General features: G+C 31.8%; 46 protein-coding genes, 1 tRNA gene and 2 rRNA genes (1 of these 49 running past the window's edge). 10 read left to right on the forward strand and 39 right to left on the reverse strand.

Translation table 11 applies throughout. The features are described from left to right. The 5 genes from C7N44_RS08090 to C7N44_RS07110 all read right to left on the reverse strand — a co-directional run. Window positions 1–159, reverse strand: a 23S ribosomal RNA gene (locus C7N44_RS08090); the annotation flags it as partial. A gap of 220 nt (window positions 160–379) precedes the next feature. After that, window positions 380–1,952: ribosomal RNA gene (locus C7N44_RS07095) — 16S ribosomal RNA — on the reverse strand. A gap of 446 nt (window positions 1,953–2,398) precedes the next feature. Next, window positions 2,399–3,655, reverse strand: coding sequence for a tyrosine--tRNA ligase (gene tyrS, locus C7N44_RS07100; protein WP_105957223.1), 1,257 nt, complete (start codon window positions 3,653–3,655; stop codon window positions 2,399–2,401). Window positions 3,656–3,958: 303 nt separating this feature from the next. Beyond that, window positions 3,959–4,723, reverse strand: coding sequence for a DUF4811 domain-containing protein (locus C7N44_RS07105; RefSeq protein ID WP_105957224.1), 765 nt, complete (start codon window positions 4,721–4,723; stop codon window positions 3,959–3,961). Further along, the gene (locus tag C7N44_RS07110; RefSeq protein ID WP_105957225.1) at window positions 4,723–6,165 is read right to left on the reverse strand and encodes an MDR family MFS transporter; all 1,443 of its coding nucleotides are present in this window, start codon (window positions 6,163–6,165) and stop codon (window positions 4,723–4,725) included. Before C7N44_RS07110 ends, C7N44_RS07105 begins: the two co-directional genes overlap by 1 nt. Window positions 6,166–6,317: 152 nt before the next feature. Here C7N44_RS07110 and C7N44_RS07115 point away from each other — a divergent pair, with 152 nt between their 5' ends. The 3 genes from C7N44_RS07115 (at window position 6,318) to C7N44_RS07130 (ending at window position 9,410) form a co-directional block, all read left to right on the forward strand. Beyond that, window positions 6,318–6,791: a MerR family transcriptional regulator gene (locus C7N44_RS07115; protein WP_105957226.1), complete on the forward strand. Its 474-nt coding sequence runs from the start codon at window positions 6,318–6,320 to the stop codon at window positions 6,789–6,791. 207 nt (window positions 6,792–6,998) lie between these two features. Then, a complete protein-coding gene (locus tag C7N44_RS07120) occupies window positions 6,999–8,216 on the forward strand; it encodes a glycosyltransferase (RefSeq protein ID WP_105957227.1) in 1,218 nt (405 codons plus the stop codon). A 288-nt stretch (window positions 8,217–8,504) separates the two neighbouring features. Next, window positions 8,505–9,410, forward strand: a complete 906-nt coding sequence (locus C7N44_RS07130) for a polysaccharide deacetylase family protein (RefSeq protein ID WP_105957229.1) — start codon at window positions 8,505–8,507, stop codon at window positions 9,408–9,410. A gap of 43 nt (window positions 9,411–9,453) precedes the next feature. Here the strand turns inward: C7N44_RS07130 and C7N44_RS07135 are convergent, their stop codons facing one another. Together C7N44_RS07135 and C7N44_RS07140 are read right to left on the reverse strand one after the other, a co-directional pair. After that, window positions 9,454–10,146 (reverse strand): 2,3-diphosphoglycerate-dependent phosphoglycerate mutase, encoded by a 693-nt coding sequence (locus tag C7N44_RS07135; RefSeq protein WP_105957230.1) that lies wholly within the window; start codon window positions 10,144–10,146, stop codon window positions 9,454–9,456. Between the two features lie 67 nt (window positions 10,147–10,213). Continuing rightward, window positions 10,214–11,260, reverse strand: coding sequence for an AI-2E family transporter (locus C7N44_RS07140; RefSeq protein WP_105957231.1), 1,047 nt, complete (start codon window positions 11,258–11,260; stop codon window positions 10,214–10,216). A gap of 152 nt (window positions 11,261–11,412) precedes the next feature. On the opposite strand from C7N44_RS07140, the gene C7N44_RS07145 reads away from it, so the two are divergent. Beyond that, a complete protein-coding gene (locus tag C7N44_RS07145) occupies window positions 11,413–12,591 on the forward strand; it encodes an SAM-dependent methyltransferase (RefSeq protein ID WP_105957232.1) in 1,179 nt (392 codons plus the stop codon). Window positions 12,592–12,643: 52 nt separating this feature from the next. Here C7N44_RS07145 and C7N44_RS07150 read toward each other — a convergent pair whose 3' ends face one another. The 12 genes from C7N44_RS07150 to C7N44_RS07205 all read right to left on the reverse strand — a co-directional run bounded on the left by C7N44_RS07150 (window position 12,644) and on the right by C7N44_RS07205 (window position 23,522). Next, a complete protein-coding gene (locus C7N44_RS07150; protein WP_105957233.1) occupies window positions 12,644–12,976 on the reverse strand; it encodes an AzlD domain-containing protein in 333 nt (110 codons plus the stop codon). A gap of 18 nt (window positions 12,977–12,994) precedes the next feature. Next, window positions 12,995–13,738, reverse strand: coding sequence for an AzlC family ABC transporter permease (locus tag C7N44_RS07155; RefSeq protein ID WP_105957280.1), 744 nt, complete (start codon window positions 13,736–13,738; stop codon window positions 12,995–12,997). A 225-nt stretch (window positions 13,739–13,963) separates the two neighbouring features. After that, entirely contained in the window at window positions 13,964–15,334 is a 1,371-nt protein-coding gene (locus tag C7N44_RS07160) for a serine hydrolase (protein ID WP_105957234.1), read from the reverse strand. 153 nt (window positions 15,335–15,487) lie between these two features. Next, window positions 15,488–16,624, reverse strand: coding sequence for an IMP dehydrogenase (guaB, locus tag C7N44_RS07165; protein ID WP_105957235.1), 1,137 nt, complete (start codon window positions 16,622–16,624; stop codon window positions 15,488–15,490). Window positions 16,625–16,708: 84 nt separating this feature from the next. Further along, window positions 16,709–17,437: a DUF1129 family protein gene (locus C7N44_RS07170; RefSeq protein ID WP_105957236.1), complete on the reverse strand. Its 729-nt coding sequence runs from the start codon at window positions 17,435–17,437 to the stop codon at window positions 16,709–16,711. Window positions 17,438–17,452: 15 nt separating this feature from the next. Further along, window positions 17,453–18,553 carry a redox-regulated ATPase YchF gene (ychF, locus tag C7N44_RS07175; protein ID WP_105957237.1) on the reverse strand — a complete coding sequence of 367 codons (1,101 nt, stop codon included), beginning with the start codon at window positions 18,551–18,553 and terminating at the stop codon, window positions 17,453–17,455. Window positions 18,554–18,581: 28 nt separating this feature from the next. After that, window positions 18,582–18,773 (reverse strand): DUF951 domain-containing protein, encoded by a 192-nt coding sequence (locus C7N44_RS07180; RefSeq protein ID WP_105957238.1) that lies wholly within the window; start codon window positions 18,771–18,773, stop codon window positions 18,582–18,584. 18 nt (window positions 18,774–18,791) lie between these two features. Then, on the reverse strand, window positions 18,792–19,673 hold the full coding sequence (locus tag C7N44_RS07185) for a ParB/RepB/Spo0J family partition protein (protein WP_105957239.1): 882 nt from the start codon (window positions 19,671–19,673) through the stop codon (window positions 18,792–18,794). Further along, window positions 19,663–20,430, reverse strand: coding sequence for a ParA family protein (locus C7N44_RS07190; protein ID WP_105957240.1), 768 nt, complete (start codon window positions 20,428–20,430; stop codon window positions 19,663–19,665). The genes C7N44_RS07185 and C7N44_RS07190 overlap by 11 nt, the downstream gene beginning before the upstream one ends. 19 nt (window positions 20,431–20,449) lie before the next feature. Continuing rightward, window positions 20,450–21,187, reverse strand: a complete 738-nt coding sequence (gene rsmG, locus C7N44_RS07195) for a 16S rRNA (guanine(527)-N(7))-methyltransferase RsmG (RefSeq protein WP_105957241.1) — start codon at window positions 21,185–21,187, stop codon at window positions 20,450–20,452. Window positions 21,188–21,364: 177 nt separating this feature from the next. After that, complete coding sequence (locus C7N44_RS07200) at window positions 21,365–22,606, reverse strand: NupC/NupG family nucleoside CNT transporter (RefSeq protein WP_105957242.1); 1,242 nt, start codon at window positions 22,604–22,606, stop codon at window positions 21,365–21,367. A gap of 88 nt (window positions 22,607–22,694) precedes the next feature. Continuing rightward, window positions 22,695–23,522 carry an alkaline phosphatase family protein gene (locus tag C7N44_RS07205; protein ID WP_105957243.1) on the reverse strand — a complete coding sequence of 276 codons (828 nt, stop codon included), beginning with the start codon at window positions 23,520–23,522 and terminating at the stop codon, window positions 22,695–22,697. Between the two features lie 204 nt (window positions 23,523–23,726). On the opposite strand from C7N44_RS07205, the gene C7N44_RS07210 reads away from it, so the two are divergent. Together C7N44_RS07210 and C7N44_RS07215 are read left to right on the forward strand one after the other, a co-directional pair. Beyond that, the gene (locus tag C7N44_RS07210; protein ID WP_105957244.1) at window positions 23,727–24,317 is read left to right on the forward strand and encodes an SGNH/GDSL hydrolase family protein; all 591 of its coding nucleotides are present in this window, start codon (window positions 23,727–23,729) and stop codon (window positions 24,315–24,317) included. A 69-nt stretch (window positions 24,318–24,386) separates the two neighbouring features. Continuing rightward, entirely contained in the window at window positions 24,387–25,067 is a 681-nt protein-coding gene (locus tag C7N44_RS07215; protein ID WP_105957245.1) for a competence protein ComK, read from the forward strand. Between the two features lie 28 nt (window positions 25,068–25,095). Here the strand turns inward: C7N44_RS07215 and C7N44_RS07220 are convergent, their stop codons facing one another. Continuing rightward, complete coding sequence (locus C7N44_RS07220) at window positions 25,096–26,856, reverse strand: glycosyltransferase family protein (protein WP_105957246.1); 1,761 nt, start codon at window positions 26,854–26,856, stop codon at window positions 25,096–25,098. A 155-nt stretch (window positions 26,857–27,011) separates the two neighbouring features. Between C7N44_RS07220 and C7N44_RS07225 the strand changes: the two genes are divergently transcribed. Continuing rightward, entirely contained in the window at window positions 27,012–29,600 is a 2,589-nt protein-coding gene (locus C7N44_RS07225; RefSeq protein WP_105957247.1) for a glycoside hydrolase family 70 protein, read from the forward strand. Window positions 29,601–29,666: 66 nt separating this feature from the next. Here the strand turns inward: C7N44_RS07225 and C7N44_RS07230 are convergent, their stop codons facing one another. The 10 genes from C7N44_RS07230 to C7N44_RS07280 form a co-directional block, all read right to left on the reverse strand. Beyond that, a complete protein-coding gene (locus C7N44_RS07230) occupies window positions 29,667–30,452 on the reverse strand; it encodes a WxL domain-containing protein (RefSeq protein ID WP_105957248.1) in 786 nt (261 codons plus the stop codon). A gap of 27 nt (window positions 30,453–30,479) precedes the next feature. Next, window positions 30,480–31,925, reverse strand: coding sequence for a WxL domain-containing protein (locus C7N44_RS07235; protein WP_157945068.1), 1,446 nt, complete (start codon window positions 31,923–31,925; stop codon window positions 30,480–30,482). A 59-nt stretch (window positions 31,926–31,984) separates the two neighbouring features. Beyond that, a complete protein-coding gene (locus tag C7N44_RS07240) occupies window positions 31,985–33,001 on the reverse strand; it encodes a DUF916 domain-containing protein (RefSeq protein ID WP_105957250.1) in 1,017 nt (338 codons plus the stop codon). 116 nt (window positions 33,002–33,117) lie between these two features. Then, the gene (locus C7N44_RS07245; RefSeq protein ID WP_105957251.1) at window positions 33,118–34,899 is read right to left on the reverse strand and encodes a glycosyltransferase family protein; all 1,782 of its coding nucleotides are present in this window, start codon (window positions 34,897–34,899) and stop codon (window positions 33,118–33,120) included. A 79-nt stretch (window positions 34,900–34,978) separates the two neighbouring features. Continuing rightward, a complete protein-coding gene (locus tag C7N44_RS07250; protein WP_105957252.1) occupies window positions 34,979–36,760 on the reverse strand; it encodes a glycosyltransferase family protein in 1,782 nt (593 codons plus the stop codon). 170 nt (window positions 36,761–36,930) lie between these two features. Next, on the reverse strand, window positions 36,931–38,322 hold the full coding sequence (locus C7N44_RS07255; protein WP_105957253.1) for a hypothetical protein: 1,392 nt from the start codon (window positions 38,320–38,322) through the stop codon (window positions 36,931–36,933). 129 nt (window positions 38,323–38,451) lie between these two features. Beyond that, complete coding sequence (locus C7N44_RS07260) at window positions 38,452–39,186, reverse strand: hypothetical protein (protein ID WP_105957254.1); 735 nt, start codon at window positions 39,184–39,186, stop codon at window positions 38,452–38,454. Window positions 39,187–39,777: 591 nt separating this feature from the next. After that, window positions 39,778–41,133, reverse strand: coding sequence for a hypothetical protein (locus C7N44_RS07270; protein ID WP_105957256.1), 1,356 nt, complete (start codon window positions 41,131–41,133; stop codon window positions 39,778–39,780). Between the two features lie 173 nt (window positions 41,134–41,306). Next, window positions 41,307–42,785, reverse strand: coding sequence for a hypothetical protein (locus C7N44_RS07275; RefSeq protein WP_105957257.1), 1,479 nt, complete (start codon window positions 42,783–42,785; stop codon window positions 41,307–41,309). Window positions 42,786–42,923: 138 nt separating this feature from the next. Continuing rightward, window positions 42,924–44,726: a hypothetical protein gene (locus C7N44_RS07280; protein WP_105957258.1), complete on the reverse strand. Its 1,803-nt coding sequence runs from the start codon at window positions 44,724–44,726 to the stop codon at window positions 42,924–42,926. Window positions 44,727–45,048: 322 nt separating this feature from the next. Between C7N44_RS07280 and C7N44_RS07285 the strand changes: the two genes are divergently transcribed. Then, window positions 45,049–45,942, forward strand: a complete 894-nt coding sequence (locus C7N44_RS07285) for a LysR family transcriptional regulator (RefSeq protein WP_105957259.1) — start codon at window positions 45,049–45,051, stop codon at window positions 45,940–45,942. A gap of 66 nt (window positions 45,943–46,008) precedes the next feature. On the opposite strand, the gene C7N44_RS07290 is transcribed toward C7N44_RS07285, so the two are convergent. From C7N44_RS07290 to C7N44_RS07300, 3 genes are all read right to left on the reverse strand, one after another. Then, a complete protein-coding gene (locus tag C7N44_RS07290; RefSeq protein WP_105957260.1) occupies window positions 46,009–46,254 on the reverse strand; it encodes a DUF2922 domain-containing protein in 246 nt (81 codons plus the stop codon). Window positions 46,255–46,273: 19 nt separating this feature from the next. After that, on the reverse strand, window positions 46,274–46,477 hold the full coding sequence (locus C7N44_RS07295) for a DUF1659 domain-containing protein (protein WP_105957261.1): 204 nt from the start codon (window positions 46,475–46,477) through the stop codon (window positions 46,274–46,276). A 95-nt stretch (window positions 46,478–46,572) separates the two neighbouring features. Further along, on the reverse strand, window positions 46,573–47,112 hold the full coding sequence (locus C7N44_RS07300) for an RNA polymerase sigma factor (protein WP_105957262.1): 540 nt from the start codon (window positions 47,110–47,112) through the stop codon (window positions 46,573–46,575). A gap of 212 nt (window positions 47,113–47,324) precedes the next feature. Here C7N44_RS07300 and C7N44_RS07305 point away from each other — a divergent pair, with 212 nt between their 5' ends. Both C7N44_RS07305 and C7N44_RS08165 read left to right on the forward strand, forming a co-directional pair. Beyond that, on the forward strand, window positions 47,325–47,762 hold the full coding sequence (locus C7N44_RS07305) for a GNAT family N-acetyltransferase (protein WP_105957263.1): 438 nt from the start codon (window positions 47,325–47,327) through the stop codon (window positions 47,760–47,762). 582 nt (window positions 47,763–48,344) lie between these two features. Then, window positions 48,345–48,395 (forward strand): putative holin-like toxin, encoded by a 51-nt coding sequence (locus tag C7N44_RS08165; RefSeq protein ID WP_318530508.1) that lies wholly within the window; start codon window positions 48,345–48,347, stop codon window positions 48,393–48,395. A gap of 1,849 nt (window positions 48,396–50,244) precedes the next feature. Here the strand turns inward: C7N44_RS08165 and C7N44_RS07320 are convergent. The 6 genes from C7N44_RS07320 to C7N44_RS07345 form a co-directional block, all read right to left on the reverse strand. Then, a tRNA-Pro gene (locus tag C7N44_RS07320) sits at window positions 50,245–50,318 on the reverse strand. 417 nt (window positions 50,319–50,735) lie between these two features. Next, complete coding sequence (locus tag C7N44_RS07325) at window positions 50,736–51,224, reverse strand: protein-export chaperone SecB (RefSeq protein ID WP_105957266.1); 489 nt, start codon at window positions 51,222–51,224, stop codon at window positions 50,736–50,738. Beyond that, window positions 51,225–51,569 (reverse strand): hypothetical protein, encoded by a 345-nt coding sequence (locus tag C7N44_RS07330; protein ID WP_105957267.1) that lies wholly within the window; start codon window positions 51,567–51,569, stop codon window positions 51,225–51,227. Next, on the reverse strand, window positions 51,559–52,125 hold the full coding sequence (locus C7N44_RS07335; protein ID WP_105957268.1) for a hypothetical protein: 567 nt from the start codon (window positions 52,123–52,125) through the stop codon (window positions 51,559–51,561). Before C7N44_RS07335 ends, C7N44_RS07330 begins: the two co-directional genes overlap by 11 nt. Window positions 52,126–52,241: 116 nt before the next feature. Further along, on the reverse strand, window positions 52,242–53,909 hold the full coding sequence (locus C7N44_RS07340) for a hypothetical protein (protein ID WP_105957269.1): 1,668 nt from the start codon (window positions 53,907–53,909) through the stop codon (window positions 52,242–52,244). Window positions 53,910–54,409: 500 nt separating this feature from the next. Next, window positions 54,410–57,671 carry the 3' end of a DUF5776 domain-containing protein gene (locus C7N44_RS07345; protein WP_105957270.1) on the reverse strand. It continues 7,376 nt past the right edge of the window, so 3,262 of the gene's 10,638 nt are visible here — the last part of the coding sequence; the start codon falls outside the window, past its right edge; its stop codon occupies window positions 54,410–54,412.

The raw sequence follows: 57,671 nt of genomic DNA on the forward strand, positions 1-57,671 counted from the left end.
AACCGATTAAGGTAACCGATTAAGGTTATCGAGTTTCCTCATTCGGAGATCTCCGGATCAAAGCTTACGTACAGCTCCCCGAAGCATATCGGTGTTAGTCCCGTCCTTCATCAGCTCCTAGTGCCAAGGCATCCACCATGCGCCCTTCATAACTTAACCTAATTCATCACTTCGTGATGTTTGGTTAATTGAGTATTATACGAATAAAACTATTTAAAAAACTCAAAATAACGCGGTGTTCTCGGTTAAAATTGTATTTAATACAAATTTAATTTAGAAATTAATAATATCTAGTTTTCAAAGAACCAAGTTTGAGAGTAGACCTCTCAAAACTGAATAARATCGATCAATCTAATGTAAGTTTCCGTAATATCCTTAGAAAGGAGGTGATCCAGCCGCAGGTTCWCCTACGGCTACCTTGTTACGACTTCACCCTAATCATCTGTCCCACCTTAGACAACTAGCTCCCGAAGGTTACTCCATCGTCTTTGGGTGTTACAAACTCTCATGGTGTGACGGGCGGTGTGTACAAGGCCCGGGAACGTATTCACCGTGGCATGCTGATCCACGATTACTAGTGATTCCAACTTCATGCAGGCGAGTTGCAGCCTGCAATCCGAACTGAGAATGGCTTTAAGAGATTAGCTTGACCTCGCGGTTTYGCGACTCGTTGTACCATCCATTGTAGCACGTGTGTAGCCCAGGTCATAAGGGGCATGATGATTTGACGTCATCCCCACCTTCCTCCGGTTTATCACCGGCAGTCTCACTAGAGTGCCCAACTTAATGCTGGCAACTAATAATAAGGGTTGCGCTCGTTGCGGGACTTAACCCAACATYTCACRACACGAGCTGACGACARCCATGCASCACCTGTCTTASTGTYCCCGAAGGRAACGCCYWATCTCTWRGGYTKGCASAAGATGTCAAGACCTGGTAAGGTTCTTCGCGTTGCWTCGAATTAAACCACATGCTCCACCGCTTGTGCGGGCCCCCGTCAATTCCTTTGAGTTTYAACCTTGCGGYCGTACTCCCCAGGCGGAGTGCTTAATGCGTTAGCTGCAGCACTGAGAGGCGGAAACCTCCCAACACTTAGCAYTCATCGTTTACGGCRTGGACTACCMGGGTATCTAATCCTGTTCGCTACCCATGCTTTCGAGCCTCAGTGTCAGTAACAGACCAGATAGCCGCCTTCGCCACTGGTGTTCTTCCATATATCTACGCATTTCACCGCTACACATGGAGTTCCACTATCCTCTTCTGTACTCAAGTCTTCTAGTTTCCGCTGCACTTCCTCAGTTGAGCTGAGGGCTTTCACAACAGACTTAGAAAACCACCTGCGCTCGCTTTACGCCCAATAAATCCGGACAACGCTTGCCACCTACGTATTACCGCGGCTGCTGGCACGTAGTTAGCCGTGGCTTTCTGGTTAAATACCGTCAAAGCGTAAACAGTTACTCTTACRCTTGTTCTTCTTTAACAACAGAGTTTTACGAGCCGAAACCCTTCTTCACTCACGCGGCGTTGCTCCATCAGACTTGCGTCCATTGTGGAAGATTCCCTACTGCTGCCTCCCGTAGGAGTCTGGGCCGTGTCTCAGTCCCAATGTGGCCGATTACCCTCTCAGGTCGGCTACGTATCATCGCCTTGGTGAGCCATTATCTCACCAACTAGCTAATACGCCGCGGGTCCATCCTAAAGTGATAGCAGAGCCATCTTTCAAGTTGGAACCATGTGGTTCCAACTAATTATACGGTATTAGCACTTGTTTCCAAATGTTATCCCCTGCTTTAGGGCAGGTTACCCACGTGTTACTCACCAGTTCGCCACTCGTCCCGAATCCAAAAATCATTTATGCAAGCATAAAATCAAATTGGGAGGACTCGTTCGACTTGCATGTATTAGGCACGCCGCCAGCGTTCGTCCTGAGCCAGGATCAAACTCTCATCTTATAGATGAAAAGCTTTTAACTAGCTCATCAAATTAATTGTTTTTAAAAGCGAATTGACTTCGCTGTGTTTAATTTACTTACAATCTAAAATCGTAAGTTCCTTACACATCATTGATTATCAATCTTGTTCAGTTTTCAAAGATCTACTTATCAGTTAGCCACTTAAAACAAGCAGTTTTTTAATTATATCATATTAACAATTTAATGTCAATAACTTTTTTATAATTATTTTTTTAATTAGCGTGTTGCTGTTTGTTATATCAACAACGCAACATTAATTATTATGCCATCTTAACAACTGAAAGTCAATAACTTTTTGTAATTATTTTTAAATGGTTTGTAACTTTCGTTACCAAAATGACAACAGGAATAATAATATCAATAATAAACTTACACGTCAATAAAAAAAGAGAATTAATTTTAAATTAATTCTCCAAAAATAATAGACTATTTAATTCTTGCTAAGAAATAATTCTTTTTACCTCTTCTAACAACCACAAACTTACCATCAAAACTAGAACTTGGATCAATCTCTGCATTAACATCATCTATTTTATCCCCATTAATTCTAATTGCTCCATTTTTAACATCTTCACGTGCCTGCCTTCTGGATGACTCAATTTTAGTATCATCAGATAACCATTCAACGATATTTTTTTTATCAGCACTAACTTCCATTGAGGGCATATTTTTAAAACCAGTTTCTACTTCATCAACAGTTAGATCTTTAATGTTACCTGAGAATAAAGCATTAGTAATATTTTCAGCTTCTTTAACGGCATTTTTACCATGAACAAATTCAGTAACCTCTTCAGCAAGACAACGTTGTGCTTCACGTTTCCATGGTTCTTTTTTAACTTTATCTTCTAATACTTCAATTTCATCCTTGCTTAAGAACGTGAAGTATTTCAAATATTTAATAACATCACGATCATCAGTATTAATCCAAAATTGGTAAAATTCATATGGTGTTGTTTTCTTAGGATCTAACCAAACAGCTCCACCAGCAGTTTTACCAAATTTAGTGCCATCTGCTTTCAGCATTAATGGAATTGTTAATCCAAATGCTTTTGCATCTGCACCTTGTGTTTTATGAATCAAATCTATTCCACCAGTGATGTTCCCCCATTGATCAGCACCACCAATTTGTAATTGAACATTATGTTTTTTGTATAGATGTTCAAAGTCCATGCCTTGCAAAATTTGGTAAGTAAATTCAGTGTATGAAATACCTGTTTCCAAACGACTAGATACAATTTCCTTATTCAACATTGTATTAACATTAAATAATTTACCATAATCACGTAGGAAATCTAGTAATGAAAACTTAGATAACCAATCATAATTATTAACAATGGTAAATGAACCATCTTGACCAAATAGACTTTCCATTTGTTTAGTTAAGCATTCTTCATTGTATTTAACTTGATCCATTGTTTGTAACTTACGTTCAGCTTTTTTACCGGATGGATCACCAATAGAACCAGTTGCTCCACCAATAATAATATATGGATGGTACCCAGCCAATTGGAATCTTTTTAAAATCATAAATGGAATTAAATGTCCCACATGCATACTATCACCAGTAGGATCAATTCCAGCATATAATCCAATCTTCTTTTCATTTACTTCCTTGTTTAAACCTTCAGCATCGGTTTGTTGATTAATAGCACCACGCCATTTTAAATCATCAATAATATTCATATTTTTCCCTCCAAATAAAAAGTCCCTAACAATGCCTTCAGACATTATCAGGGACGAAATTTTAATATTAATCCGCGTTACCACCCAGGTTATCGCTGTTTTGCGATCACTCAAAAATCATTAATAACGCAATGACACGTCAATATAAAATTGAACTAGAGCTCCATAGGTGTAATTCTCTAAAATAATCGCTTAGTTTTCATCACCACTAAGTTTCTGCATTCTCAAATTATTTTAAATACTAGTAACTACTTCTTAGCTTGTTATTTATTATAATAATCAGCCTTGAAATAATTGTCAATACTATTTAATTTTCTTTAGTTCTTGTTTTAATTGTGGCATTAATTTCCCCATAGTTTGTGCCTTCATTTGATTTTGAAAATCTTCAGCAGCTTTTTGAGCTAGTTTGGTTTGAGTATCTTTGCTCATCTGAGGATCATTTTTCATTGCTGTTGCCATTTGATCCTTAACATAATTTTCAGCCGCACTCTTCATTTGTGCCTTAGCAGCTGAAGTTTGCATTGGGGCTTGTAATTTTTTCATGATGTTTGGTAATGCTTTAGCTTGATTAGTAGTTAAAGTCAACCAATCTTTAGGTACATAGAAATAATTAACTGTTTTTACACGCGTTGGCTTTTGAGCTAAATTGAACCAAAACTTACTTGATTTAGAATTATATTCATAACGGGTAGTTTTAGTAACTAATTTAGCATCTTTAGCATTCGTGATGATATGATTAGTATGCTTATCAGTTGAAGTCGTACTTGGCTTCTTTTGATCATCACTAGTTTTGTAAATCACAACATTATCTTTACCTGATGTACCAATTGGTTGGTAAAGAAGCATTCCTAATTTATCACTGCTGGAAGCTAACTCACTATTTTCGGTAGTTGTTACTTTATGCATCCCATAATGACTATGGAAATTCATAGTAATTAGAACCGTTGATAGTACAACTACAATAAAAGCTATAAAACTAGTAATAAAATGTAGCATTTTATTTTTTACTAATAATGTATTAAATAGGAAGAAACATAAAGCTGAAACAATTAATAAAATTAATATCATTAGTTATTCCCTCCTTTATTATCTTTCAACCAGAATGTTGCAATAATTCCAATTACAATAAAAATAGCTGCAACCCAGAAGGCAGCATGGTAACCAGTTAAGGTAGCTGATAAAGCTGAATGACCATATGCTAATGGATCTAGTGTCTTTAAGTGACTAGCTGGCATGTTATTGGAAGTTACGTTAGAAAGAATGGAAACTAGTACCGCTGTTGCGATGGAAGAACCAACCTGTCTAACTGTATTATTGACAGCAGTACCATGATTCATCATATCTGTAGGTAAAGCATTCATACCATAAGTAGTTGCTGGCATCATTACCATTGCCATACCAAAAGTTCTAACTGCATATAGTACTATAATATATGCAATTGATGCATCTTCAGTTAAGAAAGCAAATGGAATAGTTCCTAAGAATAGTAAAGTAAATCCTGTTACCACTAGGTTCTTAGCACCATATCTATCAAATATTTGACCAGCAAATGGTGACACAATTCCCATCATTAAAGCACCTGGCAATAGTGTTAGCCCAGAATGAAAAGCATTCATACCACGAATGATTTGTAAATATAAAGGTAATACCATTTCAAAACCAACTAAAGCCATCATTGTAATTGAAGACAATAATGTAGAAATGGTAAATTTACTGTTCCTAAATACTCTAATATTCAAGAATGGTTCTTTCATTACTAATTGGCGCCATACAAATAATCCAATAAAGATAACACCAATAATTAAAGTACTAATAACTACGTTACTGCCCCATCCATAAGTACCAACTTCAGAGAAACCATAAAGGGCACTACCAAATCCAATTGTAGAAAGAATCAATGATAAAACATCAATCTTAGATTTCTTGGTAGGTAGAATAGGACGCATGAACCATAGTCCCAATATAATAACTAACGCAACAATTGGAATAATCATTCCAAATAGATCACGCCAAGTAAAGTTAATTAAAATCCAACCAGATAAAGTAGGACCAATTGCTGGAGCTAAACCAATAACAACTCCTGAAAGTCCCATTGCAGCTCCACGTTTTTCTGGTGGAAAAATTGAAAGCATAATTGTTTGTAGTAAAGGCATAGTAACCCCTACTCCAGCAGCTTGAACTAATCTTCCAGCTAATAACACGCCAAAGTTACTAGCGAAGAAAGACATGATCGTTCCAACTTCAAAAACAATCATCGCACCTAAATATAACCACTTCGTATTAACACGACTGGATAACCATGCACTAACGGGGATTGCAATCCCATTAACCATCATGAATCCAGATGTTAACCATTGAACCGTGGATGTATTAATATCAAAAGCCTTCATTAATGTAGGAAAAGCAGTTGATAAAATAGTTTGATTTAAAATAGTACAAAAAGTACCAACTAACAATAATAAAACTAGCATTGTTTTATTATAACTTTTACCGTTTGCATCTACGTTCATACCGCAACCTCTTTTCTAATTTTAGTAAATCGACTCTTCCTAATATACAACCAAGTGATATTGTTGTCAACTTATTTGACAACCTTATTAAATAATATATAATTATTATCAGATATTTAAACTAATTCCATATAATTAAAGGAAGTGATTCTTTGTCAAACGAAATGAATAAAGATGAAGTACAAGAATATTCCCATCGTTTATATAAAATAATGAAAGATTTAGATTTATCAGTTGGTATTGGTGGACTTTCCAAATCATGTAATGTACCACAATCTAAAATTAGATACTGGGAGAAAAAAGGATATATTAAATCTATATGTGATGATAAAAATAAAAACCATCGTTATCCATATCACGCCATCATTAAAGTTGAATTGATCAAATCTTTTTTAGAATCTGGATATACTTTAAATACAGCAGCTAAAAAAGCTGAGGTATTTGATGAAACTGGTAGTATTATGAGAAAAATTATTAGAGCCCGTTTTAATGGACTCGCAATGGTTGAAAAAAATCCTGCCGTCAATATGGGACCGATTGACGGAGAAGAAGATAAATCCATATATTTTGTAGAAGATAATAGTCAAATTAAAGCTCAAATTATAAATAACAACAAAGATAACTAAATAAATTCATCATTCCATTGACAAAGCAGGGATGGTGTTTTTTTATTTTGTAATATTATAATCTTATATTGTGTAAATAGTAGTTACTTTGATATATAGTAATAAGTACTTTATAATTAGTTTGAATAAAGTTAATATATAAGTTGAATGCCACTAAATTAAAAACTATTAATTTAGTGACTTTAACTTAAGGAGGAAAACATATAAATGGGATTTTTAGATATAATCAACGATTTTATAATCGGCTATCCTATTGTTGTTTCAGCAATTTGGATTGTTGGTTCTATCTTTGAAAGCATGTATCGAAAGCATGAAAATTTTGTTGATATTTCTGGAAACGATTTAGTTTCTATTATAGTACCCTCTCATAATGAAAGTGATACTTTAAGAGAAGCCATTGCTTCCATCGCAGAGATTGAGTATAAAAATTTTGAAGTTGTCTTAGTTGATGATAAAAGTGCTGATGACACTTTAGATATAATGTACGAACTACAGAAAAAGTATGCCAATCAATTCAACATTAAAGTTGTTCCAATTGATGTAAACCAAGGAAAGGCTAACGCTATGAACCAGGGATTTGCGGCTTCTGAGGGTAAATACATAATGGGAATTGATGCTGACTCATTGATTGCTAAAGACTCAGTTAATCAAATGGTTAAAACACTTGCAACTGATCCTAGTTTAGGTGCAGTTGCTGGTAAACCAGTTGTAAGAAATAGAACTACTATTTTGGGCCGTCTTCAATTACTAGAGTATATTGGTGTAATTGATATTATTAAAAAGGCCCAATCATTTCTATACGGACGTATCAATACTGTTTCTGGAGTAATGGTTGGCTTTAGAAGAGAAGCCATTAAAGATGTAGGCGGTTGGCATACTGATGTCATTACCGAGGACATCGATATTACATGGAGAATGTATCGTAAACATTGGCGTGTTAGATACCAACCAGCAATGTTGTGTTGGATTTTAGTTCCTGAAAATACTCGTAGTTTAATCAAACAACGTCGTCGCTGGGCTCGCGGTGGTATGGAAGTTTTAGTTAAAAATCATGATTTCTTAATTCATAGTGATATTTCTAGAAAAGCTTTATTGTATGAAACTATCATTAGTAATACTTGGGCAGTTCTAACTGCATTAAGTACTATCTCTTACGTATTTAATTTATTGCTAATTCATGAAGTTCAATTAGATGGTGACGTACTATTAATGTTAATTATCATCAGTATTGTTCAATTTTGCATTGGTTTCTTTGGTTCGCGTGCCAAGGCATATCTACAATTTCGAGATTTACTATTAATACCTGCCTACATTGTTTATTACTGGATGATTAACTTGATTTCATGTATTACTGCCCTAGTTTCATTCTTCTTAGATCCAGAAAATGTTGGAACTTGGAATAGTCCTGATCGGGGGGTTAAATAATGAAAAATGAAGTAGATAAATTCGTTATTAGAAAAAAGATTAGTCCCTTTAGAGCTATCCTTCATTTTTGTTTATATGCTTTACTATGGTTTTATGTATTTTTCGTATTGATTATTAATTTTGCATTTTTATTTGGCTATTATAGTGATGATTTCGTAAGTTTTTATCTGTTATTAAATCTAAATTATGGATTATACATGAAGTTAATCATAGGCGTTATAGCATTAATTATTTTAACAGCAATTTATTCTATTTTTAGATTGCGTCATTTACGGAGGTTAAATAGTAATGTCAAGAAGGACTAGAAAAATCATCGTTGCTGTTGTAGCAGTGATTGTTGTGATTTTAATGTCATTTACTGTTAGAAAAGCAATTCAATATGATAAGGGTAGCAGTGAAAATTATGCACTTGATAAACAAGCAGAAAGGCAAAAGAATGGTATTCTTATTTTTTGTTATCACCGTATTCTAAAAGATAATCTAGGTGTTAATATATCAAGAACCCTTTCCACTAATTCACAATTACATGATTTCAATGTGCCAACTAATGAATTCAATGAACAAATGGAATTTTTGCATAAGAAACATATCAAAGTAATATCAGGACAAGAGATGGTCAAAATGACTAATTCTAATAAGCCAATTAAGGGTAAATATGCTGTTTTATCATTTGATGATATTGATAGGACAACTATCGACAATGCTATTCCGGTAATGAAAAAATACAAATTTCCATTTACTACGTTTATAATTACTGGAAACACTGGTAGATATCGTGAAGGAACTCAACTAGCAACTTGGAATCAAATTCACGACGCTAAAAAATATGCTGGTAATTTAATGACAATTGGCTTGCATACTCATAATATGCATTACTTAACCTCTAAGTTAATTCCAGTCTTTAATTTACCTCAAAATTACAAACGTTTTACTAGAGACTTTAAGCAATCTCGAAAAGATTTGTATAAAGAAATTGGATCATATGGTGATGCATTTGCTTACCCTTATGGTGGTGGTACTCATCAAACTAATGATTTCTTACACACTCAACATTTAGGCTGGGTCGCTACATTAGATGGTGGTGTTATTTATAACCATGGTAATGGTGATCATTTGGACTTACAATATGCTCCTAGAATGATTATTAATACTAACAGTTGGCCAAGTATTAAACATTGGTATTCAAAAAAATAATAAAAAAGCAATCGGAAAATTCCGATTGCTTTTTTGTTTAAGATTATTTATCTAATTTTGTTTTGTTTTGTACTTCTAACTTATCATTGAAGTCATAAACAACTGGTTCTCCAGTTTTCATTTCAAGATCCATGATATCATCATCAGAGATTCTTTCAATATATTTGCTTAAAGCACGTAGTGAATTACCATGAGCAGCAATAATAACATTCTTACCATCTAATAACTTAGGAGCAATTTGATCTACCCATAAAGGCATTACACGTTCTAGAGTAACCTTTAAGTTTTCCCCGCCAGGAATGATGTTAGGGTCTAAGTCTGCATAACGACGATCATTAACAGCTGAACCTTCATCATCAGCACTCAATAATGGAGGTAAAGTGTCATATGAACGACGCCAAATATGAACTTGTTCATCACCATATTTTTCAGCAGTTTCTTTTTTGTTTAAGCCCTGAAGACGACCATAATGACGTTCATTTAATCTCCATGTCTTAGTTTCAGGAACCCATAATTGATCAGATTCTTCTAAAACATAGTGTAAAGTTTTAATTGCACGAGTTAATACTGAAGTAAAAGCATAGTCAAATTCTAAACCAGCTTCTTTTACTAATTTACCAGCTTCTTTAGCTTCTTCAACACCTTTGTCACTTAAGTCAACATCTTCCCAACCAGTGAATTTGTTAGATAAGTTCCATTGGCTTTGTCCATGACGGATTAATACAAGTTTTGACATAGGATTGAACCCCTTTCAAGTTATAAATATCATATTAATTTTACACCAAATCACAATAATTTTCAGCCTATTTCATAATTCTCTTCATTTTTAAACTTTTTTTATTCTCACCTTTAACCCCGATAAGTTCTAGGAAAAATGTAAGAATAGGAACGGAAACAATTAACCCCCATCCGCCAAAGATTTCTTCACCAATCATCAATGCACAAAATGTGTAAAAAATTGGTAGTTCAGTTCTAGAAGACATTAATTTAGGATTTAAAACATAGGCTTCTAAGAAATGAACAATCATCACCATAATGATTAAGTAAACAATATATTTAATTCCACCAACTGAGTAGCCGACGATTGATAAAGGAATCAATGAGATAATTACTCCCGCTACTGGAATTAAGCTTAAAAAGAACACCATAATCGATAAAATAAATAGCTGTGGCATGCCCAAAAATGCCATGATTAAAGTGGTAAAAACAGTATTAAAAATGGCAATCAAAAATTGTGCTTCTAAAACAACCCCAAAGGTTTTAGTAAATGTTTTGGCAAAATAATAAACATCTTGGAAAAACCAATCAAATTCTGAAGTTAGAAAACGTTTACTAAATTCTGACATAGATTTTTCTTCTAAAGTAAAGAAGAAACTTAGAATTAATGATAATAGGAAAGTTACTCCCATTTGACCAATACTAGAAACATATTGTAATAAGAAGTCTAGTCCCCCTTTAACCTCAGTTAAGAAGTTAGAACGATGAATAAACGAACTAATCCAATCTTGGAATTGGTTAGCCCCTTCCATGTTGTTTGGATCCTCATAAAAATTAATTATATGCTTTGAAGCGGTCATTGCTTGGTCATAAATGACTGGTGAGTAAACTGCAACGGCAGTAATAATTCCACCAATAAATAAAATATATATCATTATAACCAATAGTGGTGCTGGAATTTTGACGTATTTTCTAATAAAGTTAACTAATTTAGTAACTAGAAGTGCAAAAATAAAAGTTAAAAGTAACATACTAATCATGCTGCGCATTAAGTATAAGATAGCAATTAATAACAATAATACACACCAGCGACGTAACTTTACGTTAGCGACAAATTTTTCCCAAATTTTCATATTATACCCCCTACTAACCTTTTGTTAGATAATTAATTATAACATTTAATTAAAATATTTTGATGAATTTAATAATATCAATCACTTACAAAAAATACCAAGTTAAGCGTATAATTGTCAATGTGATTATATTGAAAGAAAGGACTGTTCACATGTTTGAAAAAACATTTTACAAAACATTTTTTAAGCACGGATTTAATGAACCAATCCAAGTAAATTATTGGGACGGAAAATCTGAAAAATATGGTGATGGTGACCCCAAAGCAGTTATTACTATGAAGGAACCTATCCCTATTAAAGAAATCAGAAGTAATGCCTCCATTGCTTTAGGTGAAGCTTATATGGACGGAAAAATCGAAGTTGAAGGTAGTATTGAAGATTTGATTGTCTCTGCATATCAAAAATCAACTAGTTTCATTCGTGATCACAAATTCATTAACTTCTTACCTAAACAAAATCATAATGAATCTACTAGTAAAAAAGATATTCAAAGTCATTATGACATTGGAAATGATTTTTACAAAATTTGGCTAGATAAAACTATGACATATTCATGTGCATACTTTGAAAAACCTGATGATGATTTATATGATGCACAACAACAAAAGATGCATCACATTATCAAAAAATTAAATCCTCAACCAGGTCGTACTTTACTAGATATTGGATGTGGCTGGGGTACATTAATGCTAGTTGCAGCTAAATACTATGATTTAAAAGTTGTTGGTGTAACTTTAAGTCAAGAACAATGTGACTATGTAAACGCACAAATCAAGAAGTTAGGTCTAGAAGATAAAGCTGAAGTTCGTTTACAAGACTACCGTCAACTAGGTGATGAACAATTCGACTACATAACTTCAGTTGGAATGTTTGAACATGTTGGTAAAGAAAACTTAGATGAATACTTCTCATGTGTAGCAAAATACTTAAAAGAACATGGTGTTGCTTTAATTCATGGAATTACAAGACAACAAGGTGGCGCATACAATGGTTGGATTAACAAATATATATTCCCTGGTGGTTATGTTCCTGGTATGACTGAAAATCTTGATCATATCACTAACAATGGACTACAAATTTTTGATCTTGAATCATTACGCCGTCATTACCAACTAACCCTTGAAAATTGGGATAAGAATTTCAATGCTCACATTGATGAAGTTAAAAAGGTTATGGGTGATGATGAACGTTTCTTAAGAATGTGGGATTTATATCTTAAAACATGTGCTGGGTCATTCAAAGCTGGTAACATTGATGTTATGCAATATTTAATTTCTAAGGGCCCTTCAGGACAAGAATTACCATTAACTAGAGATTATATGTACAAATAAAATCGCAATTGAAACTAAAAGAAGCAGTGATTAAAATCACTGCTTCTTTATTTTATATTATAAGTGAGAGTACAACTACCGATCCTAGTCCTAAAATAACTGACAAAGCCATCGAACGAGTCCAATATGAAATTATAAAAACAAGCAAGGCAGCAATTAACTCAGATGCCTTACCATCAAATGATAATCCATACGAAGATGTAATAATTAGGTCTTTAACTACTAATGATGTAAATAAAGCAATTGGTACATAAGACATCCATTCATTAAACCACTTTGGTATTTTTCTTGTTCTAAAAAAAGAAAGGGGAACAAATCTTGGTATTAATGCCACAAAAAAGCATAAAACAACTAACCAAAAATGTTGTGTAGAATTCCACTCCATAAAATATCTCCTAGTAAACTATTTATTTTCTTCTTCAAATTCTTCGTCTTCTTCTTCAGGTGTCCCCGCAGGATTCTTGAAGGAATGTAAAAATATATTTTTACGATAACGTTTATAATGAGCACGAATATAAGATTCAACCATAAATCCGACAAAGGAAGCTAATAATGTTGCAACTACTAAACCTAAAGTTGATTTCATCAACATTAAGAAAATAATTGATAAACCAATAGTTAATAGCATTACTATCACTTTAAGTAGTGATTTGATTTGCATAACAATCATATAAATAAATAATGCCGTTAATGCAAAATGAACGACCGTTAAATTAATGCTGATAGCCGATCCAATTAAACTCCCGATAATTGTACTAAGTGTCCAAACAAATAAAGCATAATGCTCAATTTGCAAAGCATCACTTGGCGTAAACTTTTTATCAGTAGATAGTTTTAAATAATTCACTGCATAAGTTTCATCATTTAAAGAAAGTGCAAATAGAAAAGTAAATAAATTAGATTGCCCCTGCAGATATTTAGAAATACTCGATCCTAAAAGTGCATATCTTAATTCCAAGAAAAATAACATAATTACAATTGATAATAAAGGTGAGTTAATAACTAACATAGACGCTATTAAGAATTGTGCTCCACCAGAAAAAACCAATAATGAAACCATTCCTGTAAGAATTGTATTAAACCCAGCTGCATGTAAAAGAATTCCACATGCTAATCCGATAGGTACATAACTAATATTCAAAGGCATCGCTGTCTTCAAGTTCGTTAACCACCTAGGCTCGTTTGGATTTGGTAATTGCTTTGTCAAAGACTATTCCCCCGTAATATAAACGTTCGGTAATTTTAAATTAATATTTCGATTTCCAGAATTTAAGTAAATAAACCTAAACTTTATTCCTATTATAATACAAAATAGGGTTAATTATCTAACTTTATTTAAAGTTAATTCAAAGATAATCACACCCATTATTCTTTAAAATAGCGACATGATGCTACGCCACATTCTTACAAAAATATTGGCTTTATCATCATCATTGCTTGCTGCTAATTTTACATCATTATTTGTAATATACTTAGTTCCTTTTACCTGGGCAGTTGCAACAATATCCCCTTTATCGATGGGTGCATCTATTCCACCTTTATATTTAAGATTTCTTAAAGGTTGAATATTTTGTAAATTAAATTGTTGATTATTAGCTAACCAAACATCTTGTTTATCAGAGAATGATAAGCCTAAGTTTTCATCTTTACCGTTGGGAACATAAATATTGCCATCATTGCGCCCTTCAGTCATTTCACTAACCGCTTGATTAGCTGTTAAATTAACATGATGATATTTAGCATAGACATACTTTAATAATTTTTGAGTTTGTACAAAACGAGATGGATCATATTGACCACTGTGATGTACTCCCATCACAACTGTAATTACACGATGGTTGTTTTTAACTGCCGTGCCTGTAAAGCATGCACCAGCGGTATCAGAAGTTCCTGTCTTTAAACCATCAACTTTAATATCTGGTAAAGCATATCCACGACCTCTAATCATCCAGTTCCAATTCAACATAGTTTTATTTTCAAATTTAGTTGTGTTAGCGGCTGTATCTTTTAAGATATGTGGATACATCTTCAAAATATTCATTGAAATAATGGCCATATCAGTTGCTGATAATTTATTTTCAGCGTTTGAATCCACATCTTTAAATCCTAATGATCCTACTTCACCATTAGTTAAGCCACAAGCAGTATAAATTTTAGCATCATTAATGCCTAAATCTTTAACCGCTTGGCGCATTTTTAAAGCAAATTTTTGAGTACTACCAGCTACTCCATACCCCATTGCCATTGCGCCAGCATTTTCAGAATAAATAGCTGCTTGATATAACTGCTTAATTGTGTAAGCATGTCCTTCTTTTAGCTCAACATTCGCATATTCTGGATTAACACTTAAAGCATGCAATGCAGGTGTGATTTTCACTTTTGTATCCCAATTAATCTTATGAGCCTGGATTGCTTGTAAAGTCACATAAATACTTAGCAATTTGCTCATCGAAGCTGTGGGTAAAGCCTGATTTGCATTTTTAGAATACAAAATTTGACCAGTCTTAGCATCGATTGCTAATGCTGATTTAGCTTGTAATTTTAGTGGTAAGTTATTTTTAATTAGATGTGTCGTTTGTCGATCTAAATTTTGACTATTTTTATCCTGGCTACTTACCTTCTTATTAACTTTTTGCGTTTGAATATCAGTTTTATGATTATTAGCTGTAACTGCTAATGGTGTACTAATCGTAAATACAGCAATCGCAATTAAACAGATTTGCTTGAAATGCTTAATAAACATTTTAAATGATCCTTTCGAATTAAGATTTAATTATGTAAAAATATTGTATTACATTCAAATGTTACAACAATATTTCAATTAAGTCATTAAAAAATAAAAAAAGTACTAAAATAAATTATTTTAGTACTTTTACGGATTTAAATTTAATTAGTTTTATTTATAGTTAGGGGCTGCCTTAGTAATTTGCACATCGTGTGGATGTGATTCTGCTAAACCAGCATTTGTAATTTGTACAAATTGAGCGTTATCAATCATACTATCAATATTTTTAGAACCTGTATAACCCATAGCAGATCTTAATCCACCTTCCATTTGGAAGACAACATCTTTAGCCGAGCCTTTATATTCAACACGAGCTTCAATTCCTTCAGGAACTAATTTCTTAGCTTCGTTAACTTCACCTTGGAAGTAACGATCTGCTGAACCATGTTCCATAGCACCAATACTGCCCATACCACGGTATGCTTTGTACTTAACACCATTTTCTTCAAAAACTTCACCAGGTGATTCGTCAGTTCCTGATAGCATACTACCAAGCATGACTGCATTACCACCAGCGGCAATCGCCTTAGCAACATCCCCAGAAAATTTAATTCCACCATCAGCAATGATTGGTTTATGCCATCTTCTAGCAACTTCCGCTGCATCGTAAACGGCAGTGATTTGAGGAACCCCCACTCCAGCAACCACACGAGTAGTACAAATTGAACCGGGACCGATACCAACTTTAACTACATCAACTCCGGCTTCAAATAAGTCGTTAGTGGCTTCACCGGTAGCAACGTTACCAGCGATTAATGTCTTATCGGGATAAGTTTCACGGATTTCTTTAATCTTTCTAATTACGCCAGCAGAATGACCGTGAGCAGTATCAATAATGATAGTATCAACACCTGCTTTAAATAATGCATCCGCACGTTTGAAAGTATCAGAAGTAACTCCAACTGCAGCAGCACATAATAAATGATTATTAGCATCAACAGCAGCGTTAGGATGTTTATCATTCTTTTCAACAGCCTTAACTTTAGCTACTTCCTTTGCTTGGTCATCGATTAACATGTTTTTATGAATAACACCTAATCCACCAACTTCAGCCATCGCAATTGCTGTATCGGATTCAGTAACTGTATCCATACTAGCACTTAAAAATGGTACATTAAGTTTTAGATTGTCAGCTAATTGCACTGAAGTATCAACTTCATTTGGTAAAACGTGACTTTCGGCTGGAATAAGTAAAACATCATCAAAGGTAATTCCTTGTTTTGCAAATTTTGTATCCCAATTAGACATAATCAATAACCCCTCTTATTTTTTTATCTTCTAATATACAAAAAAAAATACCAAAGGTCAAATTTACCTTTAGTATTTTTTAATTTATCTACGACGATTTGCATTAGGCATAAATAAATTTGATGTAATATCATATTTTCTATATACGTAGATTGCAAATCCAATACCAACAACTGCAATTACGAAGTTAACGTAGAAAGGAACAACTGGGTTAATAACTCTTGGAATTAACATAGATAAACTAAACAATGCCAACCAAGCAACTATAATTAATAACATAAATAATGCACGCATCCAACCACTATAAGTATGTTGTACGTTTGCATCTAAAAGTCTAGTTAACAGTAGCATGATAATTCCAGATATTATTGACAATACAAAAATAGAAACAATTCCTACTAACTGTTGATTTTGACTATTCTTAGAAATAATTTCTATTACCCCATAAAGAATATTGAAAATGATTCCTAGAAACAACATATTGTAAACTGCATTAGGCCAAAAGTTATCCATTAATTTAGTTGGTTTCTTAGGTGGATTCATAATAAAACCGATTCGTTCTTCAACAGTTCCATAAAGATTTCTAGCAGTTGCACCATGTTTTTGCTCAACTAATAATTGATCTTTCATTTGAGTGATGATTTCTGACTTACGTTCCACACTTAAATCAGTGCTCCTTAAAGCTCGGTTAAAGCGGAACATATAGTCAGCATTACGCTTAGTTAGGCCAATATTATCGAACTGTGAACGTTCTTCTTTATCCTTATCATGATGCTTTTGTTGTACATGTGCGTTACGTTTTTCTTCCGTCATATAAAAACTCCTGTATTAAACATTGAATCTAAAGTTAACGATGTCACCATCATTCATAACATAATCTTTACCTTCAACACGTAATTTACCATCATCTTTAACTGCTTGTTCACTACCTAATTTATCCAAGTCATCAAAAGCCATTACTTCAGCACGAATAAATCCACGTTCAAAGTCAGAATGAATAATGCCGGCAGCTTGAGGGGCTTTAGTACCCTTTAAGTAAGTCCAAGCTTTAGTTTCTTTACCACCAGCAGTAAAGAAAGTTTCTAAACCTAGTAGTTTGTAAGAAGCACGAATTAGTTTGTTTAATCCAGGTTCTTCAACACCTTCAGCTTCTAAGAAAGTTTCTTTATCATCATCATCTAATTCAGCAATTTCTTCTTCAGTTTCAGCAGCAATGCCAATAGCTTGAGCCCCTTCATTAGCAGCATATTCTTCAACTTGTTTAAAGTATTTAGAATTTTTAGGATCAGCCATATCATCTTCAGCAATATTAGCTACATATAAAACTGGTTTTGATGACAATAAGAATAAACCCTTAACAATCTTTTGTTCATCTTCATCAAAATCAATTGAACGAACCGGCTTTCCAGCTTCTAATACTGGCTTAATTTTTTCTAAGACTGCTAATTCAGCTAAAGCATCTTCATCTTTACTCTTAGCAGCACGTTGAACCTTACCTAAACGCTTGTTCACTGCATCTAAGTCTGCAATACTTAATTCCAAATTGATAGTTTCAATATCATCAACTGGATCAACTTTACCAGTAACATGAGTAATATTGTCGTCGTCAAAAGCACGCACAACGTGTACAATTGCATCCACTTGACGAATATTTTCTAAAAATTTGTTTCCTAATCCTTCACCTTTACTTGCACCCTTAACAATTCCGGCAATGTCAGTAAATTCAAAAGTGGTTGGTACAATCTTTTTAGCTGGAATGATTTCTTGAATACGATCTAAACGACTATCTGGAACTTCAACCATCCCAACATTAGGATCAATAGTAGCAAATGGATAATTAGCCATTTCTGCTCCTGCTTTTGTAATTGCGTTAAATAGTGTTGACTTTCCAACATTAGGTAATCCGACGATTCCTGCTGTTAATGACATATCTACAATTCACTCTTTTCTAATTATTTTATTTATCTGAGTCAGCTTTTTTCAAAACTTTCTTCATTTTCTTTTCAAATTCTCGACGCGATAACATCACAACATGCCCACAATTTTGACATTCAATTTTAATGTCAGCACCCATTCGAATGATTTTCCATTCATTGGCACCACATGGGTGTTGTTTTTTCATCTTAACAATATCGTTTAGTGCATACATATAAATATTACCCCTTTACTAGTCTAAATTAATATCTAAAATTTGCAAAATACGATTTAAATCATCATCAGAAGTATAGTTAATTTCTAACTTACCACTGCCCTTTTTAGAACGACTGCTAGCAATATTCACATTGGTGCCAAACTTATCTTGCAGTTCATCTTCGTAAGCACGTAAAAATGGTGATTGCTTAGTCGAACGACGTGGCTTACGTTTTCTTTTTGGCTTAGTTGTTAATTCATCAATTGCTTTACTTAATTGACGTACCGTTAATGTTTCATTGTAAGCACGTTTAGCTAGTTTAATTAAACTTTGTTTATCCTTAACTGAAAGGAGTGTTCTTGCTTGTCCCATTGATAATTGATTTTTTGTCAACATATCTTTTACTTCAGTTGGTAATCCTAACAAACGTAAATAATTAGCAATATATGGACGTGACTTACCTAATCGTTTAGAAACTTCAGCTTGAGTAATATCTAATTTGGTCATTAAAGTATTGTAAGCTTCAGCTTCTTCAATAGGATTCAAGTCTTCTCGTTGCAAGTTTTCCAGCACGGCAATCTCCATCATTTGTTCATCGGAAGCATCCCTAATAATCGCTGGAATAGTCTTCTTATTGGCCATACGTGAAGCACGAAAGCGACGTTCACCAGCTAAGATTTCATATGAATCTTCCTTATCAGATTTTTTTCTCACAATGATTGGTTGGAAAACACCAGATTTTTTAATGGAGAAAGTTAAATCTTTTAAAGCTTGCGTATCAAAATTGGTTCGCGGTTGAAATGGATTGGGTGATAACTTAGCTAAAGATAAATCAATAACTTCTTCTTGACCTTCTTCAACATCGTTATCAGCAAATAATGCCTCAATGCCACGACCTAGGCCTTTATTATTCGCCATGATTTGCTAACACTTCCTTTGCTAATTGCATGTATAATTCAGACCCTTTGGACTTTGGATCATAATCAATAATTGGTAATCCATAACTAGGTGCTTCGGATAAACGCACATTTCTAGTAATCACTGTATTGTAAACAGTATCACCAAAATAATTACGCACTTCTGAATTAACTTGTTGACCTAACTTAGTTCTAGCATCATACATCGTTAAAAGTACACCCTCAATTTTCAGATCTGGATTAAAATGTTTCTGTACTAATTTAACGGTGTTTAATAGTTGACTCAAGCCTTCCAAAGCATAGTATTCACTTTGAACCGGAATTAAAATCGAATCACTGGCAGTAAAAGCATTAATGGTAATTAATCCCAATGAAGGTGGACAATCTACTAATATGTAGTCATAATTATCTTTAACAGCTTTTAAAGCATTCAATAAGCGCGTTTCACGAGCCATCTGGGGTGTTAATTCAATATCAGCACCGGATAATTGAATAGTTGCTGGTACTACATCCAAATTATCATGAACTGAATGTAATATCGCATCAGTAATATCTTCTTCATTAACTAAAATATCATAAATATCTTTTTTAATAGAAGATTTTTTAATGCCTACACCAGAAGTTGCATTTCCCTGGGCATCGGCATCAATTAATAATACTTTCTTGCCATTACTAGCTAAATCAGCCCCCAAATTAACGGAAGTCGTAGTTTTACCAACTCCACCTTTTTGGTTAGCTAAAGAAATTACATATCCCATATATAAATCTCCTTATAAGTTACTTTTCGGGTTCACCAATTGGTTTTTTATTTGGTGTCCCTGATTTTCTTGGATATTGTTTAGGTGTTTTCTTAATTTTATCCAAAATAATAATATGTCTTTTATCATCTGATACTGGTAATGAAAATTCTTCATCAGCAGTTACTTTCCCACCTAAGGTCTTAATTGCTTGATTACCATTTGCTAATTCAGTTTCAGCTTGTGCTGCTTTTAAAGCAATCATCTTGCCGCCAACTTTTACTAATGGTAAGCATAGTTCAGACAATACACTCATGCGAGCTACCGCACGTGCAGTTACTACATCATATTTTTCACGATGCTTTGATTTTTTACCACCAAATTCTTCAGCACGCGCATGATATAGTTCAACACCATCTAAGCCTAACTCATCAACTAATTTTTGCAAAAAAGTAATTCTTTTATTTAAAGAATCAATGATTGTAACCTTTAAATTAGGAAAAGCAATCTTCATTGGCAATGATGGAAAACCAGCGCCAGCACCGACATCACACAAAGTCAGTGCTTCTGCCTTTAGACTTTGATCATAAATAACTGGGGTAATGGAATCATAAAAATGCTTTAAGTACACATCTTTTTCATCCACAATCGTTGTTAAATTAACATTTTTATTAGTCGCAACTAGCAAATGATAATAAGTATCGAATTGCTGCATCTGCTTATCAGATAGTTCAATTCCAATCGATGCTAAATGTTCTTTAAATTCTTCTGGATTCATTTTGATTCTCCTAATGTGAAACTATAGATTTGTTTCACGTTTATCTCTACTTTAAATGAAAAGTTTATATTTTACAATATGTAAGTATACTTATTTATTATAACGAATGAGCACCTAGTTCGTCATTAAATATGATAAAAAAAGACAGCCAATGGCTGTCTTTTTTTAAATTTATTATTACCAAACGAATAGTCCTACAATACCAGCAGACATTAATGAAACTAAAATTCCTGATAGTACTAAATAACCAACATTTTTTGAAATAATATCATTTGATTTTTTATCAACAATTCCTTTAAATGCACCAATGATCATTCCAACAGTAGAAAGGTTAGCAAATGATGTTAGAAAGACCGTTAATTGGGCACGGAAATGTGGAGCGAAAGTATTAATTTTACTTGAAACGCCACCCATAACAACGAATTCGTTGGTAACTAGCTTAGTTCCCATGTATTGTGCAAATTGGAAAGCGGTGTGAACATCTGAACCCATTAGCCAAGCAAATGGGAACATGATGATTCCTAGAATATGTTCTAGGGATAATGAAGGATTAATCAATCCTAAAATTTTATCAATCAATGCAGCTAAAGCAACGAAAGCGATAACGTTAGCAACAATGATTAAAATTAGTTTACCTGCACCTAAAATTGAATCACCCAAGAATGAGAAGAAAGGTTCACGTTCAACCTTTTCACCAATTTCAGCGGCTTCTTTGTTTTCTTCATTATTGTTACTACCACTCATTTTGGCAATAGTATCTTCTTCTGGGCTAACATTGGTAGGCATTAAAATACTACTAATAATAACAGCATTTAAAATGTTTAATGGTACGGCAGTTAAAACGAATTGGCCCGGTACCATTTGTGTGTACGCACCAAGAATGGATGCAGTGACACAAGACATTGACATCATCGCAATGACTACATTACGTTGTGCAGAAATACGTTTAATTTGCAAAGTTGAAACGGCAATTGCTTCAGTATTACCCAAAAACATCATTTCAACAGCAAAGAATGATTCAAATTTAGGTTGGCCTGTTATGTATGCCAAACCTTTTCCGACCCATTTAATAATAAATGGTAGGATTCCAATATAAGTTAAAATATCAAAGACTGGCACGATCAATAGAATTGGTAACAATGCAGAAGTTACAAAGTCCATTTGTTTCATATGAACCCAACTTGGTAATGCAAAGGCAATTCCTTGATAAGCCACTTGAACTAAGACTGCAAAGAAATTAGCAGCTGCTTGAACGGCTGCACGCCCCCAAGCAAATTGAGTTAAACAATAAGCAATTACTAGATTTAATACCAAAACTGTAATTACTGAACGCCATTTGATATTCTTTTTATCTTTTGAAAATAAAAATGCAATTCCTAAAAATACTAAAATTCCTAATATGTTAACTAACAAATACATGTAAAACTAATCCTTTCTCTACTACAAAAAATAATTTATCCGACGCTAGCTTATTTTAGTTGCGCATCACTCCCTTCAATGGATCGAATTAAAGTACTTCATTTAAGAAATTAGGTTTTAAATCACGCTTGATATCATCAATGTCAAAGTTCTGAACTAATGCGTTTGAAACCGCCGCACTACTACGTTTAATGCCCAGTGATTTACCATTTTGATTTAAAGGATTAAAAACAATCAATGGTAAATATTCACGGGTGATAGATTCATTTACAGTTGGATCATTTGCAAATGAAGAAGTTATAATTAGTAAATCATCTTCTGACAAATCTTCAACGATATCCGGTAATTGTGCATCGATGTTACTTAATTGATCTGCGTATGCATCAATGTTATCTGCATTAGACAGTCGTTTCAATAAAGGTGGTTGACAATAAATTAATCCATCAAATTGAATATCCATTTGCGCTGATAATTCAACAAAAGCTTTACTGTCATTAGGAACTTGGAGCGAAAAAGTATCGTCTTGGTTTTCTAAATAACTAGCAAAGCTTGATATCATCGATATATTTATATGTTTTTCAGACATTAAATCCATCGTAGATAAGGTACGCAAGCTAGTATCAAAATCAAACATTTCACGTAAGCCCGCACCACTACTTTTGGTATTAATGCGATTAACCATTTTACCGTAAAAGGCACTAGGATTAGACACTTGAGGAATCTCGTCAATTAAGTGATCCCATCTAATGTTGCCCAAGCCCATTTTAATTAAGTTTGGAATTTCTAATTTAGTTCCAGCATGTTCAGCAACATGCCCTAACGTATCAACACCAACAGAATTAAAGCGATTAGCATCGGGAGCTTCCCCAATACCTAGGGATGCCAAATCTAAAACAATAACTCGTTTTTTCTTCATGATCCATTACTTCCAATCCGTTAGTAGTTTTATTAACTAATAATTCTAGCAGAATTCTAAAGCATGTCAATAAGCAAAAAGCACGGGATAATATTAATTATAGCGTGCTTTGTTAAGAAGTACTCTTGCCCCTGCCAAGGAACTATATTATAACACTAATCAGAATATGTTATTATTTATAAAAATCATGAAAGGATAAATAACATGAATAATAATCGAATTGCAGCTCTAGGTGATTCTGTTACCAAGGGGTTTGATGGGTTTGAAAATCTTCAAGAAAACTATCCAAATTATTTAAGCCAAATTATAAATTTATCTGTAGATAATTTTGGTGTCAACGGTGCTACAATCGTTAATGATTTAACTAATGAAATTAATGATGTTAACTGGAAACAATATAATCAATGTATCTTATTTATCGGGACTAATGATTATGGTCATAATCCAAATAATTTAAATGAGGTTACTAGCAAATTAAAACAAGATCTTAATTTAATTTATCAGTTCAATTCTCAAATTATAATTAGTGCTATTTTGCCATTAAACAGGTATGATCAAAAGCAAAATGCAGCTAATAAAAGACGCTTTGCTAACTATACTTTTAATGAACTATTAGATGCTTTAGCACAAACATATCGTACCTATACAATCCCAGTACTAGATTGGCGTAAGCTTTATCCTAACTTTATTAACGACAATAACTATCAATCAAAGTACAATGATAAACATGTCCACCCAACTGCACAAACTTATTATCAAATCGCTAATAAAATTGCTGACTTTATAAAAAAGTAATAGCGCTTTCATGATTTATGTGATATATTCTATAATTATCGTTTATCGTCTTAAGGAGGCGCCCTCAAATTGTTGAGCACTATCACTAAAGATCCGATTAATTATAGTAATAATATTAAGTACGTAAATTTTAAAGATTTGCGATATTCGCATGTTATCAGAAAGGTCAAGTATCATAAACCCAAATGGAATAAAGTAATGATGTTGCTAGATTTTAGTGAACATAGTAAACGTTATCCCACATTAGTTATTGAAGAAGATCAAGGCTTTTATTTAATTGAAGCTTCTATCAACGTCATGATTAATCAAATGCTCGAAGAAAATACTATTATTACTAGAGATTTAGTAAATAATATTTGTGATTGTATTGGATTAAAGCATACATATCCATTAATCACAGCACACTCACTATTCATTGCATTGCCCAAATTTGATCGTAATAAGTGTAATCATTCATGGATTAATGTCGCTTTTTTAAACCATTTACCATCATTGAAAAATCATAAATACACCGATTTCTTGTTAAAAGATAATCAATTTATTTGTTTACCCATTAGTGAAAATTACGTTAATAATAAGATTGATGATTTAAATAAATTAAAAAGTTATTTTAATAGTGAAGTGTTACAAGCTATGCCTGGATTACAAGTTTTGATAAAAGGTGCTAAATTATATGATGGATCCCGTATTAAAATTAAGGATTGTCTAAACCAATGGCACTTAAAAAATAAATATAAAAATGATGAGTAAAAAGAAGTTGCTAAATGGCAACTTCTTTTTACTTGCGATAAATTAAACTACGTAAAAGCATGTAGATAAAGAATATCCAACTACCCAAACAAATCCACATCATTGTCTTCCACAAGTTACCCGCTAAATATTTCGTAGTCAAAGTATTTTTACCATGTTTAGAATGCACAATAATTGATCCAATCTTTCCAGTTTGTACATTTTTCTCTTTTCCATTATAAATAACTTTAGTATTCGCATATTTAACAACCGGTAATTGCGTTAATTTATTTTTATAAGGACTATGCCATTTAACTGTCAAAGAGCCATCAGCATTTACCGTCTTTACAAAATGATAAGTTTTTGAATTATTTTTCTTCACTAATTGTTTATGTGCTTTATGGTATGGGTGCAAGTTATTATATTCCACTGGTTCTAGTTTCGAACGCACTGGCAAATAATCAGGGACCGCTTTCGTAAAGTCATTAATTAAGCCACTAAAATCGTTACCATAAAAATCATCCCTAATCTGATGTTGCGTACGTTTATCATTCATATACACATGGGTCAGATTAACTGTTGTTTGATTATTAACTAAGTGAACTGATTTTAAGCTCTTAAAGCCTTCTGCCCATAAATTAATCCCTAAGCCTAATAAAATTGCTAACACCAAGCTACATATTTTCAATGTTTTATAATCATGATTCGTTGTTTTTTTAGTCATCATTATCCCTGCCACCAAGGGTAAAATCACAAATGGCAAGACTAAGAAACGCTTAGGAAATTGCAAATTATAAGCTAAGTGTGGATATGCTTGCATTGCCTGATCCCAGGGAAATAAATAAGTCGATAAATAAAAGAATATTAATCCAGTCATACTAAGCGTTTTAACTTTAAGATTCCATTGTTTAAAGTGACGAATTAACATATATAATACCCAAATAAATAAGGCAAAATCAGCTGGCTTAATTAAGCTCGTCCATGAATAAATTGAAAATTTAAAAGAAAAGAATGTCATTGATGGTACCGGATACACAGGCATTAAAAAGTTATTATGAAACAGCTGTAGTACTGATAGCCAAATATTAGCCGTCATTAATAAACATAAAATTGCTGCTAAACATGCTCTTTTAACATAAATCCATTTATGTTTAGTCATGAAAAAACCAGCAATAAACATTGGAATTAAACTAATAAACCCAATTAAACTAGTCATCAAATGTGTTTGGATCATCAGAGCCATGGCACCAGCTAAATAAATGATACTAAAACGATGCCCTTTAAAGAATTGGGTACCTGCCAGAATTAATAATGGCATAAAGGCTGCCCCTATTCCGGTAAACTGTTGCGTTAATAGCCATGAAACCACTGGACAAGAGTACATATAAAAAATGGATAACAAAATAGCATAACTGCGTTTAACCTGATTTTTAATCAATAGCAAATACATTGACATACCAGCAATAACTAGAATTAATAATGTCTCTATTACTTGAAAATGAAACCAGCTACCACTAAGCAGTAAAATCAACCCACTAATATATGAAATAAATGGTCCATAGACTGCATTGATAACACGCCCATTTTGTGAGAAACCATAATTCATTTGAAAATAACTAAAATGGCCATTTTTAATTTGCATAGCCGAATCATAAAACCGATTAAAATGAAAGATCGAATCCATTCCTAAAAAGACAGAATGCGTATAAATTTGTCGACTCAACAAAAGCAACGCCATTCCAAAGATAACTAAAAATGGTGTAAATTTGAAAGCTCCTAGTCGTCGATAAGCATTTTTGATAGTATTCATTGCGTACCTTCTAAATTATTAAATATGTATATTCATTATATTAAACTTACTATCATCATATTTCAATTTGGTGAACTCAAATGAAAATATTTATAATAAAAATGTTTATATATGATAACATTAATATGAAATTATATTGATAGGAGTATTTATTAATGATTAAAAATATAAAGCATCACAAAAGCCGTTATCATAAACTAATAGCGGCAACCGCAGTCACTTTGGGGATTTCTCTAAGTAGCGTTATGTTGAATCATAATGTTCATGCTGCAATTATCCATAATAATCAACCGGTTAAATATACCAAACAATATGTGCAAAACGTTAATGGTTATTTAACTGCTGATACTTGGTATCAACCTCAAAAGATTCTTAAGAATGGTACCTACTGGGTAAATTCTAAACATAATGATTATCGACCAATTTTAATATATTGGTGGCCTAACAAAAATATTAAGGTTAACTACATAAATTACTTTAATCAAAATGGCCTTGGCAATAAGCACCAAAAGGTTACAAAACATAACAGTAATAAAACCTTGGATAAAGCTACTAATAAAATTCAAAAAAGGATTGAACAAAAAATTAAGCAACAACATAGTTCTAAATGGCTAAGAACCATCATGAATAATTTCATTAATCGTCAATCCATATGGAATATTAAAAGTGAATTTCCTACTTATGGTTGGGCCAACCTCCAAGGTGGTAGTTTTAAATTTGTAAATAATAAATTGACTCCTAACGTTAACTCTAAATACCGTTACTTGGGACGTGCTTTCACCTTACAAAAAATTGAAAATACTAAAAATTATGAACTATTATTAGCTAATGATGTGGATAATTCTAACCCGGCAGTTCAAGCTGAGGACCTAAATAATCTTCATTATTTAATGAACATTAGTTCAATTTTAGGTAAAGGTGCCGATGGTAATTTTGACGGTGGTCGTGAAGATGCTACGGGTAGTTTGGATTATGATGTTACCCAAATTGCTGAACAGTACTTCAAAGATCATTTTAATATGACCAACGACAAAAATAGTAATGCACATTTAAACTTACTTGAAGATGGGGTCAGAGGTTCAGTCAACGCTACCACTCGTGATCATTTTGGCGCCCTAACTCATGATATGAACTTAACAAATGCATTGTTAAATACATTCACTAAACCTAATCAGCAAAGAACATCTCTTCAATCATTAATTGATACTGATTGGGTAAAAAGAACCAGTGATTATACTGAAAATGATAAAGTGCCAAACTATTCATTTATGAATGTCCATGATGGCGTGCAAAGTTTAGTGGGAAATATTATCAGCAATATCTCGAAAGAAAATCCAAATGCTCCTACTAAAAGAACTTTACAAAAAGCCATTCAAATTTATGACAATGACATTAATAAAACCAACAAAAAATATGCTGGATATAACATTCCATCAACTTATTCCCTACTACTAACTAATAAGGATATGATTCCTCGAGTATATTATGGTGATTTATTTGTCGATGGTGGTCAGTATATGGCTAACAAAACAATTTACTATAATGCCGTAACAGCATTATTAAAGGCTAGAATGAAATACGTCGCTGGTGGTCAAGAAATCAGAATTCATGATAATGGTAAAATTATGTCATCAGTGCGTTTTGGTAAAGATAACTTCAAACCAACGGATGAAAATAGTCGCAATTCTGGAATTGTTACGGTAACTTCTAATCAACAAAACCTAAACTTAAATAATAAAGTGGTCATTGATTTAGGTGATGCCCACAAAAACCAACAATTCCGTCCATTGCTAATGAGTAAACAAAATGGCTTGAGCATTTACAATAATGATGCCGATGCTAAAGATAAAACCATCACAACCAATGATAAGGGGCAATTAATTTTAGACCGCAATCAAGTACAAAGTGTTCAAAATCCACAAGTTTCCGGCTATTTATCAACTTGGGTTCCAGTTGGCGCTAAAGATAACCAAGACGTTCGTACTACTGCATCTAGTGAACCAAGTAAAGATGGTAATGTCTTCCATGCCAATGCCGCATTAGATTCACATGTTGCTTATGAAGGATTTTCATCATTACAAGCTAACCCAACTGATAACAGTCAAAAAACTGATGTTAAATTAGCTCAAAGTGGCGACTTCTTTAAATCATTAGGAATTACCGATGTAGAATTCCCTGGTCACTATCTGTCAGTCAAGAATGATCATTCATTTGTAGATTCATTAGAAAATAATGGTTATGCCTTCAATGATCGTTATAATCTAGGGATGAACGGGCAAAGCACTAAATATGGAACTGTTGAACAAATGATTGATGCTAATAAAGCCCTTCATCAATCTGGCATTCATACCATGGCTGACTATGTAATGAATCAATTATATGGATTGAATGGTAAAGAACTAACTTCAGTTAAGCGAATTGATGGTTACGGTCGTTACCTAACAAAATCACATATTAAAAATGATTTATATTATGCTAAAACTAAGAGCTCAGGTAAAGATTACCAAGCTCAATATGGTGGTAAATTCTTAAATGAATTGAAGAATAAATATCCTGATCTATTCACTAGAATTCAAACATCTACTGGTAAAACCATTAACGCTAATGAACATATTAAACAATGGTCTGCCAAGTATTTAAATGGAACTAGTATCCAAGGTCGTGGGATGGGATATATTCTAAAAGATGGTAAAGATAATCAATACTACAGTTTAAATAAAAATAATAAACATATTATTAAATAAAATAGTATAAAAAAGAGTTTAAAATTATTTAAATAATTTTAAACTCTTTTTTAACAAAATATCAAATCAGCTTTGCGATGAAGTTGTTTGAGTTGGATTTAAAGGCGATGCTGTCAAATTCCAAGTTATATTTGCATTATATTGAGTAGCTGATTGAGCACTACCACCAGGAACAGATAGAGTAACCTGATTTGGATCGAATTTTTCAATCCAAGTACCAGTTCCTTGACCTTGATTTGCAGTCATTAAATTTTGCGAAGCATTACCTAAAGCAATACTACTAGAATTTAATGAAGGAGCAATCCCAGTACCATTAAAACCAACTTGAGGTGTATTTCCTTCACTTTTAATAGATACTTGTGCACCCTTTAAAGTTTGATTAGTATTACCAGCAGTATTAGTAAAATCAGAAATACTTGCATTCAAATTCCACCCAGAAGCAGTACCACGATTATCACTTATTTGAACAAATGGATTATGATTACGGGTTTTACCATCTGCGTAAGTAGCATTGGCTAAAGTATAGACCTTAGTTTGACCACTAATAGTTCCAACACCAAAATCAAAATTAGGTGCATAATCAATACTCAAAGGTCCACCAGAATTAGTTCCAGTATTATTAGGATCTCCAGGATCTGCCGGAGTCTTAGCTGGTTGAGATGGGTTGTTAGGGTCAACTGGAGGTGTAACATTAGTTTTATCTGGTTGTCTAAAAGTTAAAGTTGCCTTAGTTTGTTGACTACTTGTAGTAACATCATCAGCATGTGCATTTAATAAAGTAAGATGAGCTGCACATAGTCCAAATGTTAATCCCAAAATTAAAGTTGACTTAATAAAATTACTATTTTTCATAATACATATCTCTCCAATCCTAATATATTATAGTGGGTCATTTTTTAGTGTCCATGTAGCAGTACCACTATAAGTTCCAATTCTAGCTGAACCAGCCGGAATTTTAATTTGCAGATTATCTGCAGGAGATTTGGATATACTAAAATCTCCATTATTACTATTACTAACATTATAATAAGGAATTGTATCATTAGGTGAGTAACTATTCCCATTCATTAAATAATCAGCATGTAATGGTTGATTATTTTGATCATTGATAAGATCAGAAATGGATAAATTTAAATTCCAGCCATTATTACTATTGATACTCCTGATAATAGCATTTGTATTAGATGGCAAACTAATAATATTATTAGTTGAAGATATAGAAACTTGTCCAAAATTAAAGTCAGGAACACTAATAATCTTAAACAAACTATAGCTATTAATTATATTGTTTAATGAATCAATAATTGCGGCAACTTTATTATTAATTTGATCTAAAACACCATTGGTATAATTTTTACTATTGTTAGTATCATTAACTAATTTGTTTACATCCCCCCTTCCATTATCTGCAATATTATTTGCAGCATTTATAAAAGTTTGTTTAATATCATCACTATATAAATTACTATCTAAATTTTGAATCTTATTAATAATATTTTGCTGAGACTGAGAAATTTTAGAATTAGCATCATTTTGTTTTTGTCCTAAAACATATGAATTATGTTGATCACCATTCAAAGCATCATAATCAAGAATCCTTAACACTTCAAATGTAGGTTGATATTGTATTTTATACAAAGTATTTGAAAACATATAAGTATAAATTTTAGACGACTTACTAATGAATACTGGATTCAATCTTAAAGAAATATTTCCTTGGCCACCATGTGCATTTCCTAGATACATGCTAGACAAATAGACCTTGCTATTGTCACTATCAAAATATGGAGTAGATGGTTCGCTTCCTAGATTATATCCTGGAATATTCAGTCCACTATTTTGATAATCATTTTGTACACTCGAAGAAATATTTTTCGCTTTTGATAATCCAGTTGGGGTAACTTTTAAACTGGAAATTGCATTTTGTAAATCATTAGATGTTTTAACTCTAAATTCTGTATATCTTTCCAGTCCACCGGACTTAATAGGAACTCCAATATTATAATTTAATATATTATAATTACTAGATGAGCTAAAGTTAGGCAAACTAAATTGAATGTCATTAGGATTCATCTTGTATATAGAATGGTAAATAATATCATACGGAGTTTCTGAAAATCGCATTGATGTAAGGTCTGATGGAACTGCATCTCCAGCATCTGCAGATGCAAATGGCTTTTGAGAAGACAAATTCCCGGCATTTTCACTAACAATTAATGGACTAGAATTAGTATAACCATCAGGTGAAGAATAGGTATCATCAGCAGATGCAGTTGTAAAAAACATTAAATATAAAATAATTATTGGTATAATCAAATAAATCAAATTATTTTTTCTATAATCAAATAAAATCTTTATCACATCCTTACAAGAAGTATTAAACATTAATGCCTATTTTTGTACTTCTTATATCTATATAGAATGAAGATAATTATAATAATTAATATAATTATTATTATAATATAAATTGGATTAAAGCTATTATCATTATTTAATGTATTTTGTTCAGTTTCTTCTTCATTTGAACCTGTTATATCAAATTTTCTAACCCATGACCAACTATGATTATCAGCATCCTTTGCATGACCATATAAAGTATAAGTTCCTGCTGTAAGCTTATTAGATAGAGGAGTTACTAAATGAAATTCACTAATTGGAGCTACTTGACCAAGTGTTGTATTGTTAGTAGTAACTGTTTTCCCATCAGAATCTTTAATAACTGTATTTGTAGATAATCCACGTATAAAATTATTTTTATCATTAGTTAAAACTGTTTTAACAACAGGTCTATAGTTAACAGTTGTTTGAAAGACATTACCAGCACTTAAGTTAGGTATTACATTATTTTTGGCATTATTTCTTAATAAAACAGCAATTGAATATACAAACTTATTGTTAATACTCAATCCTTGACCGTTATTACTATGTTGATTATTCGAATCTTGATAAACAGATATTCCACCCATTATTATTCCATCAAATTTATGAGATGGAAATTTTAAATTAAACGTTACAATATCACTACTATGAGCCCTTAATAATAATTTTTTTTGATGATCTTTATTTAAAATAGTTTTTGAAAAAGTATTGTTACTAATTAATTTTTGATTTTTTGGAATATAATCAACAGATACTCCATCACTAGTAGTAGCATCACTAGCATCAACAATAAATTTTTGCGTTTTATCACTATTATTAGATACCATTACCTTTACATTTTGATTGGCATTGGGAGTATTAACAACATCTATGTACCCGGCATTTTTAGTTAACTGATTATTAGTTTTAATTGGTGAAATAGAGAATGGTATTTCACTATTAGTATTAGCATTTACATTAAAAATAAATAAATTAAGTACAAAAAATGTAAATAACATAATTATGTATTTTATTTTTTTCAATATTAAAATTCCCCTTTCAATAACTTCATATTAATACATATATTAGTTATAAAGCAATTAAAAAGATTTGATAAAAAAGGTATCAATCTTAATAAAAATTTAAGATTGATACCTTTTTAGAATTTAAATATTAATTTAGCACCTAAATAGATAATCATGAGCAACCAACTAATCAAGAAAACAATCATTAATAAGTTAAATTGTGCATCATTAACATATTTAAGTGTCATCGTATTTTTGCCAATTTTAGAATGTGCAATAATTGCACCAATTTCAGTAGTTTTCACATGCGCATTACTTTTACCATTTAAAGTAACTTGTGTGTTAGCGTACTTGACCACTGGTACTTGTACATTTTTACTGTTAAATGATTTATTATTCCAAGTTACAGTTAATGAACCATCGGCATTCACACGCTTATCAAAATCATTATTAAAATTAGGAATAATTAATTGATAATGCGCTGTATAGTAAGGATGTAATTTAGTATAGTCATCAGGCTTTAAATTAGACTTAACTGGTAAATAATCAGGCGTGGCTTTATTAATATCACGGATTAAATATTGCCAATTATCACCAAAGAAATCCTGTTTAATTGTATGATGATTATGCTTTACATACATATAAGAATGAGCAATTGGTGCCCAAGGATAGTTGTCATTAACCATCTGATTAGACTTATCAACTTTAAAGTCCATGTTATAACCATTAATCCCCATATTGATCCCAATTAAGGCAAATAATAACGTATATCTAAATAATTTAGGTTCGTTGAAAGCCTGTAAGGTAAAAATATAGTCATCATAAGCTAAAATTTTACCAAAAACCACTAATAACATCACAAAAGGAATCACCAAGAAACGTTTAGGGAATTGTAGATTAGATGATAAAAATGGCAATATTTTTTGAATGAATTGCCATGGAAACAAACTAGTGGAAGCAAATAAGAAGAAAGCTCCCGTAATTGTTAGGGTTCTAGTGACAATATCAGAATGCTTAAAATGACGAATAAAATAATAAATTACAAATAAGAATACAATCATCTCAACTGGTTTAATCAAACTAAACCATGAATAATGATCAAATCTAAAGGCATAATCTTCCATATTATCAACTGGAAAAACAGGCATTAAGTAGTTATTACCAAATAACTCTAATGCACTTCCCCAGACATTTGCAGTTAGTGCTAATGTAATGATGGCTGCAATAAGGGTATGTAAAACCATCTGAAATTTATAATTAGTATGAAATAATGCTACTAAGAATAATGGAATTACTGAAACAAAGCCAATAATTGTACTCATTATATGAGTTTGGATTAATAAAGTCATCGATAAGGCTAGATAAGGAATCGATACCTTTTTTTTCTTAATGGCTTCAGTTCCTGTAAGTACTAATAAAGGCACTAACATGGCACCTACTCCAGCAAATTGTTGCGTCGTAATCCATCCCATTAATTGCGAAGAATACATATATAAAATACCAATAACCATTGAATATCCACGAGTAACATTATTCTTAATACATAATAAGTACATCGACATACCAGCAATTGTTAAGAAAATAATTGCTTGAACTGATTGAAACATATACCAATTACGACATACGATTAATAACGCTCCACTTAGATAAGCAATCACAGGACCATAAATGGCATTTACTACCCGTCCAGTTTGATCAAAACCAAAATTGGATTGAAAATAATTGAATTTACCCGTTTTAATCTGCATTGCTGCGTCATAAAAACGATTAAAGTGAAAAATGGAATCCGCACCTAGTAAAACTGAATGTGTTAACAGTTGTTTACTCATCAATGCAATTGCCATTAATAAAATGACGATAATGGGTGCGGACTTAGATTGCCACCATCGTTTAAAAAAATGTTTAAAAGAATCCATAAAATAATAGCCTCATTTAAAATAAAGTTTATTATTTTAATTATAAGTTTGAAACTTATCTTTTTAAACCCAAATTCGATTAAAGTTTAGTTACAATTTTGCTAAACAATGCATATCCTAGTAAACTTAACCAGCTTAATATACATATTGTCATCATTAAACGAGTCATAAAGGTTTGTTCATATTTAATCGTGACACGATTGTGACCGGCTTTAGCCTTAACAATAACGGCCCCTAAGTTAGTAGTATGGACTTTCTTTAGTTTAGAACCGTTTAAGCTAACCTTGGTATCAGCATATTTAGCTAATGGTACTTGGGTCCATTTAACTTTTTTACTATGCCAAGTTACTGATAGTGAACCATCACGCCAGACTTTATGTCTAAAATGAGTAACTATATTTTTACCAATGAATTGATGATAATCAAGCAGATATGGATCAAACTTATTGTATTGTTTAAATCCTTTAATTTGATGTTTAACTGGCATATAATCTGGTGATGCTTTAATCACATCATGAACCAAATAACCTAAGTGTGGACTATCAATATCAGACTTTACATTACGATGATGTTTACCAAAATAATAATAAATAGAACTATCACGATAATTACTGATATTATGCCCTTTTGCAGTCTGATCATAACGATAGATACGACCATTCATTGAATAAAAATCCAAGGCCAAGCTTCCTACAATAATGATAGCCACTGCTAATAAACGCCACCATTGTTCACGACGGAAAAATTGATGATTATTTTCATGTTCATAGGTCATAATCATTCCTAAAGCTAGTAAAATCATAATAAATGGTAATACTAAGAATCGCTTAGGAAATTGTAGGGTATAAGTTAAACTTGGCATAAACCGTTGAATAATGCCCCATGGAAAATGACTCCATGATATGAACATAAAGCCAAGACCGGTAATGGTTAAACTCTTAGTGATTAAATCCACTTGCTTCCACTTGGAAATTACAAAGCCAATCACAAATAAGAATAAAATAGCTTCAGTAGGTTTAAAGACATTAATTAAAGAGTAAATATTTAGATTAAAACCATATGTTCTTAAATGTGGAACTGGATAGACTGACAATAACTTATTAGTCGAAGAAATAAATAATAAGTTATACCAAACATTGATGGTTAAAAAGACCGTGACCAAGGCTGCATATAAAGTATGACGCACTAACTTCCACTTATCAGTAGCAGTCACTAAGCCCACGATAAACAATGGAATTAGCCCGAGCATTCCAATTAAACTACTCATTAAATGCGTTTGAATCAATACGGACATACTTAGCGCTAAACCGAATACAGAAACATCATGTTTTCGAATTGCATTGGTACCACTTAAAATTAGTAGTGGTAATAAGGCCGCCCCAAAAGCGGTAAACTGTTGACTAGTAACCCATTGCACGATTTGTGAAGAATACATATAAATAATGGCAATTAAAATTGCATAGCCGCGGCTGACGTCGTTTTTAACATTCAAAAGATACATGGTTAGACCGGCCATAATCAAGACAATCAAATTAATTACAATTTGAAAGTTAAACCAACTACCACATAATAATAAAATCGCTCCGCCTAAATAAGCTGTAATAGGCCCATATAAAGCATTTAAGATCCGCCCATTCTGCATGAAACCAAAGTCAGATTGAAAATAACTAAATTTGCCTGTTTTTAACTGCATAGCAGTATCATAAAAACGATTAAAGTGAAATAATGAGTCAGCACCAAAGAACAGCGTATGCGTCCAAATTTGGCGACTAACGAGTAATAATGCCATAATTAATAAAATAATGAATGGCGCAATTTTTAAAGATAAAAATTTTTGAAAAATATTTTTTATTTTTTGCATGATGTTACTCCTAAATCAATAAGATTTTATCTAACCCCATATTAGTACAATTATGAAAAATATCCATAGAAATAAGTATATTTTGTAGTAATAAAAAATAAAGTGCTACATGTAACTCTGCAGAAATTACGTGTAACACTTTATCTTTAATGATTTATGTTAAGTCTATTTTAACGATAATAAACATTAATAATTGGATTACTACCTTGAACTAATCCTGCATCCGTATAAGCAAAATTAGCGGAACCATTGTTACCTGGTACTACTAATAAACCATTATCAGATAGTACTTTTTGAATTTGAGCAGTGGTAATAACACTGCCTTGCATAATGTGCATATCAATTAATTCTTGTTGCGCATTAAGAATACTGTTAGTTCCATGATCATTCATGTTAACTAGATTGGCAGCACCGGTATTATCAAAAATACGTAAATTCAACTTAACACTATTAATGGTTGGATTTTTCGCAACATAAACAATTGCTTGACCACCATTGGAAACACTCCCAGATGTAGCAACGGCATTTCCATATTGATAGAAGCCATAACCATTTGGTAAGTACTTAGCAATGGTATTAGTGTTAGCAGTTGGATATGGATTAGTAGTATTGGTTAAATCATTAACTTGAACTATTTGTTGAGAAACAACTTGAGCCGTTGCTTGGTTAACAAATTTTAAGGTATAACCATTATTTGGTTTAGATTGATTATTGGAAACATCAGTGGTTTTACCGTCTGTAATATCATCATTGTTATCAACTTTAGGATGTTGATCTTTTTGTTTATTATTTTTTTGAGTTTTTTTAGAAGGTACTTTATTAGATGAGTTCTTAGTCTTAACACTACTATGAAAGACCCAACCATTAATCTTTGGATGTTGTTCATCCACTACATAATAATAAACCCATCCTTGCGTATTAGATACTGCACTTTCAATTCTAAAAGTATCTTTTGCATATTCTTTTTTATTAAAATTCAAGATTTTAGAATTAATGCGACTATAGTTAGGAGTTGTCCATAATGGAGCATTAACATGATAACCACGCTTATTCTTAGGCATCTTAGCATATCTAAGAGGTCTAATAGCAGTCACACCTGTACCTTTTTCAATGTTGTTTAAATTATCAATAAAGTCATTTTTACCAACATAAATCCATCCACGATACTTACCACCTAAAGTGACTACTTTGGCATAGTATAGACCATTGTTAGTCTTAGCCATTTCATAGACATAGAAAATATCCTTAGGTGAATCAGACTTAGCTAAATGTTTCATTGTTTTTTTAGATGCAACGACCTTGGCATTGCCTAAGCGACCTGGTTTGTTGAACATTGTTACAATCCCAGTTGATTTCACATAAGCATCGTCTTTTGATACTTTGATAGATGAATATTTAGCCGTCACTTTATTATTTTTAGTTGTTTTTTTGGTGTTTTTTAGAACAGTTTTAGTTTCATGGTGATTAGCCTTGGCTTTAGCATTAGCAGTCATGCTACTCAATGATACTAATGAAAAAGTTGCTAATCCAACATATAATGATTTCTTTAGAATTTTATTCATTATCATGCCTCCTAATTTTACTAGCACAATTATATCACATAATAAAATTAGTGGTTAAAAGTAAATTCAGTAATCTTAATTACAGACTAGTTGATAAATATTGATAATCGCTTCATTCAAAACTTTTTATTAATAATATCTTCTTACATTGTTATGAAATATCCAACCACAAATATTAGGATGTTGTTCATCAACAACATAGTAATAACGCCAGTTTTGTTTATTCATAACACAACTCTCAATTTTAAAGGTATCTTTAGCATATCTTTTGTAATTAAAATTCAAAGGTCTAGAATCAATACGACTGTAATTAGGTGTAGTCCATAAATCGGCTTTAATATGATAATCGTATTTCATTCTAGGCATTTTACCATAACATAGTGGATGATCTTCAACTAAACCACTGTTATTATCAAGATTAGATAAATCATTAGAAAAATCATGTTCCCCAGCATAAATCCAACCACGGTATTTTCCGCCTAATGTCACTACTTTAGCATAGTAATAACCATTGCTAGTTTTTGCCATTCCATAAACATAAAAAATATTCTTAGCTGAATGCTGATGTGACCAATTACGAAGTGTATTTCTAGGAGCTACTACTGATGCATTACCTAAAGCACCAGGCTTGTCAAACATTGTACAATTACCAGTTGCTTTAGCATAAGCTCCTTTTTCTGGTAATCTTAAAACCGAATATTTAGCAGTTACCTTTTTGTTCATCGTTCGACTAATACTACTATGATGACTGTAGTTATAATTATATTCATAACTACTATTAGCCGATGCACTTAAACTAAATAACGGTAATAGCGATAAACTCGCTAAGCTTGTGTATAATGATTTTCGTAAAAATTGATTCATTATTATGCCTCCTAATTTTTATAGCACATAAAACAATTACTACTTATCTAAAACTTACATATGTAATTATATATATTCGTTGTTGGTGATACCTTCGAAGCTCTTTGAAGTAAATCTATAAAACATTGGAGATAAAAAAACGTTAACGCCCTAATTTACGTAAAATCCAATTAAAGTTAAGTGAAATATAGACCATGGTTAAAGAAATTAAGAAGAAAATAAGAACGGCACTAAACTCACTAGTTAACCCCACTTCTATATGGGTCACCTTATTGCTGTAAATGTTCAGATATAGAGATCCAAAAAAGAAAGTCTCATATCCAACGTCATTAATACTGAATAAAGTGATTAAAAAACCAATCGTACATACAATTGCATCAAGCGTAAATGTGATAATACACGGCTTAACGATGTCTTTATACATATTCATAAATTGTAATTACCTCCTAAAAAACATATATTAATAATTACTGATTTATGATTATATAGCTTAAAATGAACACTAGCATTCGATAGTATTTGAAATTAACCACTAAATGATTAGAAGCAAAATAAAAAGACATGAAAATATCCATGTCTTTTTATTTAGTTTTATTCCAATGTAGGAATAATCAATGAGTTTTTATCCTGATCAATTAACAGCTTAGTACTAGTATCATTGTATATATTATTATACATAGTCGAATAAACTTCATATTTTTTATATTTACCATGATTATCCGTCGTAACTGTTTGATGATTATATTCAATCATTCTTGAATCAGCATTATATGAATAACCTTTAGTTGTATCTTTAATTTTATAAATTACTTTATCAGAAAATTGTTTTACTTTTTTTAACATTTTTTTAGCCTGTTTATCACTTAAATGATTGTTACTAGCAAAAGACTTAAAAGCATTAATAGTATCGTCCTTGTTTTCCTCTTTAGATTGATTTTTTTCATTTTTATCTATGTCCACTTTGTCATGTGTTGGTTCTACCGTTCCTTCCTCTGAACGATTATCTAAATCTTCTTCTATTTTTTCATTAGGTAGCTTTTCCATATTATCATCAATAGAATTTTTACCATTATTCTTTGAATTATCTTCATGATTGTTATCTGCATCTTTATTCATTTCATTAGCATCATCATTTATCGCATTATTTGATTTGTTTTCATGATTGTTACCTGAATTATTACTCGTTTTATCAATGTTCTCATTTGTTGAACCATCGGCTTCATTATTTGTGATAATTTTATTTAAACTATTTTCTAAAGTTACCTGCGGTTGTATATTAAAATTGTTTCCGGATGTATCAATAATTTTACGTTCATCTGTTTTAAAATATTTAGCATTTATCCATCCATTCATTGAATGATTATTGTTGTTATAAACATTATAGTAAGTAATACTAGTAACCTTTACGGCATCTATAATCGTAAATTTACTATTATAGATATTGCGATAATGATTTAATTTAACCCCAAATTTAGATCCATATGCAGCATCAAAAAGTCGATTCTTAATCAACATTCCAATCCTATCCTTGGGCATTTCAGTTTTTAATCCAACGTTTGTTTTAACAATTCCCTTGTTGAATACATATCCACGTATCTTTTTGTCAAAAGATACTACCTTATAGTAATGATAGCCTTTATTATTCATCACTGTTTGATAAGCCATAAAATAATCATTAGTATTATTTGAGTTAGTTTTTTTTTGCATGTTGTGCTTGCTAACTAAAAGTCTAGAACCTTTAATACCATTAGGTTTTGTATAAATAGCGTTCTTCCCAGTGGATTTAAAAACGATTGCTTGATTTAAGCTCTTATCAATAATATGAATATTATTAGTCACCCTTTTATGGACTTTTGCATTAATACTCAGTGTTGAAAAACTAATTGCTAAAATAAACGCCAAAATGGCTACTCCTGAATAAATAAATCTTTCTAAATTAAACTTCATGTATCGCACTACCCCTATAAATTTGATATAAAAAATAATATTATCATAAGTTAATATCATATATCAACATAAATTATATATAATTAATTAAACTTTAATTTTTTACATTAAAATAGGACAAAATAAAAAAGCCATGGAATTATCCATGACTTTAAAATTATTAAATTCAAAAATTAACCAAATAAGTTAACAACACCATTACCACTTGTTGGGGCTAGTTGTTGACCAGTTTGATTATCCTTAACATTGTAAATAAGGTTTAAACCATTAATTCCGTTGCTCATGCTTTGATTGTTAACATCAGCAAAAGTAGCATTAGGAATTAATTGGTTGTTAGCATCAAACAAGTTAGGGTTAGCTGCATGAGTTTCAGTTAAACCAGCATTGAATGTATAAGTGTATCTATTATTAGTACCACCATTTAATTGATACATTGGTTGACCATATGATAAGAATTGTGACTTAATACCATTGTAGTTGAATGCACTATTATCAGAACCCTTAAATAATGAATCAAAATTATTTTGATTTACACTAATTCCATTTAATGAACTTACTTTAGAAATTGTACGATCAAATGAATCAGGGTTATTTAATTGCGAAACAGTATATTTAACGGTATTAGTTTGGGTTTGAGGAGTAACAATTACAGTTAAGTTTTCACCCTTATTTACAACTGAATTATCATTTAAGTAACTACCTCTATCAGTAATATTACTTGAACTAATTAAATAGTTGCCAGTTCCCTTTAGTGAATTATTAATTGCAGCAACTACATCACTAACATGATATGTTCCATTAGATTGTAAACTAGCTGGATTAAGATCCTTGGTCATAACAGTTGAGCCTAGATTATTGCTACTTACATAAGTTACGTGAATAGCATTAGCAGCATTTTGGGCTGTATTTTGAGCGTTCTTAACTGAATCTGGCATATTAACACTAAAGTCTGATGCCTTAATCCAACCATTAATTAATGGATTAGTTTGATCAGTAACCTTGTAATAAGTGTCACCGCCATATACAGTTACAGCGTCATCAACAGTGAACTTGTCAGCGCTGAAATTAATGCCATTAAAGTTCTTAATGCTACTATCAGCACCAAACTTGTAGCCAACTGGTAAGTTATGAACATCGCTAGTAGTTACATAACCAGTAGTAGTACTTGGTTTAGCAGCTTGAGTAGTTGGGTTATCAATCTTTTGAACACCCTTAGTGTAAACATAACCACGAACCTTCTTGTCGAATGAAACTACCTTGTAGTAGTGAACACCCTTTGAAGTTCTAACTTCTTGGTATGCCATGAATAAATCATTTGATGAGTTAGAGTTAGCTTTTGAACCCATATCACTCTTAGAAACCTTTAGTTTATTGTTCTTAACACCACCTGGTTTAGTAAAGATAGCATTCTTACCAGTTGATTTGTAAACTAATGATTGATCTAATGATTTAGTTACTTTGAAAGTTACTGCTTTAGTAGCTTTCTTGGCATGTTTTTTATTATACTTTTTAGCATGTTTCTTAGTTGTTTTCACAACATGATGACTAGCAGCATTGGCATTAGTAGCTGAAGCAGTGGTTGCACCAGCAACTGAAGCAAAAGTCAATGCAGCAAGTCCTAGATATAATGACTTCTTAAGATTTACTTGCATTATAAACTTCCTCCTAATAATTTAATATACAAACATGATTGTAACATTAATGTAAACATTTTTCGCATATTTAAGCTATTTTTATGTATAAAAAAAGAATGGAATAAATCCATTCTTTTTATTTAGTCTAATGAAAAATTATTTAGCTACGTCAGAAGCTTGAACAGTACCTAAAACATTCTTTAAACCAGTAACTTGGTCATTAGTTAAGTTAGTCAATACTGAGTTTTTGTCAGTACCCTTAGCACCTTGAGCAGTTGCTGCAGTGTTTGCATTACCTAGAACTGTATTAATAGCAGCTGAATCTTGACCTTTAAGTGCATTTAAAGCATCATTCTTAGCAGTTAGTTGAGTACCAGTTAAACCATTTAAAATGTCAGTAGCACTCTTTTGTGAAGCTGCAGTCTTATCTGAAGAAACTTTGTCAGAAACAGCCTTACCTAAGTCTGATAAACCAGTTGCATTTGAAGAAACTTTGTTATCTGAACTAGTTAAGTAACTGTTTAAAGCATTAGCATCTAAACCAGTTGCATTTAATGCAGCTTGTAATTTATTTGAGCTTGCATTGTTATATGCAGCTAAAGCACTGTTAACAACTTGTGTAGTGTAATTTACATCAGATGAATTAGTGTTAGTGTTAGTATTATCCTTTACATCATAGTAAATGTTAAACTTACCACTAGCAATTTCATCATAAGTCATGTCACGTTTGTTATTAGTGCCATCACTAAGTGATACTTTGTTAGCATTTCTAGTGAAGTTAGCATTGTAAGTGTAAGTCTTGTCATTAATTGTAAATTGGTTCCAAGCCTTACCTGGAGCTAATAATGAAGCTTCAAAGTTATTGAAGTTAAATGTTTGGTTAGCATTTCCTTGGAATAATGCTTTCCATTGGTCAGATGATAATTGTAAAGTACTCATCTTGCTTTGAACATCATTATTTAAATTAGCTTGTTGGTTGTAGTTACCAGCATTTGTTACTACGTAAGGAGCAAAGTTGTTAGTGTTTAAGAATTGTGTAGCACCTTTATTAACAGTTACAGTAACAGTATTGCCTTTAGCAATTGAAGTGTTAGTGTCTTGTCTTACTGGGTTAACAAAACCAGTTCCAACTAATGAATTTTTAATAGAAGCATTTACATCATCACTTGAATAAGTACCAGCACTTGATAAGTTTGCAGGGTTAAGGTCTTTTTCCATTAATACTGAACCTAAGTTAGCACTATCAACGTACTTAACATGGATAGCATTTGCTGAGTTGTTAGCTTTCTTAGCAGCATCAGTAATAGTGTTGCTGAAGTAAACTGAATTTACCCAACCATTAACTAATTGGTTGTTCTTATCAGTTACATAGTAGTATGTTTGGTCATTGTTAACTTTAACTGCATCACTTACAGTGAATTGGTCAGCAGCAATGTTCATACCCTTGTAATCGTTTTTCAAGCTAGTCTTGAATTGTGAACCATAAGGCTTGTTGAAGAAACGGTTAGTGTTTTGTAGGTAACCAGTAGCATTTGATGGTTTGTCAGCAGCTACAGTAGTGTTAGTCTTAGCAACACCCTTGTTGTATACAAAACCACGAACTTTCTTGTCAAATGAAACTACTTTGTAGTAGTGAACACCCTTTGAAGTAACGCCTTCTTGGTATGCCATGAATAAGTCTTTAGCAGCTTTTGAGTTAGCTTTTGAAGCCATGTCAGTCTTTGAAGCTACAACTGATCTCTTACCTACAGCCTTATTGTAAACAGCATTTTTACCAGTTGCTTTGAAAGTAACTGATTGGTCTAAATTCTTGTTAGTAGTCTTGTAAGTTACTTTTTTAGCAGCAGCATGTTTCTTAGCAGCATTAGCATTTGAAGCATTAGCTGTTACACTAGCAACTGAAGCAAAACTTAAAGCAGCTAGACCTAAATATAATGATTTCTTTAGATTAGATTGCATTATATATTCCTCCAATATAATTTATATGTAATTCATCAAGCAAAAGAATTATAACATAAAACAATTATTAAACCAAAGTTTTTTAATTATTCATGCAAAATTTTTAACTAATGAACTCATTAACAACAAGTATAAATAATTTAGTCAAAAATATCAATTGATTAATCTAATTGTAATCTAATTGATAAATAATGAAAATCACTTAAATATTGTTAACACATACAAGTTAAAACACCCCCGTAAATTTGTCAAAAAATACCCAAAATTTATTAAAAACAGGTACAATCTTTTTAAAGATATTTTTTTAAGAAAGGAAGATATTATGGTTTCTTTTTCTTATCGAGCATTAGTCACGGTCATTAATGAAGGTAGCTTTCATCATGCCGCGCAAATCTTAGACGTAACCCCTTCTGCCATCTCACATTCAATTGATAAGTTAGAAAAGCAATTAGGCTTTTCAATCTTGCTGCGTAATCGCTCCGGCGTGAAGCTCACTGAAGATGGGCAACTAATCTTACCAACGATTCAAGAAATCTTGAATAATGAAGACCGCCTCGCACAAGAAGCGGCTAATATTAAGGGATTAACTGCTGGTACCGTTAAGATCGGTGCTTTTAGTAGTGCTTGTATCAGTTGGTTACCAGGGATTGTCCATAGATTCCGTAACCAATATCCTGATATTAAGATTGAAGTTACACAGAGCAGTTTTAATAACATTACCACTCAAGCCCATCAAGGTAATATTGATTTAGGTTTCACTTGCCAACCAATTAATGAGAAGTTAATCAAGGTGTTATTAGTTAAAGATCAAATCTATTGCATTACTCCAAAAGGCTTTGTTCCTAAGAATGGACATTCAATTACCATTGAAGATACTAAGAATGAACGCTTTATTCTCCAAAAGTCGGACTATGATGGTGATACGAAGCAGGTCTTGGATCGCTATAAGGTCCAAGCTAACTCCATTCAATTCAGTATTGATGATCAGTCAATTATTGCGATGGTGGAATCAGGACTCGGTATGGGAATTCTACCAAGATTAGCTTTTAATAAGCAGAATGAACATGTAACGGCTTATCCGTTTGATGAATCATACTATCGTTCCATCTTCTTAGTTATGAACCAGGTCCAGATGAAGACACCGGCGACGCAGAAAATGGTTAGCTGTATTCGTGACTTTATTAGTGAAACTTATCCTGATCAAATATTAAAATAATATATACAAAAACACCCCAGCCAATTTGACTGGGGTGTTTTGCGTATTGATATTAGTTAGTTTAATTTATTTTGTGATTTGTTTATCTTCGTTACGAGTATCGAAAATGGTTTCGGTATTAGTGTCAACATAGCGGGCTGCTACTGGCACTTGGTATTGATTCATCCCATTCACCTTAAACATCTTCAATGCACCGATACGATTCATCGCACTTAGCAATGTTTCATTATCTAATTTGCCACTAACATAGTTTAAACGTAGTGTTTTTACCTTTTGGTCTTCACTTTTGAATACTAATTCTAATTTTTTCATTTACATTTCCTCCATTTAATTAAGCGTAGTATCTTGTTTGTGCAATTAATTCAGTTTTTGCTAGGTTATCAGAAGTCAAAGCTTTTAAAATTGAACCAAATTCGGTAATTTGTGCATCTGATACATCTTCGATGACGTTAGCGAATGAACGTGCCACTGCTTTGTCCTCTTCCTTTGTAATCATGTTATAAACTACCTTTGATTTATCCCAAACTTTATTCATGCTACTCATCCTCATTTCATATTATTGGTAAGTCGTTGGCGCCAACCCTTACATCTACTAGTAACGAAGTTCGATGCAAAAGTGATACCCCTTTTTTAATTTTTTATGAGATTTATTTTTTGTTGGAGGCTTTTACGCCATTTATTCAACGTTTTAGTCGAGATATTAGTTCGACGAGAAATTTCACGCATATTATCAATGCCCTCATAGTAACGATAGAAAATTAGTTTTTGTTCAGTTGCACTACTAATCTTCCATAATTGTTTTAATAGCTCATTATGGGATAGTTCACTTTCAAAAGAATATTCATCAATTAGTTGGTTTTCCCAATTATCTTGATTATCTTCTGCCATAAATTCGATTTTTTGAGTATTACGACTTTCTTTTCTGAGCTGGTCTAAGAGATGCCAATAAACACCCTGGTACAGATAGGCTAACCTTTGTTTATCATCATCAACACCTTGATATTGATAGTATTTTTTAGCAAAAGCAATGAAGCCTTCTTGCATTAAATCATCGTACTGTGATGTATATCTTGGAATATTCAATCGTTTTAATACCCCATATATTATGACTTTATGATCACCTTGCATTAGGTAGTTAAAACCTTCTTGATAATCTCTATAATTGTTCATTTGAACCACTCTTTCAAATTTTATTGGTTCAAAGGCCTTCGAACAAATATAAAGATAGCAAGTAATTTTGCTGGTTTCACTACCGCAGATTTTGGCATAATTACCGCAGATTTTGCATTTTGGTCATTTTTCTTCAAATAAGGGGTATTTTCTTTGATTTTTACATTAAAATAGTAAAATTAAATTGATGAATATATAAGGAGGTTTTATGAATGCAATGGCATATTAAGACTTTTAAAGAATTAACTCGTGATGATTTATGGGAAATTTACAACGCAAGGACAAGTACTTTTGTGGTAGAACAAAAGCGTCCTTATCAAGAAGTTGATAAGCTGGATAAGAAGTCTTTACATATCTGGGCCGATGAAGATGGAACCCTATTAGCATATGCACGGATCTTTTATGGTCATGATCACACTAGTTTTGGTCGTGTTTTAACCACGAAGGAAGCTCGTGGCAAAGGAATTGGTAAACAATTAGTGCAAAAGATTTTAGATGTGATTGATCAACACTTTGATAACAATCCAACGATTGAAATTGATGCCCAAGAAGATAAAGTGGCTTTTTATGAAAAGTTTGGTTTTCACCCTGTTGGCGGGGTTTATACTTTCCATCAAACTCCACATATTAAGATGATTTTGAATCAATAAAAAAATTGCTACCCCATGGATTGGAGTAGCAATTTTAATTTGTAAATGTTTATGTAAAATAAAGAGCAAGCAGTTTGCTGCCTGCTTGCTCTTTATTAGTTGATTTGATTGTATTTAGTCGAACATAAATAAATTATGTGCGGAATCCATGCTCTTATAAGCATGTTTGGCTAACAATAAGCTTATTTATAATGGAATGCAACCTATTACCTTAGTTATTTAACTACATTAATTATTGAGATTGTCAAACAATCAAAAAAATAACCGCCTTAGCTCTGGCCAGCTAGCGATTATTAAGAAGTTAATTAATCGAAGTAGCCACCGTCTTCAACGGCTCTACTGAGAAGTCCTGTATCAGCAGGACTTCTTTTTATTTATGACTATGTTATAGCATGGATTTAATTCTTTACCAGTAATTTGAAATTGTCTTTAGTCTTAACTTCGGTATAATTGATATAGTAGAGAAGTTAATGGACGGTGGCTGTCTTTTCCTAGAGAAGGTGATTTCTATGGAAATATGGAAGAATCTTAAGAAAGGTTTCACAGTCAATGAGTGTCTTTCAGGCACTTTCTTTGATGTTCATGTTTGGCATGTTTATTTTAGCATTGCTAACTTACATCAATCGAAAATAAAAAGCCGTCCCATCATAACTTTGGCCAGTTATGGGATAGCTTTAATTAGTTAGTCTCTATAATGCCACCGTCTTTTAAACGGCTTTACTGAGAAGTCCTGTACTAGCAGGACTTCTTTTTATTTATGACTATATTATAGCATGGATTTAATTCTTTGCTAAATAAATAATCCCCCATAATTAAAATTATGAGGGAAGTTATGAAAGCTGTGAATGTTCGAAGATGAATAAGAACTTTCACAAATTTATTGTATCAATTATCTTAATTTTTCTTTAGCTAATATCTTTGAAAAAACTTAGTAGAAAGTACTAATTTCATTTCAAATAGCAGGAGTAATGACTATTGCTATAATTTTTATCTAAAATATTATGATTATATTTTTTAAACACCTATACTATTAGAAGGTATATTGTAATCGTGTTTTTAAGTGGTAACCTTATTATTTGTAATCATAAGATTTAGTGAAGGTTAAACTATGAATAATTTATTTAAAAAGATTTTACATATTTTACATTATATTGTTTTTATAATGCTCTTAGCAATGATCCCAACATTTGTACTAGGAGTAATTTATGGGGACTACAGCTCTTGGAGTAATTTTGTTTCTACTCTTACATTGGCTTATCTAGTTTCAATAGCGGGAATTATTATTTATTTAACATATTTATATATAAAAGAAAAATTAAAAAGGTAAATGAAAGTATGGTGAGACATTGAAAACAAATAATCTTAAAATACTAAAAATCATATCAGCGATATTATTAAATTTCGGAGCATTCATATTAGTTATAAGTTCTATTTTTAATATTTATCAACATGAACATATTATAAGAAACATTTTCAATATCATCTTTATCGTTATAATTACCACTTTAATTAACGTTGAGGATATATTTAATAATAAAAAAAATTAGATTAATAGTAGATTTGATATCCATACACAAAACATTTGAAGTTAATCTTTCGGATATTCATATATAATATGTTTGTATTCAATGATAAGAATTTTAAAGGCTGATTCTTATTGTTGAATATAACCGCTTCAATATTATTATTATTGTTTGGCTTATCTACATGTAAAATAGGTACAATGTGCAAACGTTGTACCTATTTTTTATGATAATAATAATCTAAACTATGAGTATTTACGTTGATAACAGCATACATAACAATTGAAGTTAATTAATCAGATAATAGTATAGAATAATAGATGTATTTAAGTGATGAAAAGTTGTCAAAGAACTGTTTATTACTTAAGTGCATTTATCAAGTAGAGGAGGCAAAAATACGGAGTTATTATTAAATTTTCTAAAAGCTTTATTAGGATCCAAATAATATTTAGTTAAATTTTTTATCTTTATTGTTTATCTTTCTAAACTCATATTTTGTTCCCCATCATTACTTTAATTAACACAAAAAGGTGTAATGCAATTAATGCATTACATCTTTTTATTTAATTTATATTACGAGAATAAAAAAGCAACCACTCAGGTGATTGCTTAAATATCATGAAGTTGCAAGTATATGTTTTGTATTATACCCAATAGTAAAATATATACTCATTCCCTAACGAAAAGTGTATGTTTGAGAGTTTAATTAAATTCTCAAATTTATTATAACAATTGTTATAACTTTTATTTATCGAATGTTTTTGAAGAAAGTTAGTATTTTATAATAATTGCAATAAAAAACTACCCTCACAAGTAAAACTATGAGGGCAGTTATGAAAAGGTATATTTGTGAACGTTATGATGTATACATTCACAATCATAAGTATACACAAAAAAGATATTGTTTTTTATCTAATGTTATTGAAAATTAGTTAGTATTTTCTACTAGTTAACTTAAATCGGGAAAATAGGAATTGAACCTACGACCTCTTAGTCCCGAACCAAGTGCTCTACCAAGCTGAGCTATTTCCCGTGAATTAATTTCACTATAACACATTTTTTGCATATTAAAAGGCATCCATAATTTTTAGGATGCCTCGTTTATATTTATAGTCAGTATAGCTTCTTTATATTTTATCTTTTTTATTATTTATTTTTCTCAGTGTAAGTCTTTCCAGTAATATGTCCCTAAGTAGCTATCATGCTGCACCATCATTAAATGATTTTTCACAGATAGGTCCGACTAAGGATATTCCAGTCCAAACTTACCAATTAAGTTAGAATATTTTTATTAAGTTAAATTATCGCTATAGCGACATCACAACATTATTGGAATTTAGGGAGACATCACCAATAATTTATGTGAATGTTTATTATACACTATGAAGAAAAAATAACAAGAAATAAAAATAACCGACCACCCTCTTAAAATGGTTGGTCGGTTATTTTTTTAGTCTTTATCATCTAAATCAATAAATTTAATTCTATTATTTTCTTTTAAGATTTTAGAAAAATTAACAATTGGAAGTACACAAGCTGGAAACATATTGGATTTTAACGTTAGTTCGGAGATAAGTGATCTAACGTAAGGAAACATTAAGTTATTTCCATCATTAGCTAATGCATATTTTAAGCCATCAGCTATTTGAACATCACTAAAATCTCCGCTTACAAAAGAAAATTTAAAAGCTCCACTTATGTCTATGTTTAAAAGAAAAGGTGTATTATCCTTTTCTACCCCACCTACTTTAACCTTAATATTAATTAAAGCATCTTTGGGAGACTCTTTTTTTGAAAAATAAATAATAGAATGAAACTCATTATCTAACTTTAATTTATTGTCAGGTGACTTTTTAAAATTAACATTTCTTTTATAATCAAAGGAATTGATACTGTAATTAAGAAAACTCATATTCTTTATAGGATTAGTATCACTCATTTAAACTATACACCCCTCTTTACTACCAAAGTTATAAGATTCTTCATAAGGATTATATGCATTCGATTGATTTATGGTAAGACTATTTTTGATAGATTTAAAATCATTCATAATATTTTTCTTATTAAAGTAAAAATCATTCATTGAATTATCATTCTTATAATAATCATAATAATAATTAAAGTTATTATAAAAATTCTCATCAATTTTATTGATAGATTTAAAATCATTCATGGCATTTGTAACGTCAGAAAATAATTCATCAGTTATTTCATCCATATCTCTTTTTGCTTCAGGAGTTTTTAATAATTTTTTAAAATCATTTAATGAAATATTAGTCTTCATTATAATCAGCCTCCTCAATTTCCAGTGTGTTATAATCAATAACTTTATTATCTTTTATGCATAATTCAACAGAATTACTTAATATACTTTGTGGAATTAAAAATCCAAATTTATTAATTGTATCGCTGTATACAGCCAATTTTTTATGTTTAAAAACGTTATTCTTATTAACAAATTTTATAAAATAATCAATTACAAGTCCATCAAGTTTTTTGGCATAGCCACTATTACTATATTTTTTTGCTTTTGATTTTATATAGCTTTTATTTTCTTGAGTAAATAATTCTATATATTGTATTACCTTGGGATCAGTTAAATCCAATATGTTATCCATGTAATTATTTTTTATTCTAAATTTCAATAAACAAATATCATTATGATCTTTTTTACCTTTTCTTTGAACAAAATGCAAAGCATTTTCTTTAGCATAAACAAATGAATATGATCCCTTACCTAACGTCCCAATCGTATGAGAGATATTAAAGTGACTTGTATTAATTATTTTTTGTCCATTAGATAAAAAAGTTCCATGATAGCAACAAAAATTTTTTATCACTTACAAAACTATCCCCCTAATTAAGGTATAACCTAATAATACTATATATTTAATGCTTAATAAATAAAAAAGTTATCTCAGTTATTAAATAATTAACTAAGATAACTTTTAAACTTCTATTCTAATACATAGTCACTACGTAAGATTTCTCCACGCCATAACAACAATGCATAGGCATGACCTTCACCATCAAAAGTTAAGCCTTCCCATTCACGACCTGAATTAAAGGCGTTGTAATGAACATCTTTACTCTTTAAAGTTCCAGCATTCAATTTATCAACTGGTACTGAGGTAACCATATCATTAGAAACCATATAGATTCGATCAGTCACTGGATTATAAGTTAAGTTTTGGTTCCAACTACCAGCCCAATGGATCACTTGCTTAGCTGGTCTAAAACTAACTTTATCATTGTTCAATGAACCAATATATAAACTATATGCCTTTTTAACACCATTAGGACCACTGTGGACACCAATGTATGCACGACCTTGTTTATCAAATGCAAGTGTGTGTAGACCTAGGTTCTTGCCATTATGCATTAATTTAAAACTATATTGATGCACTGGTTGTAATGTATCTGCATCCAGTTCAGTAATTTGGTTCTTATCGTTATTTGAAAAATCACCCAATTTATCATCTTGTGCTAAATATAAATGATTATTAGCTGGATTATATGACATCGTTTGACCATGACCAATATTAATTAGTGGACTAGCCTCAACTGAATCGGTAACTGCTTCATATTGACCTAGTAATTGATTACCATTTTGTGCTTTATCAATTTGGTCTTGATCACTGCTAATTTTTTGTTTTAATGTATTAATCTTAGCTTTAGAATCATCAATTTGTTTATAAACCTTAGTACGAAGTGCCTTGTATTCACTAAAGGTCTTTTTAACTTGTACTCTAGCTTTAACTAATTGTCTAACCTTTTTTTGTTCAGCCTTACTTAATTCGTTCAATTTAACTGATTTAGCTAAATAATTGCTAGGATCATTGATATTTCTAGATGTTTTTTTATCTTTCTTATTATCAAAATACTTATTAATCATTTTGCCATACTTATGTTTATAATTGGTTGAAACCTTACGATAGTTTTCAGCAGACTTGCTAATTACATCTTTCCCATTTTTAACTTCTGTCTGGACTTTTTGTAATTTGCTGGTACTCTTCTTCATATCATCGCGAGAATCAGCAGTTGCGTTAATGTAATCCACAAATTGTTGATTATTTTGACGTCCTTTATCAGTATAAGGATTAAAGTAACTAAAGATATTCAATAATAGGTTTTGATTTCCATTATCCATTAGGCCCATTTTTTCTAAGGCATCTAATTTAAAACGAATAATGGCACCTTGATTAGCACCAGTTCCCATTGATTCAAGTAAATAAATACTATTATTAGCCATAACAATTCCTTGATAATTACCATGTTCTTCAGGTGAAACATTAAAACCAGTTGGTAAATACCATTTAGTAATCAAACTGTTACCATTGGCTGAATCATTATAAGTATGAAATTGATTAGTATCTCTTACATGCTTATAATGTCCCCAAACTGGTTTAAATTTAGGTAGTTTATTGCGCATAACCTGCAAATCATTATCATCATAATTCTGCATTGCATTATCTTGATTAGTTTGTGGAATTGGATTTTTAGGTTCATCCCAGTTATGAACAAAAAAATTAGAATCCGCATGAACACTCGCCATGGGTGCAGCAGCGCCAACTAATGACATCATCGCTACTGCAGTCAAAGCGATTTTTGTTAACTTCTTCATATATATCCCCCTATGTAAAATGAATATGATAGTTCATGTCCTCAATTTAAAACTATTAAATCGAAAATATCAAGTTTTATGCAAATAAATCGATAAAAGTGATGATGGAATTTCCATTGTTATGTATATTCTTATCAAGCACAATAGTTATAGTTCATAATGTGAATTATGATAGTATGTATTTTAAGTTATTTTATTCATAAAAAATAGGCACAACGACGATATTGTGCCTATTTTCCAGGAGAACAAGACCCCAAACGAGAATACTAAAAAGAAAGGTTGTAAACAATAACAATACTAAACATTCAAAGTTTTGTTATCGAGTACTTCTTTATTATATAGAAATACGCAGAATATTAACTTCAAATATTCTATATATTAGTCTCAAATTTTATATGAATTAGTCATGTTTGCTTGATTATTATAACTTTCAAACATTATATTACATAAAAAAGATGCCCTATAAATTATAGGACATCTTTTATTATTCAATTAACTAACTATTTTATTCTTTCAACAATTGTCTTATTACTTGATACATACTCACCATTACCTAAATACATCCGAGTCATTTTGCCATAAGTTTCAATATATTTAACATGGAAAGTATCACCCTTCTTCAAATGTCTAATCATCGTATGATTACTAAACTTACGACTACTATAAACATATGTTCCAGTTGGTTTGATTACTCTAAATTTATTTTTAGCAGCTGGTCTACTCTTGTGGTAATAAGCATCATCAATATAACCACGATTGCTAGTAATCCAACCGCCACCAGCTAAGCGATAATATAGCTTACCCGTCTTAGTAAATCTAAAGCCAACTACTCTAAAGACATGGCTCTTATTACGTTCGACTTTCTTGTATCTAATAAGACGATCCTTATTATTAAATTTCAATACTTTATAACTATAAATCGTATTGTAATTATAAACGTAGTGTGGAATATCATGTAAACGTTTCTTGTAAGCAAGATTATAAGCATATTTATATGATGAACGATATGCTTTGTCAATCCGATTGTAATTAACAACCGTTCCATTCATCCCTGCTTGATATGCTTGCTGACCAACTTGATAAGCATAATTACCATTTAAGCGCCCTTGACGATTATGTTGTGCATCAAAAATTCCCTTTTGATAATCATGGAAGTTTTTATGCCCATCGTTATAAGCAGCATTGTTTGAAATAATAGCATTATGTTTATCATTAAATCCTTGTTCAGCTTCATCATATCCTCGATTGAAATTATTAATATATGCTGCTGATTTCCCTGTCAATGATGGTTGCCTTCCGTTAGCAAATGCATTAATTCCAGCCTTAAAGCCATCATCATTCTTTATTGGACGCTTAGATGGTGGTGTTGGCATGCTTTGATTATTATCACTTGGTGTAGATGTAGGCGTTGGTGCTGGATTAGGTGATGGAGTTGGATTTGGTTTAGCTGGTTGATTAGAATTATGATTATTCTTGGTGTTAATCCAAACGGCATAACCTGCTTGATTAGCAGCACTATCTAATTTAGCGTTATTGCTTTGCCTATCACCAGTTAAACCTGCTTGATATGCAGCACGCGCATTTTCATAAGCCTTTTGCTGGTTAAGATTATCTGGATACTTATTTGGATTATCCGGAACTCCATTAATGGCATCATTTAAGCCAGCTTTAGAAGCAGTTCCAGCTTGAATAGATTCAGAATTGCTATTATCTTGGTGGCCACTTTGACCAGCTTGGTACATTCTTTGCGCATTAATATATGCTTGGAACTGAACCAAGTTACTACGATAATTAGCTTCATGATCTGAATTATTGTTGATGGCATCTTGTAGGCCAACATAGGATGCCAATCCAGCATTATTAGCTACTTTGTTTAGCATTGCCATTTGTTGATTTTGAGCGGTATGATTGTTATTTTGACCGGCTTGGTAGGCTTGTTGGGCTTGAAGATAAGCGTGTTTCTGTAATGCATTAGTTGGTGGCGTACTTTGACCATTAATTGCATGCAAAATACCACGCCTTGCCGCTAAGCCAATTTGATCAGCATAAGACTCAACATTTCCTGTTTTAACGTTAAGATTACCATTTAATCCATAATTATATGACTGGCTTGCATTAACATACGCTTGACGGTCTAATTCTGAATATTTGCCGTCTTCGTGATTATCCTTATTGTCAACAGCATCTTTAACTCCATCATAAGCAGCCAATCCAGCATCATATGCGGTATTATTCATAGCTTTAGCAGTCGCTACACTTTGACCATCATTATTAGCAGAATTCTCACCTATCAAATATGCTTGACGTGCATTTGAATAAGCCTGTTGATCAAAGTTATCCGATGAATAACGACTAGTTTCATCAGAATTATTATCAATTAAATCCATTAATCCATTACGAGCAGCTTGGCCTGAACGATATGCATATATATTAAGCTGTCCGGCATTGGGATTATCACTATTTTCACCAGCTACATATGATTGTTGTGCATATTGATAAGCTTGATACTGTGATAAATGTTGATCTACTGGAACATTATCATTTTTGCCATTAACAATATTAAATAATCCTTGATGTGCTGCCAATCCAACATTATTAGCACTAACATTATCAGTAGTTGTAATACCGTTAATACCCAAATTATAAGCTTGTTGAATTTGCTTATAAATCATCCCTGCTGGTGAGTTAATATCTGAAGGTTGATTAATATTGTTGTTATAAATGGCATCATTCAATGCATTATTGGCCGCTTTGCCTGCATTATTCGCAACTGAATTAGTATCATCAGTTTGTTGATTCAAACCATTGTCATACGCTGTTTGCGCTTGATTATATGCTTGATATGCTAAAATATCTTGATGATCAGGTTGATTATTTTTGGAATTGTTTTCTGCAGCAATTAAACCATTATAGGCAGCTTTACCAATATTGTTAGCAATCATATCTAACTTAGCTTGATTACTATTAAAATCTCCACTAGTTCCTGCTTGATAAGCAATAATTGCATGATTATAAGCAGTGCGTTGGATAAGATTATTAACATAATTACTCAAATGATTTTGATTACCACTAATGGCATCCTTTAGTCCCACATGAGCAGCTTGTCCAGCGTCATAAGCAATCGTGTTTTCAATATTAGCATTGGAATCATAATTGTTATAAAGATTATTTTCACCAGCTTGATAAGACTGTTGCGCATGATTATATGCTTGTTGTGCAAATGAACCATCAGAATATGAACCAGCTTTTGCAGCATTCCCATAAATCATATTATTAAGACCCGCAAAAGCAGCTAAACCAGCTTGATTAGCATTTGCATTCAACGTTGCATCACTACCACTAGTAAGTCCCATTAAACCAGCTAGGTATGCTTTTCTAGTATTGTTATACGAATTACGTTCAAAAAAGTCATATATATTAACCGTATCATCTGGACGTCCATTAACACTATCGTCTAATGCTTTACGATTATAAATTCCTGCATTATTGGCAATTGAACTCAATTTCGCATTATCAGATTGATCATCACCATTAACACCAGCTTGGTATGCCAACAAAAGGTTCTGATACAACTGGTGTTTTATATTATCATTTTTATAATCAGCCGGAATGCTCAAATCACCATTCATAATACTCATTAGACCATCATAAGCAATTTTACCTAATGAATTAGCGTAGGAATTTTGTTCAGCAGTAGCAGAACTAGTATCACCATTAAAGCCAGCTGTATATGAATTATAAGCATTATTGTAAGTTTGTTTA

The organism is Apilactobacillus quenuiae (assembly GCF_002994005.1).
GTDB classification, from domain to species: domain Bacteria; phylum Bacillota; class Bacilli; order Lactobacillales; family Lactobacillaceae; genus Apilactobacillus; species Apilactobacillus quenuiae.

Excerpts from the sequence above, each read along its gene's own strand:
- C7N44_RS07230 (WP_105957248.1), bottom strand. The coding sequence starts at position 30,452 with ATGAAAAATAGTAATTTTATTAAGTCAACTTTAATTTTGGGATTAACA.
- C7N44_RS07250 (WP_105957252.1), bottom strand. The coding sequence starts at position 36,760 with ATGCAAAAAATAAAAAATATTTTTCAAAAATTTTTATCTTTAAAAATT.
- C7N44_RS07140 (WP_105957231.1), bottom strand. The coding sequence starts at position 11,260 with ATGAAAATTTGGGAAAAATTTGTCGCTAACGTAAAGTTACGTCGCTGG.
- C7N44_RS07190 (WP_105957240.1), bottom strand. The coding sequence starts at position 20,430 with ATGGGATATGTAATTTCTTTAGCTAACCAAAAAGGTGGAGTTGGTAAA.
- C7N44_RS07295 (WP_105957261.1), bottom strand. The coding sequence starts at position 46,477 with ATGAATAAAGTTTGGGATAAATCAAAGGTAGTTTATAACATGATTACA.
- C7N44_RS07160 (WP_105957234.1), bottom strand. The coding sequence starts at position 15,334 with ATGTTTATTAAGCATTTCAAGCAAATCTGTTTAATTGCGATTGCTGTA.
- C7N44_RS07340 (WP_105957269.1), bottom strand. The coding sequence starts at position 53,909 with ATGAAGAAGTTAACAAAAATCGCTTTGACTGCAGTAGCGATGATGTCA.
- C7N44_RS07325 (WP_105957266.1), bottom strand. The coding sequence starts at position 51,224 with ATGAGTGATACTAATCCTATAAAGAATATGAGTTTTCTTAATTACAGT.
- C7N44_RS07145 (WP_105957232.1), top strand. The coding sequence starts at position 11,413 with ATGTTTGAAAAAACATTTTACAAAACATTTTTTAAGCACGGATTTAAT.
- C7N44_RS07275 (WP_105957257.1), bottom strand. The coding sequence starts at position 42,785 with ATGCAAGTAAATCTTAAGAAGTCATTATATCTAGGACTTGCTGCATTG.
- C7N44_RS07205 (WP_105957243.1), bottom strand. The coding sequence starts at position 23,522 with ATGAAGAAAAAACGAGTTATTGTTTTAGATTTGGCATCCCTAGGTATT.
- C7N44_RS07185 (WP_105957239.1), bottom strand. The coding sequence starts at position 19,673 with ATGGCGAATAATAAAGGCCTAGGTCGTGGCATTGAGGCATTATTTGCT.
- guaB (WP_105957235.1), bottom strand. The coding sequence starts at position 16,624 with ATGTCTAATTGGGATACAAAATTTGCAAAACAAGGAATTACCTTTGAT.
- C7N44_RS07285 (WP_105957259.1), top strand. The coding sequence starts at position 45,049 with ATGGTTTCTTTTTCTTATCGAGCATTAGTCACGGTCATTAATGAAGGT.
- C7N44_RS07120 (WP_105957227.1), top strand. The coding sequence starts at position 6,999 with ATGGGATTTTTAGATATAATCAACGATTTTATAATCGGCTATCCTATT.
- ychF (WP_105957237.1), bottom strand. The coding sequence starts at position 18,553 with ATGTCATTAACAGCAGGAATCGTCGGATTACCTAATGTTGGAAAGTCA.
- C7N44_RS07210 (WP_105957244.1), top strand. The coding sequence starts at position 23,727 with ATGAATAATAATCGAATTGCAGCTCTAGGTGATTCTGTTACCAAGGGG.
- C7N44_RS07155 (WP_105957280.1), bottom strand. The coding sequence starts at position 13,738 with ATGCCTTTGAATATTAGTTATGTACCTATCGGATTAGCATGTGGAATT.
- C7N44_RS07300 (WP_105957262.1), bottom strand. The coding sequence starts at position 47,112 with ATGAACAATTATAGAGATTATCAAGAAGGTTTTAACTACCTAATGCAA.
- C7N44_RS07290 (WP_105957260.1), bottom strand. The coding sequence starts at position 46,254 with ATGAAAAAATTAGAATTAGTATTCAAAAGTGAAGACCAAAAGGTAAAA.
- C7N44_RS07330 (WP_105957267.1), bottom strand. The coding sequence starts at position 51,569 with ATGAAGACTAATATTTCATTAAATGATTTTAAAAAATTATTAAAAACT.
- C7N44_RS07105 (WP_105957224.1), bottom strand. The coding sequence starts at position 4,723 with ATGATATTAATTTTATTAATTGTTTCAGCTTTATGTTTCTTCCTATTT.
- C7N44_RS07255 (WP_105957253.1), bottom strand. The coding sequence starts at position 38,322 with ATGAATAAAATTCTAAAGAAATCATTATATGTTGGATTAGCAACTTTT.
- C7N44_RS07270 (WP_105957256.1), bottom strand. The coding sequence starts at position 41,133 with ATGAAGTTTAATTTAGAAAGATTTATTTATTCAGGAGTAGCCATTTTG.
- C7N44_RS07180 (WP_105957238.1), bottom strand. The coding sequence starts at position 18,773 with ATGTATGCACTAAACGATATTGTTAAGATGAAAAAACAACACCCATGT.
- C7N44_RS07220 (WP_105957246.1), bottom strand. The coding sequence starts at position 26,856 with ATGAATACTATCAAAAATGCTTATCGACGACTAGGAGCTTTCAAATTT.
- C7N44_RS07110 (WP_105957225.1), bottom strand. The coding sequence starts at position 6,165 with ATGAACGTAGATGCAAACGGTAAAAGTTATAATAAAACAATGCTAGTT.
- C7N44_RS07170 (WP_105957236.1), bottom strand. The coding sequence starts at position 17,437 with ATGACGGAAGAAAAACGTAACGCACATGTACAACAAAAGCATCATGAT.
- C7N44_RS07245 (WP_105957251.1), bottom strand. The coding sequence starts at position 34,899 with ATGGATTCTTTTAAACATTTTTTTAAACGATGGTGGCAATCTAAGTCC.
- C7N44_RS07225 (WP_105957247.1), top strand. The coding sequence starts at position 27,012 with ATGATTAAAAATATAAAGCATCACAAAAGCCGTTATCATAAACTAATA.
- C7N44_RS07280 (WP_105957258.1), bottom strand. The coding sequence starts at position 44,726 with ATGCAATCTAATCTAAAGAAATCATTATATTTAGGTCTAGCTGCTTTA.
- C7N44_RS07305 (WP_105957263.1), top strand. The coding sequence starts at position 47,325 with ATGCAATGGCATATTAAGACTTTTAAAGAATTAACTCGTGATGATTTA.
- C7N44_RS07260 (WP_105957254.1), bottom strand. The coding sequence starts at position 39,186 with ATGAATCAATTTTTACGAAAATCATTATACACAAGCTTAGCGAGTTTA.
- C7N44_RS07135 (WP_105957230.1), bottom strand. The coding sequence starts at position 10,146 with ATGTCAAAACTTGTATTAATCCGTCATGGACAAAGCCAATGGAACTTA.
- C7N44_RS07150 (WP_105957233.1), bottom strand. The coding sequence starts at position 12,976 with ATGGAGTGGAATTCTACACAACATTTTTGGTTAGTTGTTTTATGCTTT.
- rsmG (WP_105957241.1), bottom strand. The coding sequence starts at position 21,187 with ATGAATCCAGAAGAATTTAAAGAACATTTAGCATCGATTGGAATTGAA.
- C7N44_RS07130 (WP_105957229.1), top strand. The coding sequence starts at position 8,505 with ATGTCAAGAAGGACTAGAAAAATCATCGTTGCTGTTGTAGCAGTGATT.
- tyrS (WP_105957223.1), bottom strand. The coding sequence starts at position 3,655 with ATGAATATTATTGATGATTTAAAATGGCGTGGTGCTATTAATCAACAA.
- C7N44_RS07200 (WP_105957242.1), bottom strand. The coding sequence starts at position 22,606 with ATGTATTTGTTAGTTAACATATTAGGAATTTTAGTATTTTTAGGAATT.